The sequence below is a fragment of the Streptomyces sp. NPDC001002 genome (assembly GCF_053599215.1).
This window is the reverse complement of the sequence record NZ_JBSFLV010000054.1, coordinates 1-57671: the sequence shown is the minus strand read 5'-3', so window position 1 is coordinate 57671 and position 57671 is coordinate 1. Positions and strand designations below refer to the sequence as shown.

General features: G+C 69.0%; 37 protein-coding genes and 1 pseudogene (1 of these 38 running past the window's edge). 14 read left to right on the top strand and 24 right to left on the bottom strand.

The window, feature by feature from the left end:
• A protein-coding gene (gene hemE / locus ACWDR3_RS24395) for a uroporphyrinogen decarboxylase (protein ID WP_123997093.1) crosses the window boundary here: on the bottom strand, nucleotides 1–209 show its beginning. 859 nt of this gene lie to the left of the window's left edge; the window shows 209 of its 1068 coding nt (coding positions 1–209); its start codon is at nucleotides 207–209; the stop codon falls past the left edge of the window.
• A gap of 105 nt (nucleotides 210–314) precedes the next feature.
• Here hemE and ACWDR3_RS24390 point away from each other — a divergent pair, with 105 nt between their 5' ends.
• The 7 genes from ACWDR3_RS24390 to ACWDR3_RS24360 all read left to right on the top strand — a co-directional run bounded on the left by ACWDR3_RS24390 (nucleotide 315) and on the right by ACWDR3_RS24360 (nucleotide 9964).
• Entirely contained in the window at nucleotides 315–986 is a 672-nt protein-coding gene (locus ACWDR3_RS24390) for a DUF3000 domain-containing protein (RefSeq protein WP_450354656.1), read from the top strand.
• Nucleotides 987–1226: 240 nt separating this feature from the next.
• Nucleotides 1227–1889 (top strand): response regulator transcription factor, encoded by a 663-nt coding sequence (locus ACWDR3_RS24385; protein ID WP_019073943.1) that lies wholly within the window; start codon nucleotides 1227–1229, stop codon nucleotides 1887–1889.
• Nucleotides 1890–2018: 129 nt separating this feature from the next.
• Nucleotides 2019–3299, top strand: coding sequence for an HRDC domain-containing protein (locus tag ACWDR3_RS24380; protein ID WP_450354654.1), 1281 nt, complete (start codon nucleotides 2019–2021; stop codon nucleotides 3297–3299).
• A gap of 275 nt (nucleotides 3300–3574) precedes the next feature.
• Nucleotides 3575–4792, top strand: coding sequence for a thiolase family protein (locus ACWDR3_RS24375; protein ID WP_123997096.1), 1218 nt, complete (start codon nucleotides 3575–3577; stop codon nucleotides 4790–4792).
• Nucleotides 4789–6918, top strand: a complete 2130-nt coding sequence (locus tag ACWDR3_RS24370) for a 3-hydroxyacyl-CoA dehydrogenase NAD-binding domain-containing protein (protein WP_450354653.1) — start codon at nucleotides 4789–4791, stop codon at nucleotides 6916–6918. Before ACWDR3_RS24375 ends, ACWDR3_RS24370 begins: the two co-directional genes overlap by 4 nt.
• 173 nt (nucleotides 6919–7091) lie before the next feature.
• Nucleotides 7092–8516, top strand: a complete 1425-nt coding sequence (locus ACWDR3_RS24365) for a cellulose binding domain-containing protein (RefSeq protein ID WP_450354652.1) — start codon at nucleotides 7092–7094, stop codon at nucleotides 8514–8516.
• Nucleotides 8517–8530: 14 nt separating this feature from the next.
• On the top strand, nucleotides 8531–9964 hold the full coding sequence (locus ACWDR3_RS24360) for a polysaccharide deacetylase family protein (protein ID WP_450354651.1): 1434 nt from the start codon (nucleotides 8531–8533) through the stop codon (nucleotides 9962–9964).
• A gap of 65 nt (nucleotides 9965–10029) precedes the next feature.
• Here the strand turns inward: ACWDR3_RS24360 and ACWDR3_RS24355 are convergent, their stop codons facing one another.
• The 3 genes from ACWDR3_RS24355 to ACWDR3_RS24345 all read right to left on the bottom strand — a co-directional run bounded on the left by ACWDR3_RS24355 (nucleotide 10030) and on the right by ACWDR3_RS24345 (nucleotide 14237).
• Nucleotides 10030–11736, bottom strand: a complete 1707-nt coding sequence (locus ACWDR3_RS24355; protein WP_450354650.1) for a glycosyltransferase — start codon at nucleotides 11734–11736, stop codon at nucleotides 10030–10032.
• The gene (locus ACWDR3_RS24350) at nucleotides 11733–13004 is read right to left on the bottom strand and encodes a nucleotide sugar dehydrogenase (protein ID WP_450354649.1); all 1272 of its coding nucleotides are present in this window, start codon (nucleotides 13002–13004) and stop codon (nucleotides 11733–11735) included. Before ACWDR3_RS24350 ends, ACWDR3_RS24355 begins: the two co-directional genes overlap by 4 nt.
• 216 nt (nucleotides 13005–13220) lie before the next feature.
• Nucleotides 13221–14237, bottom strand: a complete 1017-nt coding sequence (locus ACWDR3_RS24345) for a hypothetical protein (RefSeq protein WP_450354648.1) — start codon at nucleotides 14235–14237, stop codon at nucleotides 13221–13223.
• Between the two features lie 125 nt (nucleotides 14238–14362).
• On the opposite strand from ACWDR3_RS24345, the pseudogene ACWDR3_RS24340 reads away from it, so the two are divergent.
• Nucleotides 14363–15271, top strand: a pseudogene (locus tag ACWDR3_RS24340) (NAD(P)-dependent oxidoreductase); the annotation flags it as partial.
• 117 nt (nucleotides 15272–15388) lie between these two features.
• Entirely contained in the window at nucleotides 15389–15763 is a 375-nt protein-coding gene (locus ACWDR3_RS24335) for an NTP pyrophosphohydrolase (protein ID WP_450354664.1), read from the top strand.
• Nucleotides 15764–15769: 6 nt separating this feature from the next.
• On the opposite strand, the gene ACWDR3_RS24330 is transcribed toward ACWDR3_RS24335, so the two are convergent.
• The 9 genes from ACWDR3_RS24330 to ngcE all read right to left on the bottom strand — a co-directional run bounded on the left by ACWDR3_RS24330 (nucleotide 15770) and on the right by ngcE (nucleotide 27872).
• The gene (locus ACWDR3_RS24330; protein ID WP_450354647.1) at nucleotides 15770–17272 is read right to left on the bottom strand and encodes an amino acid permease; all 1503 of its coding nucleotides are present in this window, start codon (nucleotides 17270–17272) and stop codon (nucleotides 15770–15772) included.
• A 140-nt stretch (nucleotides 17273–17412) separates the two neighbouring features.
• Complete coding sequence (dxs, locus tag ACWDR3_RS24325) at nucleotides 17413–19332, bottom strand: 1-deoxy-D-xylulose-5-phosphate synthase (protein WP_450354646.1); 1920 nt, start codon at nucleotides 19330–19332, stop codon at nucleotides 17413–17415.
• A gap of 204 nt (nucleotides 19333–19536) precedes the next feature.
• Nucleotides 19537–20829: a sugar ABC transporter permease gene (locus ACWDR3_RS24320; RefSeq protein WP_450354645.1), complete on the bottom strand. Its 1293-nt coding sequence runs from the start codon at nucleotides 20827–20829 to the stop codon at nucleotides 19537–19539.
• On the bottom strand, nucleotides 20826–21617 hold the full coding sequence (locus ACWDR3_RS24315; protein ID WP_450354644.1) for an ATP-binding cassette domain-containing protein: 792 nt from the start codon (nucleotides 21615–21617) through the stop codon (nucleotides 20826–20828). Before ACWDR3_RS24315 ends, ACWDR3_RS24320 begins: the two co-directional genes overlap by 4 nt.
• A 202-nt stretch (nucleotides 21618–21819) precedes the next feature.
• Complete coding sequence (locus tag ACWDR3_RS24310) at nucleotides 21820–22923, bottom strand: sugar ABC transporter substrate-binding protein (RefSeq protein ID WP_450354663.1); 1104 nt, start codon at nucleotides 22921–22923, stop codon at nucleotides 21820–21822.
• 133 nt (nucleotides 22924–23056) lie between these two features.
• Nucleotides 23057–24256 carry an ROK family transcriptional regulator gene (locus tag ACWDR3_RS24305; protein ID WP_123997108.1) on the bottom strand — a complete coding sequence of 400 codons (1200 nt, stop codon included), beginning with the start codon at nucleotides 24254–24256 and terminating at the stop codon, nucleotides 23057–23059.
• A gap of 184 nt (nucleotides 24257–24440) precedes the next feature.
• Nucleotides 24441–25376: a carbohydrate ABC transporter permease gene (locus ACWDR3_RS24300; RefSeq protein ID WP_450354642.1), complete on the bottom strand. Its 936-nt coding sequence runs from the start codon at nucleotides 25374–25376 to the stop codon at nucleotides 24441–24443.
• A 15-nt stretch (nucleotides 25377–25391) separates the two neighbouring features.
• Complete coding sequence (locus tag ACWDR3_RS24295; protein WP_450354641.1) at nucleotides 25392–26327, bottom strand: carbohydrate ABC transporter permease; 936 nt, start codon at nucleotides 26325–26327, stop codon at nucleotides 25392–25394.
• Nucleotides 26328–26405: 78 nt separating this feature from the next.
• Nucleotides 26406–27872, bottom strand: coding sequence for an N-acetylglucosamine/diacetylchitobiose ABC transporter substrate-binding protein (ngcE, locus tag ACWDR3_RS24290; protein ID WP_450354640.1), 1467 nt, complete (start codon nucleotides 27870–27872; stop codon nucleotides 26406–26408).
• A gap of 442 nt (nucleotides 27873–28314) precedes the next feature.
• Between ngcE and ACWDR3_RS24285 the strand changes: the two genes are divergently transcribed.
• The gene (locus tag ACWDR3_RS24285; protein ID WP_450354662.1) at nucleotides 28315–32058 is read left to right on the top strand and encodes a GH92 family glycosyl hydrolase; all 3744 of its coding nucleotides are present in this window, start codon (nucleotides 28315–28317) and stop codon (nucleotides 32056–32058) included.
• Between the two features lie 80 nt (nucleotides 32059–32138).
• Here ACWDR3_RS24285 and ACWDR3_RS24280 read toward each other — a convergent pair whose 3' ends face one another.
• A complete protein-coding gene (locus ACWDR3_RS24280; RefSeq protein ID WP_450354639.1) occupies nucleotides 32139–33041 on the bottom strand; it encodes an RNA polymerase sigma-70 factor in 903 nt (300 codons plus the stop codon).
• A gap of 188 nt (nucleotides 33042–33229) precedes the next feature.
• Between ACWDR3_RS24280 and ACWDR3_RS24275 the strand changes: the two genes are divergently transcribed.
• Nucleotides 33230–33712, top strand: a complete 483-nt coding sequence (locus tag ACWDR3_RS24275; RefSeq protein WP_401721739.1) for a carboxymuconolactone decarboxylase family protein — start codon at nucleotides 33230–33232, stop codon at nucleotides 33710–33712.
• A 75-nt stretch (nucleotides 33713–33787) separates the two neighbouring features.
• Here the strand turns inward: ACWDR3_RS24275 and ACWDR3_RS24270 are convergent, their stop codons facing one another.
• Both ACWDR3_RS24270 and ACWDR3_RS24265 read right to left on the bottom strand, forming a co-directional pair.
• Complete coding sequence (locus tag ACWDR3_RS24270; protein WP_450354638.1) at nucleotides 33788–37054, bottom strand: GH92 family glycosyl hydrolase; 3267 nt, start codon at nucleotides 37052–37054, stop codon at nucleotides 33788–33790.
• A gap of 426 nt (nucleotides 37055–37480) precedes the next feature.
• Nucleotides 37481–38611, bottom strand: coding sequence for a lytic polysaccharide monooxygenase (locus ACWDR3_RS24265; protein WP_450354637.1), 1131 nt, complete (start codon nucleotides 38609–38611; stop codon nucleotides 37481–37483).
• A 315-nt stretch (nucleotides 38612–38926) separates the two neighbouring features.
• On the opposite strand from ACWDR3_RS24265, the gene ACWDR3_RS24260 reads away from it, so the two are divergent.
• Nucleotides 38927–41194: an NEW3 domain-containing protein gene (locus ACWDR3_RS24260; RefSeq protein WP_450354636.1), complete on the top strand. Its 2268-nt coding sequence runs from the start codon at nucleotides 38927–38929 to the stop codon at nucleotides 41192–41194.
• On the opposite strand, the gene ACWDR3_RS24255 is transcribed toward ACWDR3_RS24260, so the two are convergent.
• Nucleotides 41178–42821 (bottom strand): sensor histidine kinase, encoded by a 1644-nt coding sequence (locus ACWDR3_RS24255; RefSeq protein WP_450354635.1) that lies wholly within the window; start codon nucleotides 42819–42821, stop codon nucleotides 41178–41180. The two genes, ACWDR3_RS24260 and ACWDR3_RS24255, sit on opposite strands and share 17 nt — an antisense overlap.
• Nucleotides 42818–43543: a response regulator transcription factor gene (locus ACWDR3_RS24250; RefSeq protein ID WP_450354634.1), complete on the bottom strand. Its 726-nt coding sequence runs from the start codon at nucleotides 43541–43543 to the stop codon at nucleotides 42818–42820. Before ACWDR3_RS24250 ends, ACWDR3_RS24255 begins: the two co-directional genes overlap by 4 nt.
• Nucleotides 43544–43854: 311 nt before the next feature.
• On the opposite strand from ACWDR3_RS24250, the gene ACWDR3_RS24245 reads away from it, so the two are divergent.
• A complete protein-coding gene (locus tag ACWDR3_RS24245) occupies nucleotides 43855–47592 on the top strand; it encodes a S8 family serine peptidase (protein ID WP_450354633.1) in 3738 nt (1245 codons plus the stop codon).
• A gap of 105 nt (nucleotides 47593–47697) precedes the next feature.
• Complete coding sequence (locus ACWDR3_RS24240; RefSeq protein WP_450354632.1) at nucleotides 47698–48699, top strand: response regulator transcription factor; 1002 nt, start codon at nucleotides 47698–47700, stop codon at nucleotides 48697–48699.
• 94 nt (nucleotides 48700–48793) lie between these two features.
• On the opposite strand, the gene acnA is transcribed toward ACWDR3_RS24240, so the two are convergent.
• From acnA to ACWDR3_RS24210, 6 genes are all read right to left on the bottom strand, one after another.
• Nucleotides 48794–51508, bottom strand: coding sequence for an aconitate hydratase AcnA (gene acnA / locus ACWDR3_RS24235; RefSeq protein ID WP_450354631.1), 2715 nt, complete (start codon nucleotides 51506–51508; stop codon nucleotides 48794–48796).
• A gap of 299 nt (nucleotides 51509–51807) precedes the next feature.
• Complete coding sequence (locus tag ACWDR3_RS24230; protein ID WP_450354661.1) at nucleotides 51808–52557, bottom strand: carbohydrate ABC transporter permease; 750 nt, start codon at nucleotides 52555–52557, stop codon at nucleotides 51808–51810.
• Between the two features lie 118 nt (nucleotides 52558–52675).
• Complete coding sequence (locus ACWDR3_RS24225; protein WP_450354630.1) at nucleotides 52676–53641, bottom strand: carbohydrate ABC transporter permease; 966 nt, start codon at nucleotides 53639–53641, stop codon at nucleotides 52676–52678.
• Nucleotides 53638–54900, bottom strand: a complete 1263-nt coding sequence (locus ACWDR3_RS24220; protein ID WP_450354629.1) for an ABC transporter substrate-binding protein — start codon at nucleotides 54898–54900, stop codon at nucleotides 53638–53640. Before ACWDR3_RS24220 ends, ACWDR3_RS24225 begins: the two co-directional genes overlap by 4 nt.
• A 36-nt stretch (nucleotides 54901–54936) precedes the next feature.
• Entirely contained in the window at nucleotides 54937–56532 is a 1596-nt protein-coding gene (locus tag ACWDR3_RS24215; protein WP_450354660.1) for an FAD-dependent oxidoreductase, read from the bottom strand.
• Between the two features lie 5 nt (nucleotides 56533–56537).
• The gene (locus ACWDR3_RS24210; RefSeq protein WP_450354628.1) at nucleotides 56538–57587 is read right to left on the bottom strand and encodes a LacI family DNA-binding transcriptional regulator; all 1050 of its coding nucleotides are present in this window, start codon (nucleotides 57585–57587) and stop codon (nucleotides 56538–56540) included.
• Nucleotides 57588–57671 lie beyond the last annotated feature (84 nt).

Genomic DNA, 57671 nt, shown 5'->3' with positions numbered 1-57671 from the left:
GTGATCTCGGTGACCAGGTCGGGGCGCATGCAGGAGTCCAGCATCGCGATGCCCTCGCGGACCTTGCGGTACTCCGGCAGGGAGCGCCCGGCCTGCCGCATGAACCACACGGGCGTGTGCGGCACGGGTTCGCGCCTGCACGCCTTGAGGAAGGCGGAGTCGTACGTGGCTGTCGGCGGCTGCCCCGCGGGGGTCTCGTTGGCGCTCACGGGGCAAGTCTCGCACGGCCGCGCAGGGCGTTTTGCGCGGCCCGGTGGGCCCAAGAGGGGGTGTCTAGTCCCGCACGAGCCCTCCGTTCCCCTTAACCTTCCCGCATGGCTGCGGCTCAAGGACGACTGTCGGACGGCGCTGACGGAATGGACGACACCAAGGAGGGTGACCGGGACGGTAGCGGTGGGGCTCCGCCGGCCTTCCAGGCCGCGGTCCAGGCCCTGCGGAACAGTCGGCTCCGGCCGCAGGTCGAGATCGAGCCGACGCGCGCGCCACAGCGGCTCGCTCCGTTCGCGTACGCGTTGGAGGCCGCGGTCGTCGACGGCGACCAGGATCTGGCCGACGGCCGGCTGGTGCTGCTGCACGACCCGGCCGGGCACGACGCCTGGCACGGCTCCTTCCGGCTGGTGACGCTGGTGCGCGCGGAGCTGGAGGCGGAGATGGCCGCCGATCCGCTGCTGCCGGAGGTGTGCTGGTCCTGGCTGACCGGTGCGCTCCAGGCGCGGGGGCTGTCGTACGGCGAGCCGAGCGGCACGGTCACGCGGGCGAGCTCGCACTACTTCGGCGGCCTGTCCGAGCGGCCGGCCGCCTCGCAGATCGAGATCCGGGCCTCCTGGACGCCCCGTGAGGGCCTCGGCGGGGTCCCGGACACGGCGGCGCACCTGGCCTCCTGGTGCGATCTGCTGGCGCAGGTGGCGGGCCTCCCGCCGGCCGGTCCGGGCGACGCGTCGGTGGTCACGCTGCCGCAGCGCCGGGGGCCGCAGCAGTCCCGCTGATCCGCCTAGTTCCGATGGGTTCCACTGGTGGTGGCCGATTGACCGTCTCTTTGTCGATACGGCCACTTTCAGTCAGGAGTGAACCCTCGAACGAACCGATTCATTCACCGAATGATCGATCGCACGTCCGAATTGCACCAATTGTTACTCACTAGATCGTGATCATTCTCTAAAGGACTCCCGGTTCGGTGCCGAAGACGTCTGTGACCTTCAAAGCCGTCCCGCACCCCAGGAGGCCTGGTGTCCGTTCTCCTCGAGCAGCCCGCAAGCCTGGTCGCCTACCGCCCGAACAAGCCCACCGCCATGGTGGTCGTGGCCGACCCCCGCGTCCGTTCCACCGTCACCCGCCACCTGTGGGCGCTCGGTGTGCGCGACGTCATCGAGGCCTCGTCCGTCGCGGAGGCTCGTCCCCGCATCGGCAACCCCCGCGACATCTGCGTCGCCGACGTCCACCTGCCCGACGGCTCCGGCCTCACCCTGCTGTCCGAGACCCGTGCCGCGGGCTGGCCCAACGGCCTGGCCCTGTCCGCCGCCGACGACATCGGCGCCGTCCGCAACGCCCTCGCCGGAGGGGTCAAGGGCTACGTCGTCACCGGCACCCGTACCAACGTCGGGCTCCCCACCCGACCCGGAGCCGCGCCCATCGGCTCCGCCGCCGCCCGTATGCACCGCCGCCCCCCGGGTGCCCCGAGCCACCCGGGCGGCTACCGCGAGCTCTCCGGCCGTGAGGTCGAGGTGCTGAGACTGGTCGCGGAAGGCCAGTCGAACAAGGCGATCGGTGTCTCCATGGGCCTGTCCGCACTGACCGTCAAGAGCCACCTCGCCCGGATCGCCCGCAAGCTCGGCACGGGCGACCGCGCCGGAATGGTCGCGGTGGCCCTGCGCACCGGCATCATCCACTGACCCCCGTCCCCACATATTCACGGACGTGAATCGGAGCTTTCACCGAGCTGACTGGTTTACGACCCTCAGGCGCCTGCCGACGGAACGTTCCGTCGGCAGGCGCTGTCCATACACAGATACCCTTGACATGTGACCGACGCCCAAGAGACCGCAGCAGACGTTTCACTGCGAACCACCGGAGGCGCTCCTCCGGACGACGGCGGATCTTCTGCTGCGGAGGCGCCGATCCCTCTGCTGGAGCCGCGGGACGGTATTCCGGCCGTGATCGCCGACGCGGACGCCCTCGCCCGGACGATCGCCGCCTTCGCCGCGGGCTCCGGTCCTGTGGCCGTCGATGCCGAGCGAGCGTCCGGCTACCGCTACGGACAGCGCGCGTATCTGGTCCAGCTGCGCCGTGAGGGCGCGGGGACCGCGCTGATCGATCCCGTGGCCTGTCCCGATCTCTCCGGCCTCGGCGAGGCGCTCGACGGGGTCGAGTGGGTGCTGCACGCGGCCACCCAGGATCTGCCGTGTCTGCGCGAGATAGGCATGATGCCGACGCGGCTGTTCGACACCGAGCTGGCCGGGCGGCTCGCCGGGTTCCCGCGGGTCGGCCTGGGCGCGATGGTCGAGGGCGTCCTCGGCTTCGTACTGGAGAAGGGGCACTCCGCCGTCGACTGGTCGACCCGGCCGCTGCCCGAGCCCTGGCTGCGGTACGCGGCGCTGGACGTGGAGCTGCTGGTCGATCTGCGCGACGCGCTGGAGAAGGAGCTGGACCGGCAGGGCAAGCTGGAGTGGGCCCGGCAGGAGTTCGACGCGATCGCGTCCGCGCCGCCGGCCGAGCCGCGCAAGGACCCCTGGCGGCGGACGTCCGGCATGCACAAGGTGCGGCGGCGTCGGCAGCTGGCCGTGGTGCGGGAGCTGTGGGAGACGCGGGACCGGGTCGCGCAGAAGCGGGACGTCTCGCCGGGGAAGGTGCTCGGGGACGCGGCGATCGTCGAGGCGGCGTTGGCGATACCGGTGAATGTGCACGCGCTCGCCGCGTTGAACGGGTTCGGGCATCGGATGGGGCGGCGGCAGCTGGAGCAGTGGCAGTCCGCGGTGGATCGTGCGAAGGCTTTGGCGGATGTGGAGTTGCCGGCGCCTGGGCAGCCGGTCACCGGGCCTCCGCCGCCGCGTGCTTGGGCGGACAAGGATCCTGCGGCCGCAGCCAGGTTGTCTGCGGCTCGGGCTGCTGTTTCCGCGTTGGCGGAGCAGTTGGGCATGCCTCAGGAGAACCTGATTACGCCTGACACCGTGCGGCGGGTTTGTTGGGAGCCGCCGAAGGTTGTGGACGTGGAGTCCGTGGGTGCGGCGCTTGCGGGGTATGGGGCTCGGCCTTGGCAGGTTGAGCAGGTGGCGCCGGTTTTGGTGGCTGCGCTTTCTGCCTAATCGCCGTTGCGGGTTCTCTTGTGGGGCGGCTGCGGGCAGTCGTGGGTTGCTCGCGCAGTTCCCCGCGCCCCTAACGGCAGCTCCCCTGGACGCCTGCTTCTCTGTGAACGTCTAGTTTGCGCCAAGATCCTCGGGGTCCCCCCGGTGTGACCTTCGCCGCTCGGGGCGTCAGGGGTGGGCAGCTACGTTACTCATAAGTAGCATGGGGGCTGAGCGCGCGCTCAGTGGAGGCGTGCCGCAGCAGTGCCCACCCGCACCCTGGAGGAGAGCCAATCGTGCCTCGTACCGTCAGGGACGTCGTGTTCGTCGACGGCGTCCGCACCCCGTTCGGCAAGGCGGGCCCGAAGGGCATCTACCACGAGACCCGGGCCGACGACCTCGTGGTGAAGGCGATCCGGGAGCTGCTGCGCCGCAACCCCGGACTCGACCCGAAGAAGATCGACGAGGTCGCCATCGCCGCGACCACGCAGATCGGTGACCAGGGGCTGACCCTGGGGCGGACCGCGGGGATCCTCGCCGGGCTGCCGCAGTCGGTGCCCGGCTACTCGATCGACCGCATGTGTGCCGGTGCGCTGACCTCCGTCACCACCACCGCCGGTTCGATCGCCTTCGGGGCCTACGACGCCGTCATCGCCGGCGGTGTCGAGCACATGGGGCGTCACCCGATGGGCGAGGGCGTGGACCCGAACCCGCGGCTCATCAGCGAGAAGCTGGTCGACGAGTCCGCCCTGTTCATGGGCATGACGGCGGAGAACCTGCACGACCGCTACCCGCACATCACCAAGCTGCGCGCCGACGAGTACGCCGTGCGCTCGCAGGAGAAGGCCGCCAAGGCGTACGCCAACGGCAAGATCCAGCAGGACCTGGTTCCTGTCTCCGTGCGGAACACCAACTCCGAGGTGGGCGAGACCGGTTGGGGGCTTGTCACCGCCGACGAGCCCATGCGACCCGGGACCACCCTGGAGAACCTCGCCGGGCTGAAGACGCCGTTCCGTGTGCACGGGCGGGTCACCGCCGGTAACGCGGCCGGGCTGAACGACGGTGCCACCGCCTCGATCCTCGCGTCCGAGGACTTCGCGCGGGAGAACAACCTGCCGGTGCGCATGCGCCTGGTGTCCTACGCCTTCGCGGGCGTCGAGCCCGAGGTCATGGGCTACGGACCGATCCCGGCCACCGAGAAGGCCCTCGCCAAGGCCGGTCTCGGCATCGGTGACATCGGCCTCTTCGAGATCAACGAGGCCTTCGCGATCCAGGTCCTGGCCTTCCTCGACCACTACGGCATCGCGGACGACGACGCGCGCGTCAACCAGTACGGCGGCGCCATCGCCTACGGCCACCCGCTGGCCGCCTCCGGTGTGCGGCTGATGACCCAGCTGGCCCGCCAGTTCGAGGAGCAGCCGAACGTCCGCTACGGCCTGACCACCATGTGTGTCGGCTTCGGCATGGGCGCCACCGTCATCTGGGAGAACCCGCACTTCGAGGGGGACAAGTGAGCACCACCACCGAGCTTCTGAAGGGTGCGGCCGAGCTGTTCCCCGACGAGGTAGTGACGTCCGCGCACGTCCGCCACCTCGAACTGCCGTACGGCGCCGGGCGGTTCGCGCTCATCACGCTGGACAACGGCTTCGACCACACCAAGCCGACCACCTTCGGCCCGGCCTCGCTGGCGAACCTCAACGCCGCCATCGACCAGGTCGAGAAGGAGGCCGCGGCCGGCGAGATCGTCGGTGTCGGCATCACCGGCAAGCCCTTCGTCTTCGCCGTCGGCGCGGACCTCAAGGGCGTCGAGCTGCTCAAGAACCACGCCGACGCGCTCGCCATCGGCAAGGGCGGCCACGAGGTCTTCAAGCGCATCGCGGCCCTCGCGGTACCGACCTTCACGTACTACAACGGCGCTGCCATGGGCGGCGGTGTCGAGGTCGGTCTGCACTGCGAGTACCGCACGGTGTCCAAGCACATCGCGGCCTTCTCGCTGCCCGAGGTCTTCCTCGGTCTGGTCCCGGGCTGGGGCGGCTGCACGCTGCTGCCGAACCTGATCGGCGCCGACAAGGCCGTCTCGGTGATCATCGAGAACAGCCTCAACCAGAACAAGCAGCTCAAGGGCCAGCAGGTCTTCGACCTCGGGATCGCCGACGCGCTCTTCGAGGGCGCGGACTTCCTGGAGCAGTCGCTGGTCTGGACGGCGAACGTCCTCAAGGGCGAGATCAAGGTCGAGCGTCCGGCAATCGACCGCGGTGAGGGCTGGGACCAGGCCGTCGCCAAGGGCCGCTTCGTCGCGGACTCCAAGGTGCACGGGGCCGCTCCGGCCGCCTACCGCGCCCTCGACATCATCGAGGCCGCGAAGAACGGCGACCTCCAGCAGGGCTTCGACGCCGAGGACGTGGCGCTCGCCGACCTGATCATGGGTGGCGAACTGCGCGCCGGCATCTACGCGTTCAACCTCGTCCAGAAGCGCGGCAAGCGTCCCGCGGGTGCGCCGGACAAGTCGCTCGCGCGTCCGGTCACCAAGGTGGGTGTGGTCGGCGCCGGTCTGATGGCCTCGCAGCTCGCCCTGCTCTTCCTGCGCCGCCTTGAGGTGCCGGTCGTGCTGACCGACATCGACCAGGAGCGCGTCGACAAGGGTGTGGGCTACGTCCACGCGGAGATCCAGAAGCTGCTCGGCAAGGGCCGTATCAACCAGGACAAGGCCAACCGGCTCACCGCCCTGGTCACCGGTGTGCTGGACAAGGCCGAGGGCTTCGCGGACGCCGACTTCATCATCGAGGCCGTATTCGAGGAGATCGGCGTCAAGCAGCAGGTGTTCGCCGAGGTCGAGGCGGTCGCTCCGGCGCACGCGATCCTCGCCACCAACACCTCCTCGCTGTCCGTCTCCGAGATGGCGTCGAAGCTGAAGAACCCCGAGCGGGTCGTCGGCTTCCACTTCTTCAACCCCGTGGCGATTCTTCCCCTGTTGGAGATCGTGCGCGGCGAGCAGACGGACGACGCGTCGCTGGCCACCGCCTTCGCCGTCGCCAAGAAGCTGAAGAAGACCGCGGTCCTGGTGAAGGACGCCCCGGCGTTCGTCGTCAACCGCATCCTCACCCGCTTCATGGGCGAGATCCAGAACGTCATCGACGAGGGCACCCCGGTCGCGGTCGCCGAGAAGGCCGTCGAGCCGCTCGGTCTGCCGATGTCCCCGCTGGTGCTCCTGGAGCTGGTCGGTCCGGCCATCGGTCTGCATGTCTCGGAGACCCTCAACCGGGCCTTCCCGGACCGCTTCACGGTGTCCCCGAACCTCGCGGCCGTCGTCAAGGCCGGCAAGCGCGGCTTCTACGTCTACGACAGCGGGAAGCCGGAGCTGGACCCCGAGGTCGCCGCGCTGCTGAAGCAGGGCGACTCCGTGCTGACCGAGGAGCAGGTGCGTGACCGGGTCCTGGACGCGGTGGCGCAGGAGATCGGGCTGATGCTCGACGAGGGTGTCGTCGCCGAGGCCCAGGACATCGACCTCTGCCTGATCACGGGCGCCGGCTGGCCCTTCCACCTGGGCGGCATCACGCCGTACCTGGACCGCGAGGGTGTCTCCCAGCGCGTGAACGGCAAGCCGTTCCTGGCGCCGGGCGTGGCGAGCGTGCCCGCGTAACCACGTTCCCGTGCAGGGGGCGGGCCGCATGGTATCGATCCATGCGGCCCGCCCCCTTTTGCGGCGCACCTGTGGATAGGATCTGCACACAGTCAGATCAAATGTTCACTTTCACCAGACGTTCTTGATCAGAGCCGGATCGGAACGTCCCCCTTTCTTGCGGAGGATTTTCCGTGGCGTCCACCCGCCGCCAACAACCCCGACGTCGGGTGTGGCCCAAGGTCAAGCTGTTGCTTCTTGTTCTCGTCGTGGCCGCGGGCGCCACGGCGCTGTATCCGCTCTGGCGGAAGGCGAACCCGGACCCGCCCGAGCTGGCCGTCCGGTACCGGACCGCGACACCGGCGACGGCCGCCGCGGCCGAGCCGTCGCTGGAGGTCTTCAACGAGTCGAAGAAGGCGCTGCCGCTGAGCGAGGTGGCACTGCGCTACTACTTCACCGCGGACGGCGGCTCGTACGCCTTCAACTGCGTCCAGGCGGCCGTCGGGTGCTCGAACATCGCCGGCACCGTGACGAAGCTGACCGAGCCGACGGAGACGGCCGACCACTACCTGGAGCTGAGGTTCACGGACGCGGCGGGCACGCTGCAACCGGGCGCCAACAGCAAGGGCATCGACGTCCAGCTGTACCGCGTCGACCACGAGAAGTTGAAGCAGTCCGACGACCGGTCCTTCGACGCGGAGAAGAGCACGTACAAGGAGTCGAAGACGGTGACCGCGTACAAGCGCGGTGTGCTCGCCTGGGGTGAGGAGCCGGACGGGAAGAAGCCGGACGGCGACGACAAGTCGGCGAAGGCCTCCGCTGCCGACGCGGCGCCGGTGCTGCCCGAGGACGTCCTGTTCGACAACTTCCACTACACCGGTCCCAAGGACCCCGCGCTCTTCAGGCACGGCTGGCTCGTGCGCACCAGCAAGGGCGGTCCCGGCATCGACGACACGTGGTCGGCCGACGGGGTGAGCTTCCCGTCCGCGAAGGAGGCGCTGGGCGACGGGCAGGTGCTCAATCTGCGGGCCAGCACGGACGGCACCAAGAAGGGCACGCGGCAGGCGAGTGTCGGCACGGCCGGGCGGGAGTTCCGCTCGGGCACGTACGCCGCCCGGATCCACTTCAGCGACGACCCCACGACCGGCAAGAACGGCGACCACGTCAACCAGACCTTCTACACCATCGGCGGCAAGGGCACCTCGTACAGCGAGCTCGACAACGAGTACATGCCGAACGGTGGTTGGGGGCGGTACGGGCCGAAGCTCGACAACGTCACCTGGCACACGGTCGATGACCGGGTGTACAACACGACGCTCAAGAGCCTGAACGGCTGGCACACCGTCGTGATGACGGTGGACGGCGATGTGGTGACCTACCGCGTCGACGGCACGAAGATCTACTCCACCAGCGGCAAGTACGCTCCGCGCGCGGGCATGTCGGTGAACTTCAACACCTGGTTCATCGACCTGCCGTTCAAGAGCGGCGAGCGCGCCTGGGACATGAAGGTCGACTGGCTGTACTACAACGCCAAGGACGCGCTGTCCCTCGACGACGTCGACGCGGCGGTCGAGGACTACAGCCACAGCGGCCTGAACTACTTCAACACCACGTCCTGACCTGGGGGGTACGGATGAACCATGAACAGGCCCGCACAGCACGCGGGTTCAGCCGCCGGTCCGCTCTGCGGCTGGCCGGGGCCGGGGGTCTGGTCACCGCCGGCGGCACCCTGCTGAGCGGCACGCCGGCGGCCGCCGCCGGCCTCGCGGACCTCAACACACCACCGACGTACGCGCCTTCGGGCCGTCGGCCGAGACATCGGCGGGCCACCTGGTCCCAGCAGTTCCAGTCCGGGCACGGCTGGAGCGGGGCCGGCACCGGTACCGCCTCCGCGGACGTGAACGACACGACCCAGTTCGTGCGCGGCACCCAGTCGGTGCGGGTGACCACCACGGGCGCGGGCAAGCAGAGTTACGTCCGCAAGCTCGGCGGGACGGCAACCAGCCTGACCGGCAAGGCGATTCGGCTCGTGTTCCGCGTCGACGACGTCACGAACCTCTCGAAGCTGTCCTTCTATCTGGGCACCGGCTCGCTCGCGAACTACTTCCTGTGGCAGTTCCACGCGCACTCCACGACCTCGACGAACTACGTCCAGTCCGGGGAGTGGGTCACCGTCCACCTCCAGTGGGCCGACGTCACGAGCGCCGCCGGAACGTACTCGCTCTCCTCCACCGGGGTGCCGTCCACCACGACCGGCTTCACGGACATGTCGTTCGCCGTGTACGACAACGCGGGCGGCCCGGTGACCTACCACCTGCAGACCGTCGAGCTGATCCCCGACACCGCCTCCGTCTTCCCCAAGGGTGTCGTCTCGATCACCTTCGACGACTCGCACACCTCCGTCCACGGCCTCGCCCGACCCGTGATGGACACGTACGGCTTCTCCGGGACCGTCTACAACATCGCCGACGCGATCGGCACCAGCAGCTTTCTGACGCTCGATCAGATGCGGTCCATGCAGGACTTCTCGGGCTGGGAGATGGGCGGGCACGCGTACGCGACCAGCGCGCACACCGCGAGCTACAGCCAGTTGACCGCGCAGCAGGTGGACGACGACCTGCGCACGCTGCGCGAGTGGATGGTGGGCAACGGCTTCACGAGCGAGCACTTCGCCTATCCGCACGGCGCGTTCGAGAAGACCAAGGACGGCGTGCCGGTCGACCAGATCGCGGGCCGGCACTTCACCACGGCCCGCTCGATCATCTCCGAGACCATCGAGTCCTTCGCACCCGCGATGCCGTACCGGCTCAAGGCGTTGACGGGCATCAACGACGGTTCGGGGATCGGCGGTACGGCGCTGGCGAACCTGACGGCGGCGGGCGGTCGGCTCGACCGGTGCGCCAACAGCGGCGACTGGCTGATCCTCTGTCTGCACCGGGTGGTGGACGGGGTTCCGACGGCCAGTACGGAGCTCAGCAAGACCGGGCTCAACACGCTGATGAAGGCGATCTCCGACCGGGGCATCCCGGTGGTCACGGTCGCCGAGGCGATGGAGTACTACACGTAAGGCAGTACGGCATACGAAGAAGGGGGCGGCCGGGCCGCCCCCTTCTTCATGTCACCGTCTCCGTCTCACCAGCCTTGTCCCTGGCCCTGGTTGTGCTGCCAGGCGGGATCCACGTAGTCGTACTCGCCCTGTTGGACAGGGTCGTTCTGCCACTGCTGTTGCTGCGGATAGCCGGCCTGCTGGGGCGCTCCCCACGACACGCGCTGCTGGGGCACGTGGGCGTGCTGCTCGTCGTAGCCGGGCAGCGGCTGCGGCTGGGTTGGGATGGCGGGGGCCACCCGCTGTGCGGTGCGGCGCAGGGCCACGCCCTCCAGGCGCATCAGCTGGAGTGTCTCGGTGACCTTCTTGTCCGAGTACGGGTCCTCTTCCTCGAAGATCTCCGTCACATCGGCCTCGTGGTCGCCCGCCACGGACACCTCGACGCCGCCCTGGCGGGTGCCCCAGCTGCCCTTGTGCAGGGTGAGCAGGGCGTAGAACCGCAGCGGGGTCAGCAGGGTCAGCTGGATCACGCCGTAGACGGGCGCGAGCAGGAACATGCCGAACCGCTTGATGAAGCCCATGCCGCGGCGGGGGAAGTCGAGGTAGCGGACATTGCGGAGGTAGCCCATCAGCACCATGAAGACGAGGTAGTCGCCGATGTGGGCGACGAACCGGTCCGGGTGCACGATCGGCGTGATGACCATGGAGTAGAACATCGCCGAGCCGAAGACCAGCCACAGCGCCAGTTCCATGCAGGTCAGCCAGAAGGCCGGGCGGTACTTCTTCTGGTGCCGGAAGGCCCACAGGGACTCGCGGAAGAAGGACTTGTTCCAGCGGACCTGCTGGCGCAGGAAGTGCGGCAGCTTCTCGGGGACCGCGGTGTAGCCGACGGCGGTCTCCTGGAAGACGACCTGGCCCTCGATCAGGCAGTAGTTGGTCATGCGGCGGTCGTCGCCGAAGACGGCCGGCTTGCCCAGGAACTGCTGGTTCAGGAAGTCCGGCAGGTACTTGCGCACCAGCGTGCCGCGGTACGCGGAGAGCGCGCCGCAGCAGCACAGCACCGACTTGAGGCGGGAGTAGGCGGCCCGCTCGAAGAGGAAGGAGTTGCCGTACCGCAGGTCCTGGAGCCGGGTGAAGATGTTGCTGTCGTGGTTGAGCGCGAGGACCATGCCCGTCGAGGCCATGATCTTCTCGTCGGCCAGCGGCAGCAGCAGCTCACGGACGGTGTCCCGGGAGAGCACGGTGTCCGAGTCCACGCACAGGAAGATGTCCGAGTACGGCGCCGCCTCGAAGCCGAGGGCCAGGGCCTCGCGCTTGCCCTTGTTCTCGGGCTGCACGCTGACCGTGTACTTGACGCCCTTGGCCTCGAACTCGCGGCGCATCTTCTTCGCGGTGCGGATGCCGGAGTCGTTGGCGCTGCAGTCGTCGATGATGTGGATCTCGTTCGGGAGCCGGCTCTGCGCGAGGAGGCTGCGCATGCCCTGCTCGAACATCACCGGGTCCTCGTTGTAGATCGGGATGACCGCGGTGACCCAGGCGTTGTCCAGGTACTCCAGCTCCTCCCGTCCGGCCTTGGCTGGGCGGTAGAAGAGGGCGCCGAACATCTTGAGGGTCAGCAGGCCCATCGCGCCCAGCGAGTAGATGTGCAGGGAGCCCGCGTCCAGCCGGGTGGCGATCAGCGCCGCCAGGGCGAGGAAGACGACGTACGAGACTTTCAGGTGCCGGCGCTTGCGGTGGGCGCGGCGGCTTCCGGATTCGACGGCTCCGGGGACGTACGTATCGTCGGTGGTCACAGTTTGACCACCCGGGGGTGATCGGCGGACTTGCCGCGGGTGTCGAAGAGGGCGCGGGCGCGGTCGGCCAGGGCGTCCAGGTCGATCTCGCGGTGCGGCTGGAGCAGGATCGTCAGGTCGGCCGACTCGGCGGCTTCGAGGTAGTCGTCGGCCCGCTCGACCGGGGCGCCGTCGACCCGCCAGTCCTCGACGCGCGGGTCGAAGTAGACGAGGTCGGCGCCGCGGGCGAGGAGGTTCTCGGCGACCGCGAGGGCGGGGCTCTCGCGCTGGTCGGAGATGTCGGCCTTGTAGGTGACGCCGAGCAGCAGGACGCGGGAGCCGCGGACGGCCTTGCCCTGGTCGTTGAGGAGGTCGGCGGCGCGGTTGACCACGTGGACGGGCATGCGCTGGTTGATCTCCTGCGCGAGCTCCACGAACCGGAACGGGATGCCGAGCGAACGGACCTTGTAGGAAAGGTAGTTGGGGTCGATCGGGATGCAGTGCCCGCCGACGCCGGGGCCCGGGTAGAAGGGCGCGAAGCCGAACGGCTTGGTGGAGGCGCAGCGGATCGCGTCCCAGAGGTCGACGCCTATCTCACGGCAGAACATCGACATCTCGTTGACGAGCGCGATGTTCACGTGCCGGTAGGTGTTCTCCAGGAGCTTGGCCATCTCGGCCTCGCGGGTTCCCTTCGCCTCCACGACGCGGGTCACGAACCGCTCGTAGAGGGCGCGGGCGGCCTTGGTGCAGTCCGCGGTGACGCCGCCGACGACCTTGGGGGTGTTCTCCAGGCCGAAGGAGGCGTTGCCCGGGTCGATGCGCTCGGGCGAGAACGCGAGGTGGAAGTCCTCGCCGACCTTCAGGCCGCCGGCCTCCAGCCGCGGGCGGACGACCTCGTCGGTCGTGCCGGGGTACGTCGTCGACTCCAGGACGACGAGCGTGCCCGGCGCGAGGTGGTCGGCGATGTCCCCGACGGCCGCGTGGACCGCGCCGAGGTCCGGGGAGCCGTACTCGGTCAGCGGGGTCGGCACGCAGATCACGACGGCGGCGGACTCGGCGATGACCTCGGGACGGTCCGTGGCCCGGAAGCCCTGGCCGAGCATCGCGGAGACCTCGGCGTCCGTGATGTCGTCCACGTGGGAACGGCCGGCGTTCAGTGCGTCGACGACGGTGCTGTTGCGGTCCAGACCGACGACTCTCAGTCCGGCCGCGGCGGCCGAGCGGGCCAGGGGAAGACCCACGTAACCGAGCCCGACTACGACAAGATCCACCGTGGAGGATCTGCTCACGACATCATTCCCAACCCCGTTGGCACGGCACGACAAACGCGGGCGCCATGTGGCCGCCCGCGCACATTTCGAACAAGTTCAAGTTCAGGGAAGGCTAACAAGGCCTTCACAAAGTCACTACACCCGCTCAAAGTGCGTCTTGTCACGTCAGTTTTCGTACAACCCTCGACGCACGTCGTGTGTCCCCTGTTACCGAGAGCCATGAAGCGGAAGGACTCACACCGCTCGCCATGCCTCCAGCGCGAGACCCGGCTCGTCCTTGCGGCGGGTGAGAAGCAGCTGTCCCGTCGACGGGGAGAGCGTCGCCGCGACCACCCGGTCCTCCTCGTCCACCGCGAGCGACACCTCGGCGTCCGCGGGGAGTTGGGGCCCCGACTCGGTCCACCAGGCGCCCGCGGACTCCAGTTCGGTCGGGTACGCGGCGAAGGCGACCCGCCCGCTCGTCGAGCGCTGGGCGATCAACGTGCAGTCGTGGCCGTCGAGTTCACAGCGCACGGCGGACACCCGACCGGGTCCCGCGGACGCCAGCAGCGCGGTCGGCTTGCCGCCGGGGCGCCAGGCGCAGAGGTCGCCCGACTGGTCGGTGTAGAAGAGCGTGGTGCTCTCGGGAGAGGTGGCGAGGGCGTACAGGGTGCCCGGGCGCACCGGGGTCTCCAGCGCCTCCGCGAGCACGGGTGTCGCGCCCGCCTTCTCCTGCCGCCAGTGCACGATGCCGCCGGGGACGGCCGCGTACAGCTCGACGAGACCCGACTCCCCCGTCACCGCCGCCAGGTCCTCCTCGACCTTGCTTCCCTTGAGATCGCGCCAGGGATCCCAGCCGCCCTTCACCTTCTGGGCGAGCATGTTCACCCCGCGTCCCCGGTTGCGCACGAAGACATGGGCGCGGCCCTGGGCGTCCACCGCGACGGCGGGTGTGCCGGTGACGGCACCCTTCTTGTTCGGGTGCCCGATCGGCACCCAGTCGAGGGCGGCCAGCCGAGGCCGGTAGTGGGTGGAGTGCACGAGGCCGGCCTCGCCGGGGACGGTGGGCCGCCAGGAGACCAAGTGGGCGTAGCAGTCGGGGCCGTGCCCGACCGCGGGCACCGCCATCAGTTTCTGGCTGCCGCCGACCTGCTGCGCGGCTGCCCAGGCGCCGCCGGGCAGGCGCTCCGCCCGGGACAGGAGGGCCTCGTCCGTCGGCAGGTAGACACTGAGCCGGCCGTCGCGGCCGCGTATGAACCAGTCACCGTTCACCGGTTCACTCTAAGCGGCGGTTCACACTCCGCGCGGCCCGGCCCCGGCCGATCACCCGCGTACGGCCGGTCGGGTGGGAGCGATCGACACCGAGGAGGCAGGCTGGTGCCCAGCAGACGCCGTACGAGAAGGAAGTCGACCTCATGACCGACAAGCTCACCGTGGGTGTCCTGGGCACGGGCATCATGGGGGCCGCGATGGCCCGCAACCTCGCCCGCGCCGGACACACCGTCCGCGCCTGGAACCGCACCCGCGCCAAGGCCGAGCCGCTCGCCGCCGACGGCGTCCGGGTCACCGACACGCCCGCCGAGACGGTCGAGGGCGCCGATGTGATCCTGACCATGCTCTACGACGGTCCGACCACCCTCGACGTCGTCCGCCAGGCGGCTCCCGCGCTGCGGCCCGGTGTCGCCTGGGCGCAGTCGACCACCGCGGGCCTCGACGGCGTCGCCGAGCTGGCCGCGCTCGCCCGTGAGCACGGACTGGTCTTCTACGACGCTCCCGTGCTCGGCACCCGGCAGCCCGCGGAGGCCGGTCAGCTGACCGTGCTGGCGGCCGGTCCGGTCGAGGGACGGGCGCTGGTGGAGCCCGTGTTCGAAGCGGTAGGCGCGCGCACGCAGTGGACGGGCGAGGACGGCGCGGCCGGTACGGCCACCCGGCTGAAGCTGGTGGCCAACAGCTGGGTGCTCGCGGCCACGGCGGCCACCGGTGAGGTGCTGGCCCTCGCGCAGGCCCTCGACGTCGACCCGCAGCACTTCTTCGACCTCATCGAGGGCGGCCCGCTCGACATGGGCTACCTCAGGGCGAAGGCGGCGATGGTCCTGGAGGACCGGCTGGAGCCGGCGCAGTTCGCGGTCGACACCGCCGGCAAGGACGCCCGGCTGATCGTCGAGGCCGGCCGGCAGCACGGCGTACGCCTGGACGTGGCCGGCGCGAGCGCGGACCGCATGGAGCGGGCGGCGGCGCAGGGGCACGCGGACAAGGACATGGCCGCGGCGTACTTCGCGAGCTTCGAGGAGAAGCCGGGGGAATGAGGGTGCTCCCCCGGTGAGCGGGGGGATGAGAGCGGTCCCCCGGTGAGCGGGGGAAATGAGAGCGATCCCCCCGGTGAGCGGGGGCCGTGCGAACCTGGCCGTATGGACGAGAGCCGTATGGCCGAGAACAGTCCCCTGCTGCTGATCGTCGACGCCGCCAACGTCGTCGGGTCGGTGCCCGACGGCTGGTGGCGGGACCGGCGGGGGGCCGCGGAACGGCTGCGGGACCGGCTCGCCGCGGACGGTCTCCCGGGACACAGCGGTTCCGTGGAGATCGTCCTCGTGGTCGAGGGCTCGGCCCGCGGGGTGGAGTCCGTGCCCGGCGTCGACGTCGAGTCCGCGCCGGGCAGCGGTGACGACCACATGGTCGACCTGGTCGCGCGGGCCGGGGACCGCACCGTGCTGGTCGTGACGGCGGACCGTGAACTGCGGCGCAGGGTCACCGAGTTGGGCGCGCAGGTCACGGGTCCGCGCACGGTCCGGCCTTCTTAGCACCGGCTACTTCCCGGCGCTCTCCCGGGCGGCGGCACCCGCCTTGGCGAGGCCGCTGTGGGTGCGGCCGTAGAAGAAGTACACGACGAAGCCGATGGCCATCCAGATGGCGAAGCGGAGCCAGGTCTCGGCGGGCAGGTTGAGCATCAGCCACAGCGAGGCCAGCACCGAGATGATCGGCAGGGCCGGCACCAGCGGGGTGCGGAAGGAGCGCTCCAGGTCGGGGCGGGTCCGGCGCAGGATGATGACGCTGATCGCGACGATGATGAAGGCGAAGAGCGTGCCGATGTTCACCAGTTCGGCCAGTTCGCTGAGGCTGGTGAAGCCGGCCACGATCGCGATGACGACGCCGAGCAGGATGGTGGGCCGGTACGGGGTGCGGAACTTCGGGTGGGTGTGCGAGAAGAACCGGGGCAGCAGCCCGTCGCGGCTCATCGCGAAGAACACCCGGGACTGGCCCAGGAGAAGGATCATGCAGACCGTCGTCAGGCCCACCGCCGCGCCGAAGCTGATCAGACCCGCGAACCACGGGTGCCCGGTGGACTTGAAGGCGTCCGCGAGCGGGGCGTCGATCGACAGCGAGCTGTACTTCTGCATGCCGGTGACCACGATCGACACGGCGACGTAGAGCGTGGTGCAGATGATCAGGGAGCCGATGATGCCGCGCGGCACGTCCCGCTGCGGGTTGCGGGTCTCCTCGGCGGCGGTGGCCACGACGTCGAAGCCGATGAAGGCGAAGAAGACGACGGACGCGGCGGTGAAGATGCCCATGACGCCGAAGTCGGAGGGCGCCCAGCCGAACATCAGCTGGATCAGCGGTGCTTGGAGGTTCCCGCCCGCCTCCACGGCCTGCGCCTTGGGGATGAACGGGTCGTAGTTGTCGCTCTTGATGAAGAAGGCGCCCGCGATGATGACGACGAGGACGACGGCCACCTTGATGGCGACGACGACGGTGGTGACGCGCGCGGACAGCTTCATGCCGACCACGAGGATCGCGGTGAGCAGCAGCACCAGGGCGGCGGCGAGGATGTCGAAGCCGAACCCGGAGGCGCCGTCCCGGCCGCTGAGCGCCTCGGGCAGATGCCAGCCCGCGTTGTCCAGCAGCGAGGCGATGTAGCCGGACCAGCCGACGGCCACCACCGCCGTCCCCAGGGCCAGTTCGAGGACCAGGTCCCAGCCGATGATCCAGGCGGGGAACTCACCGAGGGAGGCGTACGAGAAGGTGTACGCCGAGCCCGCGACCGGGACCGTCGAGGCGAACTCGGCGTAGCAGAGGGCGGCGAGCCCGCAGACCACTCCGGCGACGACGAAGGACAGGGAGACGGCGGGTCCCGCGGTGTTCTTGGCGGCCGTGCCGGTGAGGACGAAGATGCCGGTGCCGATGATGACCCCGACGCCGAACACCGTCAGATCCAGTGCCGACAGGGACTTTCTGAGTGAGTGTTCGGGTTCTTCGGTGTCCTTGATGGACTGCTCGATGTTCTTCGTCCTGAAGAGGGCGTTGCTCACGGGCGTACCTCCCACGCTGTGTCGTCCTCGACATGATCGAGAGGGGGCGTAGTCCGTATGCCCCGGCGCGGACGGATTCACGCGGATGGGCCACTTTCACCACCCTTGCCGGTGGGGAAAGTGGCCCATCTCGGTGTACGTCAGTCCCGTGCGGGTTCGACCTCGCTGGCCGCGGTGTCGTAGCGGCCGTCCAGCTTGGAGACCAGCCCGGTGACCTGGCGGGCGATGTCGGGTGCGGTGAGGCCGATCTCCGCCATGACCTCGGCGCGGGAGGCGTGGTCGAGGAAGCGCGGCGGGATGCCGAAGTCGCGCAGCGGGACGTCGACGCCCGCGTCGCGCAGGGCCTGCGCGATCGCCGAACCGACGCCGCCGACCCGGCTGTTGTCCTCGACGGTGACGACCACGCGGTGCCGCTCGGCGAGCGGGGCCATGGCCTCGTCCACCGGCTTGACCCAGCGCGGGTCGACGACGGTGGTGGAGATGCCCTGCTTGTCGAGGAGGCCTGCGATCTCCAGGCACATGGGGGCGAGGGCGCCCACCGAGACCAGGAGCACGTCGGGCGTGTCGGTGCCGGGCTCGCGCAGTACGTCCATGCCGCCGACGCGTCCGACGGCGGGTACGGCGGGGCCGACGGCGCCCTTGGAGAAACGCACCACGGTCGGCGCGTCCTTGACCTGGACGGCCTCGCGCAGCTGGGCGCGGACCTGGTCGGCGTCGCGCGGGGCGGCGAGCCTGAGGCCGGGGACGACCTGGAGGATCGACATGTCCCACATGCCGTTGTGGGAGGCGCCGTCGGTGCCGGTGACGCCTGCCCGGTCCAGCACGAAGGTGACACCGCACTTGTGCAGGGCCACGTCCATCAGGACCTGGTCGAAGGCGCGGTTGAGGAAGGTGGCGTAGACGGCGAAGACGGGGTGCACGCCGCCGGTGGCGAGGCCGGCCGCGGAGACGGCGCCGTGCTGCTCGGCGATGCCGACGTCGTAGATCCGGTCGGGGAAGGCGTCGGCGAACTTCTTCAGGCCGACCGGCTGGAGCATCGCGGCGGTGATCGCGACGATGTCCTCGCGCTCCTTGCCGAGCGCGACCATCTCGTCGCCGAAGACGGAGGTCCAGTCGGCGCCGGAGGCCTTGATCGGCAGGCCGGTGTCGGGGTGGATGGGGCCGATGCCGTGGAAGCGGTCGGCCTCGTCCTGGAGGGCGGGCTGGTAGCCGCGGCCCTTCTCGGTGAGGCAGTGCACGATGACCGGGCCGCCGAAGCGCTTGGCGCGGGCGAGCGCCGACTCCAGGGCCTCGATGTCGTGGCCGTCGATGGGGCCGACGTACTTCAGGCCGAGGTCCTCGAACATGCCCTGCGGGGCGATGAAGTCCTTCAGGCCCTTCTTCGCGCCGTGCAGCGTCTCGTAGAGGGGCTTGCCGACGACCGGGGTGCGCCCCAGGAGGTCCTTGCCGCGGGCCAGGAAGCGCTCGTAGCCGTCGGTGGTCCGCAGGGTCGCCAGGTGGTTCGCGAGGCCGCCGATGGTCGGTGCGTAGGACCGCTCGTTGTCGTTCACGACGATCACCAGGGGGCGGTCCTTGGCGGCGGCGATGTTGTTCAGCGCCTCCCAGGCCATGCCGCCGGTGAGGGCGCCGTCACCGATCACGGCGACCACGTGGTCGTCGCGTTTGAGGATCTCGTTGGCCTTCGCGATGCCGTCGGCCCAGCCGAGGACGGTGGAGGCGTGGCTGTTCTCGATGACGTCGTGCTCGGACTCGCCCTGCGAGGGGTAGCCGGAGATGCCGCCCTTCATCTTCAGCTTGGAGAAGTCCTGGCGGCCGGTGAGCAGCTTGTGCACGTAGGACTGGTGCCCGGTGTCCCACAGCACCCGGTCCTTGGGGGACTCGAAGACGCGGTGCAGGGCGATGGTCAGCTCGACCACCCCGAGGTTGGGGCCGAGGTGGCCGCCGGTCTTGGAGACCGCGTCGACGAGGAAGGTCCGGATCTCCTCGGCCAGCTGGTCCAGCTGCTCCAGGCTGAGCCGGTCCAGATCGCGCGGTCCCGTGATGCGGGTCAGCAGCGGCACCCGTGCCTCCTTGCAGTAAAAGCTGTCGCCGGGCTTGTCGAGTCTAATGTTCCGTCTTTGCGGACCGCGCCCGGGCTGTGCGTCGTACGTCACGCGATCGGCTGTACCCAAGAACACCTTTACCTATGACCCGACCTGTTTCCGGGCGCACGACAATGCCCGGCACCTGTGGGGTGCCGGGCATCGTGGTGCTGGTCGGGGCTGTTACGCGCGCCCGGCCGTCTTCTGCGTCTTCCGGGTGACCGCGTCGATGACGACGGTCGCCAGCAGGACGCCACCGGTGATCATGTACTGGACCGGGGAGGCGATGCCCTCCAGGGCCAGGCCGTACTGGATCGAGATGATCACGAGGACACCCAGCAGGGCGTTCCACGTGCGGCCACGGCCACCGAACAGCGACGTACCACCGATGACCGCCGCGGCGATCGCGTTCATCAGGAGGTCACCGCCGCCCGCGCCCTGGTTGGCGGAGGCGATCTTCGAGGCGATGAACAGACCGCCGATCGCGGCGAAGGTGCCGGAGATCGCGAAGACCGAGATCCGGATCATGTCGACGTTGATACCGGCACGCCGGGACGCCTCGACGCTGCCGCCGAGGGCGAAGATCTTGCGGCCGTAGGTGGTGCGGCGGAGCACGAAGTCCGTGAGCAGCAGCACACCGACGAAGATCACGACGGCCAGCGGCAGGCCCTTGTACTGGTTGTAGACGGCCGCCACGGCGAACGCCACGATCGCCAGCAGCACGGTGCGCAGGATGGTCTCGCTCACCGGCCTCGACGGCACGCCGGCGGCCTCGCGGCGCCGGTTGCCGAGGAAGGAGCTGACGAAGAACAGCACGACCACGGCGATGGCCAGGCCGTAGGAGGCGGCCACATCGGTGAAGTAGTAACCGGTCAGCTTGGCCACCAGGCCCTCGCTGTCCAGGTTGATGGTGCCGCTGTCGCCCAGGATCTGGAGCATGAAGCCGTTCCAGAAGAGCAGGCCGGCCAGGGTGACGGCGAACGCCGGCACACCGATCTTCGCGAAGAAGAAGCCGTGCAGCGCACCGGCGACCGTGCCGGTGAGGATGGCCAGCACCAGCGCGAGCCACGCGGCCATGCCGTGCGTGACGGTGAGCACCGCGTAGGCGGCGCCCGCGACACCGGAGACCGAGCCGACCGACAGGTCGATCTCGCCGAGCAGCAGGACGAACACGATGCCGACGGCGATCATGCCCGTGCCGACCATGGCGACGGAGATGTCGGACAGGTTGCCCGCGGTGAGGAAGTTGGAGTTGAGGCTCTGGAAGATGATCCAGATGATCGCCAGACCGATGACGACCGGGATCGCGCCCAGGTCACCGGCCTTCATCTTCCGCTTGAACTCCGTGAGGTAGCCCGCGAAGCCCTGTTCGCGCACCAGCAGCCGGGGGTCGACGACGGTGGCCGCGCCGGCCGCCGCCTCGGGGTTCTCCACGACGCCGTCCTCGGTGGACGGGGAGGTCTTGTCGATGCTCACTTCTTGATCTCCCCAGTGCTGCGCGCCGCACGACGGGTCACGGCGTTGTCCGTGGCACCGGTGATGGCGGAGATGATCTCTTCCTGCGAGGTCGACTTGACCTCGAAGACGCCGTTGTTGCGGCCCAGCCGCAGGACGGCGACCTTGTCCGCGACCGCCTTCACATCGGCCATGTTGTGGCTGATGAGCAGAACGGCGAGACCGCGCTCGCGCAGCCGCTCGACGAGGTCGAGGACCTGGGCGGTCTGCTCGACACCGAGGGCGGCGGTGGGCTCGTCGAGGATGACCAGCTTGGGCTCGCCGAGCATGGAGCGGGCGATGGCCACGGTCTGGCGCTGACCGCCGGAGAGCGAGGCGATCGGGATGCGGACGCTGGGGATGCGGATGGACAGCGTGTTCAGGAGCTCGCGGGAGCGGCGCTCCATCTCGACCTCGTCGAGGATCGTGAACTTGCGGATCTCACGGCCCAGGTAGAGGTTGCCGACGACGTCGATGTTGTCGCACAGCGCGAGGTCCTGGTACACCGTCGCGACGCCCAGGTGCTGGGCGTCGTGCGGCCTGTTGATCTGTACGGCCTGGCCTTCCCACTCGATGACGCCCTCATCGATGGGGTGCACGCCGGCGATCGTCTTGACCAGCGTGGACTTTCCGGCGCCGTTGTCGCCCACCAGGGCGACCACCTCACCGGCGTGGACCTCGAGCTCTACATCGGTGAGCGCCTGAACGGCACCGAAACGCTTCGAGACCCCGCGCAACGCCAGCACGGGCGTAGCGGACACGTGAACCATCTCCTTCGCCGCCTGACCCGGCGGGAGGTTGTGCAGAAAAATTTGGGGGGATTGTTCCGTCCGGCGCCCCGCTTAGCTTGCGGGGCTGTTGGTGCGGGGCGCCGGAGGAGTCCGGGTGGTGCGGTCCCCGTCTCCCCTCAAGGGAGCCGTGCAGGGGAATTCAAGTGGGAATTCCCCTGCCCGGAAAGGGACTTGCGGCTGCCTACTCGAGACCGATCTTCTTGCAGTCCGCGGCGTACGCCGAGGTGCAGATGTCGCCCACCGTGTAGATGCCGTCCTTGATGACGGTGTCCTTGATGTTGTCCTTCGTCAGCGCGACGACGCCGATGATCTTGGACGGGATGCCCTTGTCCGACGGGCTGTCGACCTTGTCGGGCGCGACCGAGGCGAGGTCCTTGCCCTGCGCGACGGCGACGGCCAGCTCCGCGACGGTGTTGGCCTCTTCGGGGTAGGGCTTGTAGACGCTCATGTACTGCGTGCCGGCGACGATGCGCTGGACACCCGCGAGCTCGGCGTCCTGGCCGGTGACCGGGACGTTGAGACCGGCGGCCTTGAGGGCGGTGATGATACCGCCGGCCATGCCGTCGTTGGCGGAGTAGACGCCGATGATGTTCTTCTTGCCCAGGGCCGAGATCGCCGCCTCCATGTTGGCGTTGGCGTTCTCCGGCTTCCAGTCCTTGGTGTCGTACTCCTTGCCGATGTTCACCTTGCCGTCGAGGACGGAGTGAGCGCCCTTCTTGAACAGGGCGGCGTTCGGGTCGGTGACCGCGCCGTTCATCATGACGATCTTGCCGGACTTGGCCTTGGAGCCGAGCGCGGTGAGGAGGGCCTCGCCCTGGGTCTTGCCGACGGTCTCGTTGTCGAACGAGGTGTAGGCGCTGATCGGGCCCTCGGCCAGGCGGTCGTAGGCGACGACCGGGATACCGGCGTCCTTGGCCTTCTGGACCGAGCTCTTGATGGCCGCGGAGTCCACCGCGTCGACGATCAGCACGTCCACCTTGTTGGTGATCATGGTGTCGACCTGCTGGTTCTGGGTGGTGGCGTCCTGCTTCGCGTTCGCGTAGACGACCGTGCCCTTGTTGTTCGTGAGCTCCTTGACCTTCTTCTCGATCAAGGGGCGGTCGAACTTCTCGTAACGCGCGGTCTGGTTCTCGGGGAGAAGGAGACCGACCTTGATGTTGTCGCCCTTGTTGCTGCTGGCGGAGTCGGAGGACTCGGCCTTGTCACCGGATTCCTTCGCACTGCCACAGGCGGCGAGGGAAACTGCCATCGCACCGGCGGCGACGGCAAAGGCGGCACGACGCATACGCGTGTTCACTTCAGAAACCTCCCTGACGAGGCCGCGTCGTTGCGGCCGAGGTGGCTGGAAGTCAACTCGGCCGCACGTGCGACGTCAAGAAGTAAATCCTTAACGGGTTGGCAACGGTGCCATCCGTTCTCTAAGTGAAGGCAGGTGCCGCCGTAGCGAGCGAGCCGTCCAAAAGGGTCGAATCACCCATCTCGCTGAGCGCGAGAGCGAGTGCTCCGAGCACCTCCGCACGGCCTCCAAGTGCCCCCGGAAGAACGGACAGTTGCCGTGCCGCGCTGGGGATCGCGTAGCGGCCGACAGACTCCCTGATCGGGCCGAGCACCAGCTCACCGGCCTCGGCGAGATCACCGCCAAGGACCACTCGGCTCGGGTTCAGCAGATTGCAGAGATTGGCGACTCCACTGCCGATGTGTCGGCCGACGTCGGCGATCACCCGACGACAGCCCGGGTCTCCGTCCCTGGCCAGGCGCACGACGCCCTCCATGGTCAGGTCGGTGCCGTGGCTCGACTGGAGCAACGGAAGGACATAGCGCGCCGCCGTGAACGTCTCCAGACATCCCCGGTTCCCGCAGCGGCAGACGGGACCGGATTCATCGAGTGTAATATGTCCGATTTCTCCCGCAGTCCCGCCGGGCCCGCGGTAGATCTTCCCGTCTATCACCAGACCGGCCCCGACACCGCTCGCGACCTTGATGTATGCAAGATCACGCACGCCCCTGCCGCTGCCCCAGACGAGCTCGCCGAGCGCGCCCAGATTGGCGTCGTTGTCCACGTGCACGGGCACGCCGAGCCGCCCCCGCAGCTCCTCGGCGGGCTTGGTGCCGGTCCAGCCCGGCAGGATCGCGGTGGAGCCCAGCGTGCCGGACTCGACGTCGATCGGTCCGGGTACGCCGAGACCGATCCCGGCGATCTTGGAGCGGTCCACGCCGGTCGCCGCGATCAGGCGGTTGACCAGCTCTTCCGCCCGGTCGAAGCCCTGCGTCGAGGAGGCGTCCACGTCCAGCGGCTCGGACTCCTCGGCCAGCACCTGGTGGGCGAGGTTCCCGACCGCGACGCGCAAATGCGTGTGCCCGAAGTCGACGCCGATCACGATGCCGGCGTCCCCGCTCAGGGAGACGCTGCGGGCTCTGCGTCCGCCGGCCGAGGTGGGTGTGACCTCGACGGTTCCGCCGTCCTTCAACTCCCGGACGATGTTGGAGACCGTCGCGGCGGACAGTCCCGTGGTCCTGGCGATCTCCGCCTGCGTGAGCGACCCGGCCAGCCGGACGGCCCGTACCACCCGTTCCAGGTTGGCTCGGTGCAGTGACGACTGCGACCCCGGAGTCTCCACGACGACCTCCTGCGCACGGGACCGCTTCGATGAGGCCCCGTCTATGTCCAACTAGTGAACTCTAAGCTGAGCCGTTCGGGTTGCCTCCCGTCAAGAGGTTGAACCGGATCGGGGTCCTCGCCCGCACATATGAGCGCGCCGCCCCCGACCCGGGAGCGGCGCGCGCACGGACGGGTGCGGAGTGCTACTTCAGCGTCGCAGAGGTCAGGCCGGCCTGCACCTGGCGCTGGAAGGACAGGTAGACCACCAGCATCGGGATCATGGCGATCGTGACGCCCGCGAAGAGGACGGGCAGGTCGGAGGCGTACCCCTGTTGCTGCTGGAGTTGGATGAGGCCCTGGGTGAGGACGTAGCGTTCCGGATCGCCGCCCTTCTGCGGCTGCATCAGGACCGTCGGCAGGATGAACTGGTTCCACTGGCCGAGGGTGTTGAAGATGCCCACGCTGATCAGGCCCGGCTTCGCCATCGGCAGCATGACCTGGAAGAACGTCCGGGTGTCGGAGGCCCCGTCCAGGATCGCGGCCTCGTGGACGGCCGTCGGCAGGGTCCGGAAGAAGGCGTGCATGAAGAAGACCGTGAACGGCATCGAGTAGGCGACGTAGACCAGGATCAGACCCTGGTACGTGTTCAGCATGTCCAGCCGTTTGACCATGAAGAACAGCGGGACCAGGGCCAGGAACACGGGGAACATCGCGCCCGCGACGAAGAAGTAGTAGAGCAGCCGGTTGCCCCAGAACTCGTAGCGGGCCAGCACGTACGCGGCCATCGAGCCGAGCAGCATCGTCAGCGGGACCGAGAACACCAGAACGATGACTGTGTTGATGAAGTAGTCGCCGATGCCCTTGTCCCAGGCCCGCGAGAAGACGTCGAAGGACCAGTGCTGCGGCCAGCCGAAGGCGGAACCGCCGATCTGGGCGTCGGTCTTGAAGGAGCTGAGCACGAGCCACAGCAGGGGCAGCACGATCAGCAGGCCCCACAGGGCGAGGAAGCCGTGCGAGAAGACGTTCAGCACGGTGCCCTCGCCGCGCCGGTCGCCGGGCGCCGCCGGCGTCCTGCCGACCGTCGGCCGGGGCGGGACCGAACCGCCCGTGGGGGTCGTCTCCTTGAGAGGTGCGCTCATCGTCGTCTCTTCCGCTCAGTACTCGATGCGGTCGCGGCGGGTGGCGCGCAGCGTGACCACGGACAGGACCAGGGTCAGGAGGAGCATCACGACGCCCATGGCGCACGCGTAGCCGCTCTTCCCGTAGTAGAGGAAGTTCCGCATCATCACGGTGGCCATGACCTCGCTGTCGTGGTCGGGGCCGCCTCCGTACGCGCCCATGTTCTGCGTCATCGAGGAGACCAGGACGAACATGTCCATCGCGACGATGCCGAGATACACCCAGGCGGTCTGCACGGAGTCCCACAGCAGGGGCAGGGTGATGCGGAAGAAGGACTGGGAGCGGCCCGCGCCGTCGATCAGGGCGGCCTCGTAGATGTCTCTCGGGATGGACTGCATGGCGGCCGAGAACAGCACCAGATAGAAGCCGACGCCGTGCCAGACGACGACCAGCATCAGCGCCCACAGCACCAGGTTGGGCTCGTTGAGCCATTCCACCGGGTTCTGCGAGTCGACCAGCCCGATTTTCGTCAGGACGCCGTTGAGCAGGCCGCCTTCGTCGCTGCGGTAGATCGCGTTGAAGAGCACCGCGAGAATCGCGAGCGAGAGGACCTGCGGGAAGAAGTAGACGATTTTGTAGAACTTGGATCCGGCGACGCCCTGAACTCCGCCGGCGCGTGAACGCCCGCCCGCGTTCAGCATGAAGGCGAAGAAGAGGGCGAGCAGAATGGTGATCACCGGGATGAACACCAGGAACAGGAGGTTGTGCCAGATCGCCTTCAGGAAGATGTCGTCCTGGAAAAGCGCCTTGTAGTTGTCGAGACCGACGAAATTGAAGGTCTGCGACTCGCCCTTCCAGTCGGTGAGCGAATAGCCGAACGTCTGGATGTACGGCCAGATGACGAAGATCAGATAGAGCGCCACGGGGGCGAAGAGAAATCCCGCGACGAACCTGTACTGCCCTTTGCGCATTGGCGTTCCTGCCCCTGATGCTCCGGTCGGCACCCGCGCCCTCCGGGAAGGGCGCGGGTGCCGGACGACATGCGTCTGCTAGTCGCGGTGGTTCTTCTTCGAGGCCGGGTCCTTGGCCTGCTTGTCGACCGCGGCCTGGCAGCGCTTGAGCCACTCCTTGGGCTGGATGCGCTTGGCCATCAGCTCGTTGGACGCGGCCTCGATGGCGGTGCCCATCTCGCTGTACCACTCGGTGTAGAGGAAGCGGAAGGTGTTGTCGCCGGCGGCCTTGGACGCCTCGACCGTGGACTGGGTGCCCGGGCGCAGCTTGACGCTCGGGTCGACGCCGTCCTTGAGGATGGTCAGCGAGTTGGCCTCCTTGGCGAACAGCGTCGACCACTCCTTGGAGAGCATCATCCGCATGAACTCCTTGGCGCCGGCCAGGTTGCTCGCCTTCTTCGGGATGATGAAGGGCTCGCCGGAGCCGGCCCTGATCGCCTCGAAGGGGAGCTTGCTGTCGGGCAGCAGCGGCATCGGCATGAACTTCATGTCGAAGTCCGCGGGCGTCTGCTTGAGCTGCTCGTTCTCCAGCCAGGAACCGCAGGTGATGAACGCGGCCTTGTACTGGTTCCAGCGGGTCTGCGACTCGGTGTGGGTCAGGCCGTTGGTGCCGGGCATCAACAGGCCCTTCTCGACGACCTCGTAGATCGCCTCGACACCCGCCTGCGCCGCCTCGGACCCCACGAAGGCCTTGGGGTCGAGGTTGTCGATCGCCTTCATGGCGTCCAGACCGCCCGTCTTGGCGATCAGGTCCATGATGGCGACGTTGATGTAGTACGGGTACTTGCCCTGGTGGGCCAGGCCCCCGATGCCGTCCTTCTTGGCCGCCTGACAGACGGTGATGAAGTCGGCCCAGGTCTTCGGCTCCTCCCAGCCCTTCTCCTTGAAGAGCTTGCCGGAGTACCACAGGCCCCACACCGTGTAGATGTAGTTGAGGGTGACGATGTTGCCTTCCTGGAGGCCCGCGTCGAGCGTGCCCGGGATGACGGTGTCGCGCACCTTCTTGCTCGGGTCGTCGATCGAGGGGGCGTCCAGGACCACGGCGAGGTCGAGGAGTTGGCCGTTCTTGTAGAGGACGTCGGGCTTGATCTGCTGGGCGCCCGAGTCGTCGACGATGTCCGGCGGGGTGCCGCCGTTGAAGCGCGGCTGGAGCTTGCCGGTGATCTCCTGGGTGCCGGTGTGGGTGGAGGTGATGCCCCACTTCTTCTGGAAGCTGGCCTCCCACGCCTTGGCGTAGTCGTCGCCGTAACCGCCCTTGAAGACGACCACGTCGAGCTTGGTGCCCTTCTTCACTCCGAACGGGTTCGTCTTGGACGTCTTGCCCTGGCTGTCGTTGTTGTCACCCGAGTCGTCGTCCCCGCCACCGCTGGCGCACGCCGACAGGAAGCTCATCGTGGGTACGGCGATCAGGCCCAGTGCCGCGGACCGCCGGATCAGATCGCGACGGCCGACACCCGCCGCGTCGTTGTGCTCGGAACCGCTGTTCTCGGCGGAAGTGGATCCCATGCTCAAGTCCTCGCCTTCTCCAGGACTCAGGCGGTGAACCGGATCCTCCCGGCACCGCGGTCAGGTCAAGCAGGGTCGTGCAGGAGTAACGAATCATGCCGTGCGGATCTTGACGAACGCATCGGGTGAATCGCCGACAGGTATAGTCCACTTCCCGCCAACGGAGCAAGATCGAATGCAAGGTTGGCCGTTGGTCTTATCCGAGTTGAGACCTCGCGGAAATATGAGCCCCCTGTGGGCGCCTTGCCGGAAAAATCCGCGACATAGGCCCCGAATGCCACACTCAACACCCTTGACATCCCTGGCCACTTGACCCACTACTGGGTTCTGCGCCTGGAAGGTGACAACGTTGTCCGATCGCGCAGGGAGGGTGCCGGAGATGGTGCGGTACAGAACGAGACACAGATGGGGAACGGCCGTCGTCCTGACGGCCGCTTTTGCTTTGGCGGTGGGCTCGCAGGGAGCGGCGACAGCGCTTTCCGCGAAGCCCAAGCCGGCCGACCGGGAGTTCTCGTCCTCCTTCGAGGCGGGCGATCCGGCACCGGACTGGCTGAACACGGTCGACACCACGCCGAGCGGCACCAAGCGGGCCTCGGGAGTGGACGGCGGTTACAGCACCGGCATCCCGGGCAACGTGTCCGACCACGTCACGGACGTCCGGGCCAGCTCGGAGAACACCGGCGGCGGCGAGGTGAAGGAGAACCTCGTCGACGGCGAGGCCGGCACCAAGTGGCTGACCTTCGAGCCCACCGGCTGGGTCGAGTTCGACCTCGACAAGCCGGCGAAGATCGTGACGTACGCGCTTACTTCCGCCAACGACTTCGACGAGCGCGACCCCAAGGACTGGACCCTGCAGGGCTCCACGGACGGCAAGGACTGGAAGACGGTCGACACCCGCTCCGGTGAGACCTTCTCCGAGCGCTTCCAGACCAAGACGTACGACCTCGCCGAGCCGGCCGAGTACGCGCACTTCCGCCTGGACATCACCAAGAACAACGGCGCCTCCGACATCCTGCAACTCGCCGACGTGCAGTTCTCCACCGGCGGCAGCGGCGGCCCGGTGCCGCAGGACATGCTGACGCTGGTCGACCGCGGCCCGGCGGGCTCGCCGACCGCGAAGGCGGGGGCCGGCTTCACCGGCAAGCGCGCGCTGCGGTACGCGGGACGCCACACCTCCGACGGCCAGGCGTACTCGTACAACAAGGTCTTCGACGTGAACGTGTCCGTGCGGCGGGACACCGAGCTGTCGTACCGGATCTTCCCCTCGATGGCGGACGGCGATCTCGACTACGACGCCACGAACGTCTCCGTCGACCTGGCCTTCACCGACGGCACCTATCTGAGCGACCTGGGCGCGACCGACCAGCACGGCTTCGGTCTGACGCCGAAGGCGCAGGGGGCCGCGAAGATCCTCTACGTCAACCAGTGGAACAACGTGGCCTCGGGGATCGGGTCGGTCGCCTCCGGCAAGACCGTCGACCGGATCCTGGTGGCGTACGACTCCGCGAAGGGCCCGGCGAAGTTCCGCGGCTGGCTGGACGACGTGAAGATCGACCAGGCGGCGAAGGAGAAGCCGAAGGCGCATCTGTCGGACTACGCCCTCACCACCCGCGGCACCAACTCCAGCGGCGGCTTCTCGCGCGGCAACAACTTCCCCGCGACGGCCGTGCCGCACGGCTTCAACTTCTGGACGCCGGTGACCAACGCGTCCTCGCTGAGCTGGCTGTACGACTACGCGCGGGCCAACAACGACGACAACCTGCCGACGATCCAGGCGTTCAGCGCGAGCCATGAGCCGAGCCCGTGGATGGGCGACCGGCAGACCTTCCAGGTGATGCCGTCGGTGGCCTCCGGAACCCCGGACACCGGCCGTGAGGCACGGGAGTTGGCGTTCCGGCACGAGAACGAGATCGCGCGGCCGTACTACTACGGCGTCACGTTCGAGAACGGTCTCAAGACCGAGATGACGCCGACCGACCACGCGGCGACGATGCGCTTCACCTTCCCCGGTGACGACGCGAACGTGCTGTTCGACAACGTGACCGACCAGGCCGGGCTCACGCTCGACCCGGCGACCGGGACCTTCACCGGCTACTCGGACGTCAAGTCGGGCCTGTCGACCGGCGCGACCCGGCTGTTCGTCTACGGCACCTTCGACAAGCCCGTCAAGGACGGCTCCTCCAGCGGGGTCAAGGGCTACCTGAAGTTCGACGCCGGCGCCGACCGCACCGTGACGCTGCGCATCGCCACCTCGCTGATCAGCATCGACCAGGCCAAGGACAACCTGCGCCAGGAGATCCCGGACGACACGTCCTTCGACTCGGTCAAGAAGAAGGCCCAGCGCACCTGGGACAAGATCTTCGACAAGGTCGAGGTCGAGGGCGCCACGGCGGACCAGCTGACCACGCTGTACTCCAGCATGTACCGGCTGTACCTGTACCCCAACTCCGGCTTCGAGAAGGTCGGTTCGAAGTACCAGTACGCCTCCCCGTTCTCGCCGATGCCGGGACCCGACACCCCGACGCACACCGGCGCGAAGATCGTGGACGGCAAGGTGTACGTCAACAACGGCTTCTGGGACACCTATCGGACCACCTGGCCGGCGTACTCCTTCCTGACGCCCTCTCAGGCGGGCGAGATGGTCGACGGGTTCGTGCAGCAGTACAAGGACGGCGGCTGGACCTCGCGCTGGTCCTCCCCCGGCTACGCGGACCTGATGACCGGCACCTCCTCGGACGTGGCCTTCGCGGACGCGTACGTCAAGGGGGTCGACTTCGACGCCAAGTCGGCCTACGACGCGGCCGTGAAGAACGCGACCGTCGTACCGCCGTCGTCGGGTGTGGGCCGCAAGGGCATGGCGACCTCGCCGTTCCTCGGCTACACCAGCACCGACACCGGCGAGGGCTTCTCCTGGGCGATGGAGGGCTATGTCAACGACTACGGCATCGCGCAGATGGGCAAGGCCCTCTACAAGAAGACCGGCGACAAGCGCTACAAGGAGGAGTCGGAGTACTTCCTCAACCGCGCCCAGGACTACGTGAACCTCTACGACTCCAAGGCCGGCTTCTTCCAGGGCAAGGATGCCAAGGGCAACTGGCGCGTCGACTCCGCCAAGTACGACCCCAAGGTGTGGGGTTACGACTACACGGAGACCGACGGCTGGGGCTACGCCTTCACCGCCCCGCAGGACAGCCGGGGCCTGGCCAACCTGTACGGCGGCCGCAGCGCGCTCGGTGACAAGCTCGACGAGTACTTCTCGACCCCGGAGACGGCCTCGCCCGAGAACGTCGGTTCCTACGGCGGTGTCATCCACGAGATGACCGAGGCGCGGGACGTGCGCCTGGGCCAGTACGGGCACTCCAACCAGGTCGCGCACCACGTCATCTACATGTACGACGCGGCCGGCGAGCCCTACAAGGCGCAGAAGAACGTCCGCGAGGTGCTCTCCCGCCTCTACACCGGCAGCGAGATCGGGCAGGGCTACCACGGCGACGAGGACAACGGCGAGCAGTCGGCCTGGTACCTCTTCTCCGCGCTCGGCTTCTACCCGCTGGTGATGGGCAGCGGCGAATACGCCATCGGCTCCCCGCTGTTCAAGAAGGTCACCGTGCACCTGGAGAACGGCGAGGACCTCGTCGTCAAGGCGCCGAAGAACAGCGACAAGAACATCTACGTGCAGGGCCTGAAGGTCAACGGCCACAACTGGAACTCGACTTCGCTCCCCCACTCGCTGCTGGAGGAGGGCGGGGTGCTCAACTTCGACATGGGCTCCAAGCCGTCCTCGTGGGGCACCGGCAAGAACGCGGGTCCCGTGTCGATCACCCAGGACGACAAGGCGCCGACGCCGCGTGCGGACGTGCTGAAGGGTGACGGGGCGCTGTTCGACAACACCTCGGCGACCGGCGCGACGGTGACGTCGGTCGACCTGCCGGTCACCGGCGACACGAAGGGGCTCCAGTACACGCTCACTTCGTCCGCCGACCACACCAAGGCGCCGACCGGCTGGACCCTTCAGGGCTCGAACGACGGGACCACCTGGAAGACGCTCGACAAGCGGTCGGGCCAGTCCTTCACCTGGGACCGGCAGACCCGGGCGTTCAGCGTGGGGTCGCCGGGCACGTACGGGAAGTACCGCCTGGTGTTCGACGCGGAGGCCACGGTCTCGGAAGTCGAACTGCTCGCGTGAGCGGGTGAGTTGCGGGCCGCACGGCGGTCTGTGAACGGATCGGGGGGACGCGTCGAAGGTGACGCGTCCCCCCCTCTCGTTCAGCGGCTCAGGGTCGTCTCCTGGCCCATGTGCGACAGCTTCTCCGGGTTGCGCACGGCGTACAGGCCGGTGACGAGGCCGTCGTCGATGCGGACCGCCAGCACGGTGTCGACCTCGCCGTCGAACCGGAAGACCAGCGCCGGGAAGCCGTTGACCTGTGCCAGGCCCAGCTGCGCGTCGGTGACCCGGCCGAGGCCGGCCGCCAGCATCCGGCCCACCTTGTCGGCGCCCGTCACGGGCTTCAGGACGGCCTGTTTGACGCCACCGCCGTCGCCGAGGAAGACGACGTCCGGGGCGAGGATGTCGAGCAGGCTCTGCAAGTCACCGGTGTCGACGGCCCGTTGGAAAGCCACGAGCGCATGACGTGTCTCGACCGCGGAGACGGCACCGCGCGGCCGGCGTGCGGCGACGTGCGTCCGGGCCCGGTGCGCGATCTGGCGGACCGCGGCCGGGGTCTTGTCGACCGCCTCGGCGATCTCGTCGTAGTCGAGGTCGAACACCTCGCGCAGCACGAACACCGCACGCTCGGTGGGCGCGAGGGTCTCCAGGACCAGCAGCATGGCCATGGAGACGCTGTCGGCCAGCTCCACGTCCTCGGCCACGTCCGGGGCGGTCAGCAGCGGCGCGGGCAGCCAGGAGCCGACGTAGGACTCCTTGCGGCGGGCGAGCGTGCGCAGCCGGCTCAGCGCCTGCCGGGTGGTGATCCGGACCAGGTACGCGCGCTGGTCGCGCACCGTGTCCAGGTCGACGCCGGACCACCGCATCCAGGTCTCCTGGAGGACGTCCTCGGCGTCGGCGGCCGAGCCGAGCATCTCGTAGGCGACCGTGAACAGCAGATTCCGGTGGGCGACGAACGCCTCGGTGGCCGTGTTCTGCGCGGTCTCGCTGTTCTCGCTCGTCACCGACTGCTCCCGCCTGCTCGTTCTCGACGATGTCACGCGCACAAGACGCCGGCCACCGCGGCGCTGTGACACCCCAGTGCGGTGGCGTACGTCACATGGCCGTCCTGTCACACGGCGCGGGGCGCCGGCATCTCTTGTGCATCCGACGCAGCGAAACGCGGCGCCGCACCCCGAGTGAGGACGAGATCATGGAAGCTCGATTCAACCTGTTCGAGAACGAGATCGCCGCCAAGTTCACCAAGCGGTTCGCCAACACGAGCCTGGTGATCGAGCAGTCGCCGTTGCCCAAGTCGACGCAGGAACTGGTGTCCTTGCGCGCCAGCCAGATCAACGGCTGCGGCTGGTGCATCGACTACCACACCAAGGAGATGGCGGCGGCCGGTGAGACCTCGGTCCGGCTGATGCTGGTGGCCGCGTGGCGCGAGTCCACCGTGTTCACCGAGGCCGAGCAGGCCGCGCTGGCCTTCGCCGAGGAGGGCACCAGGATGGCGGACGCGCAACTGGGCGTGTCCGACGAGACCTGGGACCAGGTGCGCAAGCACTACGACGACGACCAGATCGCCGCGCTGGTGTGCCTGGTCGCGCTGATCAACGCGGCCAACCGACTCGCCGTGATCGTGCACCAGAAGGGCGGTTCCTACGAGGTCGGCATGTTCAGTGCCTCGCGCTGAAGGAGCGGGGCGTACGCCGCCGTCGACCCGGTGTGCCGAGTCGACCGGCGGCGCCGCCCGCGGGGACCTCCTCGGTCAGCCGGTCGCGAGGGTGAACACGTGCAGGTCCGTGTTCTGCGGCAGTGTCACGCTCGCGATCGTCTTGCCGTCCGGTGCGGCGAAGGCCTTGGTGGCGAAGACGTACGTCGCCACCGGGTCCTTGTCCGCGCCGGCCACGTTGCGGTACGCGGCCTTGGCGACGACCACGTTGCCGTACTGGACGGTGCCGCCGCCTCCGCCGACGGTCCAGTCGGTGAAGGACAGGTCGACCGTGCCGGTGCTGCCGTCGGTGTAGGTGACCGTGGCACTGGTCCGCTGGTTTCCGTTGACCGCGCTGCCGACGAAGGACAACTTGGCAGCAGGGGTGTCGAGTTGGACGGTCTGTCCGGCCGCGTAGGCGTTGTCGGGACGGGCGGCGGGCGAGTTGGGCCAGGTGAAGGTCAGCCCGTCGACCGTGCCCTGTCCGCCCGCGGTGAGACCGGCCGCGGCGAGGGCCTGACGGGAGTAACTCCAGCCGCCCCCGTCGTAGTCGGCCTCGTCGTGCTCGCCCACGTCGTCCGAGACGCCGGTGTTGTTGTAGGCGGCGAGCAAGGTGCCGGGGGCGGCCACCGTGAGGGCGACCGGCTGCACGTAGGAGTCGTCGCCGGAGGTCACCGTCACCTTGGCCTCGAAGAAGCCCTGCTTGACGTCCTTCGCCGCGGACAGGGTGATCTTCTGCGAGCCGTCGGACACCGTGCCCTCGGCCGGGGACGCCGAAATCCCGTCCGGGGTCTCGACCTTGAAGCGCACCTCGGGTCCGGTGCCGCCGCTCACGGCCAGCGCGCGGATGTCGACCTCGGCGCTCTCGCCGGGTGCGATCGTCGCCGTGGTCGGACCGACGCCGATCTGGTACGGCTGCTCGCCGTCGCGGAAGGACGGCGGGGCCTGGGTGGTGCCCCAGTCGCGGTTCGGGGTGGAGGAGAGGGTGTAGTCGAGCCGGCCGCCGTCGCGCACGAAGGACGCCGGGAGCCAAGACCGGTCACTGGACCGGCCGTTGACCTTCAAGGACTGGATGTACGGCGCATCGGCCGCCGCACCCGTCGCGCGGATCGAGATGTCGTTGCCCTCCGGCCGGTCGATCTCGACGCGCGGGAACAGCGGTGAGGCCAGGACCAGTTCGGCACGTGAGGGCACCTGCGGGTACATGCCGAGCGCGGAGAAGACGTACCAGGACGACATCGCGCCGAGGTCGTCGTTGCCGGGGATGCCGTTGGTCTTGGTGGACCACAGCTGGGTCATCGCGGCGCGGACGGTCTCCTGCGTCTTGTAGGGCGCGCCCGCGTAGTCGTACAGGTAGGGCACGTTGATCGAGGGTTCGTTGTCCAGCTCGGACTTGGCGCCGCCGCTGCCGGTGAACGCCCAGCTGCCGTCGTCCTCGTGGAAGAAGGTGTCGAGGCGCTTGAGGGCCTCGTCCTTGCCGCCCATGGCCGCGAACAGCCCGGCCGGGTTGTGCTGGACCATCCAGGTGTACTGGGCCGCCGTGCCCTCGACGAAGCCGTTGCCGGTGGCCGGGGTGAAGCCGGTGACCCAACTGCCGTCCGCCTTGCGGTTGGCGATGTAGCCGCCGGTCGGGTCGGCCGCGATGTTGAAGTTGTTCTGCCACCACTGGGATCGCTTGGCGAAGGTGGCCGCCGTGTCCTTCTTCCCCGCCGCCGCGGCGAGTTGGGAGAGCGAGAAGTCGGCGGTGGACATCTCCAGCGTCTCGGCCGCGCCGCCCCAGGCGTTGGAGACCGAGGGCATGTAGTGCAGGTCCAAGTACTTGTCGAGGGACGGCCGTTGGCCCACCGAAAGCACTGGCTTGCCCGACGAGGACAGGTCCTGCGGGGTCGGTACGGTGGCCGCCTTGACGAGCGAGTTCAGTGCGCCGCGCAGGTCGAAGTCCGTGCCGCCGAAGGCGCGGATGCCGGCCAGGGCGGTCGGTGAGGGGTCGCCGTTCATGACGTGCGTGCCGCTCGCGCCGTGCAGCCAGCGGTCCCAGATCCCGCCGTTCTGCTGGGCGAGTTCGTACAGCGACTGCGCGATGTCCGAGCCGGTGCGCGGACTGAGCAGGGTGAGCAGCTGGACCTGGTCGCGGTAGACGTCCCAGCCGGAGAAGGTGCCGTACTGGGCCTCGTGGCCCCGGGAGACCCGGTGCACCTCGCCGTCGCTGCCGCGGTATCTGCGGTCGGCGTCGCTGATCACGTTCGGGTGGATGAGGGCGTGGTAGAGCGCGGTGTAGAAGGTCTTGCGCTCGTCGTCGGTGCCGCCGCCGACCCGGATCGCGTCGAGGCGGTCCCGCCAGGCGCGCTGGGCGGCCTTCTTCACCGCGTCGAAGGAGCGGCGCGACGGGTTCTCCTCGGCCAGGTTGGCGGTGGCGCCGGCCTGACTGACGTAGGAGATGCCGACCTTGGCGTTGACCGGCCCGTCGCCCGGCTCGAACTCGACGTAGCCGCCGGCGCCCTTGCCCGCGACCGGTCGGCCGCCGTTGGAGAAGCCGCCGGTGCCGCCGCTCGCCGAGGTGGAACCCGGCGTCAGCTTGTCGTCCTGCCAGGTACCGGTCGTCTTGAAGTCACGGTCGAACTTCGCCGTGAAGTAGAGGGTGTAGTAGGCCCGTTGGCCCTCGGGGTCCAGGTATCCGCAGAAGTCGCCGGAGGTGACCGACCCGGAGACCGTGCGCGTCTCCGGGTCGATGGTGACCGTCGAATCGGCCGAGCCCACCTCGGAGTTGGCGGTACGGATCAGCATCGAGGCGGGCTTGTCGGCCGGGTAGGTGAACTGCGCCGAGCCCGTGCGGGCCGTCGCCGTCAGATCGGCGGTGACACCGGAGGCGAGGCCGACCTTGTAGTGGCCGGGCTCGGCGGTCTCGTCGGCGTGGCTGAAGTCCGAGGCGTAGACGGCGTCCTTGGTGTCGCTCGCCGGGGAGGACGTGACCTCACCGGCGTACGGGAAGAACGGGATGTCGCCGCTGCCGCCCGCGCAGCCGGTGCCGGACATGTGGGTGAGGCTGAAACCGCGGATGCGGGTGGCGTCGTACTGGTAACCGCCCGGCGCTGCCGTACTGGTGGCGTTGCCTCTGGTGTTCTCCGGGCTCCAGGAGAGCATGCCGAAGGGCACCACGGCGCCGGGGAAGACGTTGCCGCCGTTCGTGGTGCCGATGAGCGGATCGACGTACGCGGTCGGGTCGTCGACGAGCTGGGGCGGCGCGGCTGTTGCCGCGAGGGCGGGGGTGGCGCCGCCGACCGCGAGAGCGGCGGCGAGCAGCAGGGACGTAGGACGGAAACGCATGACGCGGCCCCTCCTCCTTCGGACGGGTCGCGCACCACAGGTCGCACAAGCCGCAGGGACAGTAACGTGCGCCACCCGTACCACGGAAGAGCGCGTGGGAAGGTGACGGCCCACGCGGGAGCCACCCGTACGGACCACTTACGGCCACTTCCGCAACTGTCTTGACATCGTTGTCGGTTGGAGGAGTACAGTCATGTACAGACCACTCGACAACGTTGTCGCACTTGCAGCGTCGCCACAAGCCGCGCCACTTGCTCAGCCGTCTCCCGCTTGTCAGCCCTCTCCTCCAGTGCCCGGTCAGGTCGGGCACAGGGGGCTCTCACCCCGCCCGGTACCGCTCCCCCATTGGCACCGGTCGGCTCGCGGACCCCGGTGGTACACCGACCACCACCGGGGTCCGCCCAGAGCTGTTCCGACTCGCGCGCCTCAGCCGACCCGGCAGGGCAGAGCCGTCGCCGTGTCACCTCCGGTGCCGGAGACGACGTAGCCGAAGGTCGTGCTCTGTCCCGGACTCAACGAGCCGTTCCAGTCGGCGTTGTGGACCATCACGTCCTGGCCCGTGTAGGTGGGATTGCCGTTCCAGAGGCTCTCGACCTTCTGGCCGCCGGGCAGTGTCCAGTCGACCATCCAGCCCAGCATCGGGACGTTCCCGGTGTTGGTGACGGTCACCTCGGACTGGTAGCCGCCGTTCCAACTCCCGGTCGTACGGCGGGTGGCCGCGCATTCGCCGGGCACCGGGTCGGTCGGGTTGCCCGGATCGTGGATGCCGGTGACCTCGCCGTTGCCGCCGTCGAAGACGACGTCGGAGCAGGAGTAGAAGGTCTCCGCGCTGTCCGAGCGCTGCCACACCATGTAGACGATGTGCCGCCCCGACTTGTTCGCCGGAAGCTGCCCGGACCAGGAGTAGTTGGCCTCGACCGTGCCCGGGGTGCCGTTGAGCGGCGGGTGGTCGACGGTGAGGAAGGGCGTCGCCTCCATGTCGTTCCAGGTGAGCGTCTTGGTCGGGTCGAAGCCGTCCTTGGTGATGTAGACGTAGAACCAACCCGGGTGCGCGGCCCAGGCGTTGTAGGAGAAGTCGACGGTCGCGCCGGAGGTCAGATGCGTCAACGGCCAGTCGTTGCGCGGGAGATTGAAGCCGGTGAAGTTGGTGTTGCCGCCGCTGCACAGCTCACCGTCGGGCACGAAGCCGCGGGTGCGGCCGGCGCCGTCGGAGCGCAGCACCGAGAACCAGTTGTAGAACGGCGTTGTACCGCTGACCTGTTGGGCCGCCTTGCACGCCGGGTTGACCGGCTTGATCTCCCCGGTGTCCGTCAGGCCGTCCTGCCAGCACAGGAACGTACGGCTGGCGGGCTTCATGGGAGTTCCGTGCGCCTGCGCCGGACCGCCGGCCGCCATGACCAGGGCGAGGGCCGGGAGCGTGGCGAGGACGGAGACGAGGACGAGGAGGAGAGCTCGGGTGCGGGTGGAGAGGTTACGGACGGAGAGAGCGCGGAGGGAGAAGGCGCGGGCGGAGAGGGCTAATCGACGTGGCGCCGCGTCCGTTCTTGTCAGGATCATGCCAGTCGGTTTCCTTCGGGTACGGCCATGCGGATGCGTCCATACGGAGGGGTGGGGTGGATGGCGCCCCCTGGACGGCGGGTTCCGGTCCGCCGACATGGGAGCGCTCCCACCCCACCTATGGGGAAGCTAGCGCGAAGTGGGGCGACTGTAAACGCCGAGCGGTCCCGCCACAGTCGCCGCACAGACTTGACTCATTCTTGGCCAAGCGCGCTATGCGGTGAATGGCGTTCGGTCATGTTCACTTGTCGCGTCCGGGGGGTTGGTTCTTGACGCTTTCTGAGGCAAGTGAGCGTTGCAATGGAGGAACAGCTCATGAGAAGACAGATCCGCGGCCTGCTGGCCGCCTGCGCGGGAGCGCTGCTGCTCACCACGGGCATCACCGCGACCGGGGGTCAGCCCGCGCAGGCTTCTGACAACGGTGTCGGGCTCAAACCCCTGCTGGGATGGAGCAGTTGGAGCTTCGTCCGCCGCGATCCGACGGCGCAGACGATCGAGGCGCAGGCGAAGGCACTCAAGACCAGCGGCCTCGCGAAGAATGGTTTCGTCTACGCGAACATCGACGACTTCTGGTACCAGTGCCCGGGCAGCCAGGGGCCGGACGTCGACCAGTACGGCCGCTGGGTCACCGACCCCGTCAGGTTCCCGCCGCGCGGCGGTGAGAACGGCATCCAGGTCGTGGCCGACCATGTCCACTCCCTGGGGCTGAAGTTCGGCCTGTACGTCACTCCCGGCATCTCCCAGCAGGCGGTCGCCAAGAACACGGAGATCAAGGGAACGCCGTACCACGCGCGGGACATCGCGACCACGGCGACGGAGAGCAACTACAACTGCGGTGGCATGGTGGGCATCGACTACACCAAGCCCGGCGCGCAGACCTTCGTCGACTCGTGGGCCGGTCAGTTCGCCGGCTGGGGCATCGACTACCTCAAGATCGACGGTGTCGGCACGCCCGACCAACAGGACGTCCAGGCCTGGTCGGACGCCCTGCGGAAGACGGGGCGGCCGATCCACCTGGAGCTGTCCAACAACCTGGACATCAACAACGTGGCCACCTGGAAGAAGCTCTCCAACGGCTGGCGCACCGGCGGCGACATCGAGTGCTACTGCGGTCCGAACGGCAGCAGTTACCCCCTGACCACCTGGGCCTCCATCGCCTCGCGCTTCGACCAGGTCGCCGCGTGGGCCGGGCACGGCGGTCCCGGCGGATACAACGACTACGACTCCCTGGAGATCGGGAACGGCGCGAACAACGGCCTCACCCCCGACGAGCGCAAGACCCAGATGAGCCTGTGGTCGCTGGCCTCCTCCCCGCTCATCCTCGGCACCGACCTGACCGACCTCGACCCCGCCGACCTCAAGCTGCTGAAGAACACCGACGTCCTCGCGGTCGACCAGGACGGCATCGACGCCAAGCGCATCTCCTCGGACGCGAACTCGCAGGTGTTCGCGAAGACCGAGCCCAACGGCGATGCGATCGTCGGGCTGTTCAACACCGGGTCGGCGCCCCGGGAAGTCGCCACGACCGCGTCCGCGCTGGGTCTGGCCAAGGCGCGCGACTACTCCCTGCGGGATCTGTGGAGCAAGCGGCTGACCGAGTCCGCGGGTCGGATCGCCGCCAATGTGCCGCCGCACGGCGTGGTCCTGTACCGGGTCCACGGCAGCCACCGCACGGTGAGCGGCGCGGCTCCGGACGTCTCGTTCGGGCTCGACTGGGCGCCGGCGGCCAGCGACAGCACCACGCGTACGGTGACCGCGGTGCTGTCCGACAACGGGTCGCGGTCGATCACCGACGCCGCCCTGACCCTCACCGGGCCGTCCGGCGCGAAGATCACCACGCGTGACGTGACCCGGGCCCGGACGATCCGCGGCGGCCACGCGTTGAAGGCCACCTACTCGGTGTCCATCCCGCCCTCGTCGAAGCTCTTCGCCTCCAGCGACTTCCAGGGAAGCGCGAGTTACCGCTTCCGGTCGGACGGGACGACCCGGCTCACCGCCGGTGACACGATCACCGTCAACCACCAAGTGACGGCCCCCTACAAGACGTTCGCCTCCACCACGGCCAGTTTCAGCCAGTCCGGCACCCAACTCGGCATCCGAGCGCAGGGCGCGGACCTCTACAACGGCACCAACGAGTACGGCACGATCTATCTGCCCGGAGCCGAGCACGACGGTTCCGTGACCACGGTGAAGCTCGACTCGCAGTCGAACACGGACGTCTGGGCCAAGGCCGGGATCATGGTCCGCAACGACATCACCCAGTCCAACACCTCACCCGGCTATGTGGCCCTGGTCGCGACCCCGGGCAACGGCTATCTGCTCGACTGGGACAGCGACGGCGACGGAAAGCTCGACTCGCAGGACTCCACCGGCACCGCCACCTACCCGTCGTGGCTGAAGCTCGTCCGCACCGGCACCTCGTACAGCGGCTACTACTCGACCGACAACGCCACGTGGAACCTGGTGGGCACCATCGACGTCCCGACGGCCGCGGCCACGCAGGACGTCGGCCTCACCCAGACCTCGCACGCCTCCGGCACCACCGGCGAGGCCGACTTCGACGCCTTCACGACCACTCCCTAGCGGTCCGGGCCGGCAGTCCCGTACGGACTCCGCCGGCCCGGCCTTCGACGACGGCGTCCGCCCGGCGTACGGTGCTCTCCCGCACCGGCGCCGGGCGGACGTGCATCTCCGGCTCTGCGGGCGGGAGTCGGTCCGCCGGGAGGTCGATCGTGAACTCCGTGCGACCCGGCACGCTGGTCACGTCGATCCGGCCGCCGTGCGCCCCCACGATGGCCGCCGCGATGGCGAGTCCGAGCCCCGCGCCGCCCGCGGACCCGGATGCCCGGGCCCGTGACGAGTCGGCCCTGGTGAAGCGTTCGAAGGCCCGCGGCAGCAACTCGCCCGGAATCCCAGGCCCGTTGTCCCGTACGCGGATCACGCACCGCTCCCCCACGGCCTCCACCTCGGCCACCACCGCCGTGCCGACGGGCGTGTGCACACGGGCGTTGGCCAGCAGGTTGGCCACCACCTGGTGGAGCCGTGCCTCGTCGCCGACGACCAGGGCCGGGGTCTCCAGGGGCAGCGACAACTGCCAGTCGTGGCCGTCGCCCGCCGCGCGCGCGTCCCACACCGCTTCGGCGACGACGGCCGCGAGGTCGACCTCGGCCGCGTGCAGGGGCCGCCCCTCGTCGAGCCGGGCGAGCAGCAGCAGATCCTCGACCAGTCCGGTCATCCGTGCCGACTCCGCCGAGACCCGGCGCCAGGCCAGCACCGGCTCGATCCGGTCGGTGCCGCGGTTCATCAGCTCGGCATAACCCGCGATGGAGGCGAGCGGGGTACGCAGTTCATGGCTGGCGTCGGCCAGGAAGCGCCGCATGCGTTCCTCGCTGCGCCGCATCTCCTCCTCGCCGCGCTGCCGTTCGGCGAGCGAGGACTCGACGTGCTCGATCATCCGGTTGAGCGCGGCACCGACCTGTCCTGCCTCGCTGCCGGGGTCGGTGTCCCGGGCGGGGACACGGGTGAGGCCGGTGACCTCGCCGCGGTCCAGCGGGGCACGGGAGACCTCGACGGCGGTGGCGGCGACCCGGCCCAGGGGCCGCAGTTGACGTCGTATGACCACCGCGCAGACGACCCCCGCGGCGCCCAGCCCGACGACGGCGACGACCGACTCGACCACCATCAGTTTGGTGATCATGTCCTGTACGTCGTCCATCGGGAGTCCGGCCAGGACGCGGACGCCGTCGCTGTCCAGGACGGTGAGCCGGTAGGCGCCGAGTCCTGGCACGGTACGGGTGTGCTCGGCGCCGTCGGCCGTGAGGCCCGCGAGGGCGGCGCGCTGGTCGTCGTCGAGCGCCTGTGGGGCGGCGTCCTGGCTGACGACCGCCGCGGTGAGGACGGCGCCGTCGTCGTCGAGCCGGGCGGCGAGCATCCCGGCGGGGTGGCCGCTCTCGTGGAGGAAGCCGAGGTCGCGGTCGAGCTCGGGGTGGAGGGAGGCGCCGCCCAGGCTGCGGTCGGCGGCGTCGCTGACGCGCTGGTCCAAGTTGCCGAGGAGATAGGCGCGTTGGGCGTAGACGGTGGTGAGCGCCATCGTGGCGCACACGGCGACGAGGATCGCGCCGATGAACAGGAGCAGACGGGTCCGCAGCGAGCGTCCGCCGAGGAGAAGCAGACGGGTCCGCAGGGAGCGCCCGCGCGGTCGTACGGTCATCTCCCGTCCTCCACCGGCCTGATGGTGTATCCGGTGCCGCGCACGGTGTGGATCATCGGCGCGCGGCCCTTGTCGATCTTCCGGCGCAGGCTGGAGATGTAGACCTCGACGAGGTTGCCGCCGCCGTCGAAGGAACTGCTCCACACGTGGTCGAGGATCTGGGCCTTGCTCAGCACCTGACGCGGATGGTTCAGCAACAGGCTGAGCAGGTCGAACTCCTTGGCGGTGAGCGGGAGTTGCTGTCCCGCGCGGTGCACCTCGCGGGTCTCCTCGGTCAGCACGAGGTCGCCGAGGACGCGTACGGAGTCGTCGGCCGCGCCGCGCTCGGTGCCGGCCCGGCGCAGCAGTCCGCGCAGCCGCAGCACGACCTCCTCCAGGGAGAAGGGCTTGGTGACGTAGTCGTCGGCGCCGCTGTCGAGTCCGTCGAGGCGGTGCTCGACGGCGTCGCGGGCGGTGAGCATGAGCACCGGCAGCTTCGGGTTCTCGTACCGCAGGCGGCGCAGTACCTGGATGCCGTCGAGGTCGGGCAGCATCCCGTCCAGCACGACGGCGTGCGGGGCGCAGCCGCGGGCGATCCTGAGCGCGCTCTGTCCGTCACCGGCCGGATAGGGCCGCCAGCCCGCCTCGGTGACGGCCACGGACAGCACTTCGGTGAGCGCGGGTTCGTCGTCGACGATGAGAACGCGAACCCGTCCGCCGCGGGTACCGGAGATGCCAGCCATGTCCTGATCCTGTCCCGGTTGGCTGAGGGAATGCTGTGTTCCGACTGAGCCGCAGCCGTGCGAACGGACGGGCCGACAGGTAGGCGGACCTGCGGAGTCCGGTTGTGGACCGGCGCGCGGACCGGGGCGGTCGGCCGATCGTGACCGCTCGCCCTTGGCCGGTTTCGCGTCAACTCCTGTGGCCGAAGGGGGCATTGGCACGCTCCGGCCACTCGATTCCCTTGATCGGCTCCCGGCCGGACGCCCACTGTGATCCCTGGCTTCCGCTTACCGGGCGGAGGCGTTCCGCGTTCAGGGGAGGACGTCCACCCATGCGAAGACTCCACGCCCTGTGGGCCGTGGCAGGAGCGGCCGGACTGCTCGCGGGGGCGATCACGCCCGCGACAGCCGCCCTGGGATCCGAGGTCACCACACCCGCCCACGGCTCCCGGGCCACCGTATCCACCACATCCACCACAGCCGCCACGCCCGCCGCGTCCCTCACGGGCCCGAGCACCACTCCACCGCAGACCGTCACCCTCATCACCGGCGACACCGTCACTCTGACCGCCGGACCGGACGGCAAGAACGCCGTCGACGTACGGCGCGGCAAGGGCCGCGAGGCCGCCACCTTCCTGTCCAGCGAGAAGAACGGCGAGATCAGCGTCCTGCCGGCGGACGCCGTCCCGCTCATCAAGGCGGGCCGCCTCGACCCCGCCCTGTTCAATGTCACCCAGCTGGTCAAGCAGGGGTACACGGACGCGAAGACCGGCTCCACCCCGGTCATCGCGACGTACGCCAAGGGCACCGAGACCCCCGAGGGCACGCGCCGGACGCTGGCGCTGCCCGGGATCGACGGCGCCGCGCTCAGCGCGAAGAAGTCCACTGCCTTCTGGTCGGACATCGCCCCGGCACTCGGCACCGCGCCCACCGCGAGGGCCGCGAAGCAGCTCGGTGACGGCATCGACAAGCTCTGGCTGGACGCCAAGGTGCAGGCCTCCCTCGACGTGAGCGTGCCGCAGATCGGCGCGCCCGAGGTGTGGAAGGCGGGCTACGACGGCACAGGCGTCGAGGTCGCGGTCCTGGACACGGGCGCGGACACCGGGCATCCGGACCTGGCCGGGAAGATCGCGGGCTCGGAGAGCTTCGTACCGGACGAGACGGTCCAGGACGGCTTCGGCCACGGCACCCATGTGGCGTCCACGATCGTCGGCTCGGGCGCGGCCTCGGGCGGCCGGTACAAGGGCGTGGCGCCGGGCGCGCGGCTGCTGGTCGGCAAGGTGCTGGACGACACGGGCAGCGGTCAGGCCTCCTGGATCATCGCGGGCATGGAGTGGGCGGCGCGCTCCGGCGCGAAGATCGTCTCGATGTCGTTGGGCGGTACGGCCTCCGGCCCCTCGGACGTGCTCAGCGAGACCGTCGACGAACTGTCCGCGTCCACCGGCGCGTTGTTCGTGATCGCGGCCGGCAACGCGGGGCCGGGCGAGCAGACCGTGGGCACCCCGGGCATCGCCGACTCGGCGCTGACGGTGGGCGCGGTCGACAAGTCGGACCAGCTGGCCTCGTTCTCCAGCCGGGGTCCGCGCCTCGGCGACTCGGCGGTCAAGCCGGAGATCACCGCGCCGGGCGTGAGCATCACGGCGGCTCGCGCGGCCGGCACCACCATGCCCGGTGGTACGCCGGTCGACGACTACTACACGACGGCGAGCGGCACTTCGATGGCCACCCCGCATGTCGCGGGCGCGGCGGCGCTGGTCGTGCAGGCCCATCCGGACTGGACCGGCGAGCAGATCAAGGAGGCGCTGGCCAGCACGGCGAAGACGAATACCGTCAACTCCGTGTTCGAGCAGGGCGACGGCCGGGTCGACGCCGTACGGGCGGTCGAGCAGGGCGTCTTCGCGACCTCGGCGCTGAGCTTCGGCAGATTCGAGGACGGCGACAACGGTGTCGTCGGCAAGGACATCACGTACACCAACACCACTGACAGTCCGGTGGAGTTGAAGCTGTCGTCGTCGCTGCCCGACCTCGCTCTGGGCTCCGGTTCGGTGACCGTGCCGGCGCGGGGCACCGCCACCGTCTCCGTCGGCGTGGACCCGTCGCGGGAGACCGAGGGCCGGTACACGGGCCATGTCACGGCGACCGCCGACGGCGGTGTCCAGGTCACCACGGCCGTCGGCTTCGAGAAGGCGCCGAAGACCTACGACCTGAAGGTCTCGCTCGTGGACCGCGAGGGCAACCCGTCGACCGGGGCCTCGCTCTTCACGCTCCAGGAGCTGAACGGCGCCTACCCCGACGACTACGGCTTCCTCGACACCGGCTGGACCTGGCAGGTGCCGGCCGGCACCTACTCCATCGCGACCTGGATCCCGGACCGGGACGCGGGCGGTCTGGCGGTGGGCACCTCGGTCGTCGGCAACCCGGAGATCAAGGTCGACGGCGACACCGCGGTGGTCCTCGACGCCCGCAAGGCGGTGGAGATCAGACCGAAGACCAAGGAGGACTCCGACTTCCAGGGCTTCAGCACCAGTTGGCACCGGGAGGGTCCGGGCAGCGCCTGGGGGCTCACCTACAGCCAGGGCTTCTGGACCGACCACGTCTATGTGGCGCCGACCCCGCCGGTCACCGTGGGCACCCTGAACTTCTACGCCAAGTTCCGGCTGTACGCGAAGGATTTGACGGCGAGCGTCACCAGCCCGGAGAAGACCTCGCTGTCGTCGCTCTACTACTCGCAGACGTACAACGACTTCCCGTTGAAGATCAGCGGTGACCACACCGTGCGGGCGGTGGACGCGGGCGGCGGCACCGCGGCCGACTTCGCGGGGCTCGACGTCAAGGGCAAGGTGGCGGTGGTCGGCGTCGGCGCCACCGAGCGGGCGCAGACTGCCTTGGACAACGCGACCAAGGCCGGGGCGGGTTACCTCATCGTCTACCGCAAGACACCGGGCTTCTGGATCGAGGCCGTGGACCGGGCGACCACCGTCCCGCTGATGATCGCCACCGGCGAGCAGGGCGCCGCGCTGGCCGACCTGCTGAAGACCGGCAAGAAGGTCACGCTGAAGCTGAGCGGCACACCGGTCAGTCCCTACGTCTACAACCTGCTCGCCGCGCAGAGCGACGCCATCACCGCGAACCAGACCTACCGCCTCGACAGGTCCAACACGGTGAAGCGAAAGGCCCGTTACTACGGCGGCACGGCCGGTGAGATGGGCGCGGACACCCTGTACACCTTCCGCCCCTGGCAGCTCTTCGGCGTCGAGAGCAGTGTGTACACCCAACTGGGCACGGAACGCGACGAGTACTACTACGTCGACCCGGACACCCGCACCTGGCATGTCGTCTACCCCAACTGGAAGGCCAGCAAGGGCGAGTGGAGCCCGCTGCGGACCTTCACCAAGGCGGGCACCGAGCCCACCGAGAACTGGCTGCGCCAGGTCGTCCGGCCGGGCAGCAGCGAGGAGTACGGCCTCTCGGCCCGCACCGGCGACAGACTCACCTTCTCTGTAACGGAGTTGAACGACTCCACGCCTGGCCACTACGGAAACATCGACACCGTCGACACCACAGCGCAGGGCAAGCTCTACGCGGACGGGCAGTTCGTCGGCAACTCGACGCGCGGCGGATACGGCGTCTTCGACGTGCCGGCGGCGAAGGCCTCGTACCGCTTCGATCTGGACGTGCAGCGCAAGGCGGCCTGGGCGAAGTACTCCACGAGCACGCACACCGAGTGGACCTTCGCCTCGGCGCACACCGACACCGCGACGGCGCTGCCACTGCTCACCGTCGGCATCGCCCCGAAGGGTCTCGATCTCCTCAACCGGGCCGACGCCAGACGGGAGTTGGCGGTCGGACTGTCGGTCGCGAACCCGTCGGGGAGCGTCCGGGCGAGCAGTCTGAAGGCTTGGGTCTCCTACGACGACGGCGCGTCCTGGAAAGCGGTGAGTGTCAAGAAGGGCGAGGCACGGTTCAGGCCCGCGAAGGGCGCCGCGTCGGTGTCGCTGCGTGTGCGGGCCGTCGACCGCGTCGGCAACGGGATCGACCAGACCGTACTGCGGGCCTTCGGCCTGAAGTGATCCCGAAGTTGAGCCCGGAGTTTAAGCCCGGAGTGATCCCGAAGTGAGCGGACGGGCCGAGCCACGGTAAGGATTCTTAACAAAGAACCCCTACCGTGGCGAGCCATGGTGAACACGGCACAGGATCCTGCACGACGGACCCCTGCCGCGAGCCCTTGGGCCGCGGTGGGGGTCTCCGCCTCCGACGAGCTGGTGTACCGGTCGATTCTCCATCAGCCCGACGCGGGCGCGGGCGGCTGGGCGCTGATGGCCAGGGCGACCCCGGCCGAACTGCGCGAGGCCTGCGACCGGCTGCTCGCGCTGGGACTGCTCCAACCGCCGGACTCCATGGGCGGGTTACGGGCGGTCGATCCGCGGGTGGCGATCCGCGCGCTGATCCGGCGGCGCGAGACGGAGTCCGAACTGGTCGCCGCCACCGCCGAGGAGATGGCCACCGCGTACGAGGCGGGGCTGCTGCGCGAGGAGCCGTCCCGGCTGATCGAGGTCGCCTCGGGCGAGGGAGCCATCGCGGCCCGCTTGGAGGAGATGTACGCCCGCGCGGAGCACGAGGTGTGTCTTTTCGACACCCCGCCCTATCTCGCCCCGCCCGCACCGCAGGTGGACCTCCAGGCCGATCTGCTCAAGCGCGGGATCGTCTCGCGCGGCATCTACGCGGCGACCGCCCTGGAGGATCCGAACGCCCTGTCCCGCGCCTGGAACATGGTCGAACTCGGCGAGCAGGCGCGGGTGTTGCCGTCCGTGCCGCTCAAACTGCTGGTGGTCGACGGGCGTCGGGCCCTGCTCCCGCTGACCTCGTCGGCGGCGGGCGGCTACTGCGCCGTCGTCGTATGGCATTCGGCGGTGACCGAGGCCCTGCAGAAGCTCTTCGAGCTGGCCTGGCAGCAGGCGACCCCGCTCGGCCGGCCCGCGGGGAACGGTGAACTCTCCGAGGACGAGCAGGCGTTGACGCGGCTGCTGGCGGCCGGGTTGAAGGACGAGGCGGTCGCCCGCCATCTGGGGATCAGTCTGCGCACGCTGCGGCGGCGGGTGAGCGACCTCCAGGAACGGCTCGGGGCGGCGAGCCGCTTCCAGCTCGGGCTGCGGGCGGCGCAGCGGGGGTGGCTGTAGCGGAACGGCGGAGGGCCGTCTGGCTGTAGCCGAACGGCAAAGGGCCGCACCCCCGTCGCCAGGGGTGCGGCCCTCAACTGCCGTACCGGGTCCGCTAGTTGCGGATCAGGTTGCGCAGCACGTACTGCAGGATGCCGCCGTTGCGGTAGTAGTCGGCCTCGCCGGGGGTGTCGATGCGGACGACCGCGTCGAACTCCACGCCGGTGTCGGTGGTGACCTTGACCGTGCTCGGGGTGGTGCCGTCGTTCAGCTCGGTGATGCCGGCGATGGAGAAGGCCTCCTCGCCGGTCAGGCCGAGGGTCTCGGCGGACTGGCCCGCCGGGTACTGGAGCGGGATGACGCCCATGCCGATGAGGTTCGAGCGGTGGATGCGCTCGTAGGACTCGGCGATGACGGCCTTGACGCCGAGGAGCGCGGTGCCCTTGGCGGCCCAGTCGCGGGACGAGCCGGAGCCGTACTCCTTGCCGGCCAGGATGACCAGCGGGATGCCCTGCTCGATGTAGTTGCGCGAGGCGTCGTAGATGAACGACACCGGCGCGTCGGCCTGCGTGAAGTCACGCGTGAAGCCGCCCTCGGTGCCCGGCGCGACCTGGTTGCGCAGGCGGATGTTGGCGAAGGTGCCGCGGATCATGACCTCGTGGTTGCCTCGGCGCGAGCCGTAGGAGTTGAAGTCACGCCGCTCGATGCCGTGTTCGGTGAGGTACTTGCCGGCCGGGGTGTCGGCCTTGATCGCACCGGCCGGGGAGATGTGGTCGGTGGTGACCGAGTCGCCGAGCTTGGCCAGCACGCGCGCGCCGTCGATGTCCGAGACCGGGGTGGTCTCCATCGTCATGCCCTCGAAGTAGGGGGGCTTGCGGACGTAGGTCGACTCGGCGTCCCACTCGAAGGTGTTGCCGGTCGGGATCGGCAGCGCCTGCCACTGGGCGTCACCGGCGAAGACGTCGGCGTAGGACTTGTTGAACATGTCCTCGCCGATGGCGTTCGCCACGACGTCGTTGACCTCGGCCTCGGAGGGCCAGATGTCCTCCAGGAAGACCGGCTTGCCGTCCTGGTCGGTGCCCAGGGCGTCGCGCGTGATGTCCACCTTCATGGAGCCCGCGAGGGCGTAGGCGACGACCAGCGGCGGGGACGCCAGGTAGTTCATCTTGACGTCGGGGTTGATCCGGCCCTCGAAGTTGCGGTTGCCGGAGAGCACCGAAGTCACGGCCAGGTCATGGTCGTTGACGGCCTTGGAGACCTCCTCCGGCAGCGGGCCGGAGTTGCCGATGCAGGTGGTGCAGCCGTAGCCGACGAGGTTGAAGCCGACCTTGTCGAGGTAGGGGGTGAGCCCCGCCTTGTCGAAGTAGTCGGTGACGACCTTGGAGCCCGGGGCGAGGGTGGTCTTGACCCACGGCTTGCGGGTCAGGCCCTTCTCCACGGCCTTCTTCGCGACGAGCGCGGCGGCGACCATGACGTACGGGTTCGAGGTGTTGGTGCAGGAGGTGATGGCCGCGACGGTGACCGCGCCGTGGTCGAGCTCGTAGGTCGAGCCGTCGGGGGCGGTCACGGTGACCGGGTTGCTCGGTACGCCGTTGCTGGCGGCCGGGGAGTCGGAGGCCGGGAAGGACTCCTTGCCCGCCTCGTCGTCGTCGGCGACGTAGTTGCGCACGTCGCTCGTGAACTGCTCGGAGGCGTTCGCGAGGACGATGCGGTCCTGCGGGCGCTTCGGGCCGGCGATCGAGGGGACGACCGTGGCGAGGTCGAGCTCCAGCTTCTCGGAGAAGTCGGGCTCGGCGGCCGGGTCGAGCCAGAGGCCCTGCTCCTTGGCGTACGCCTCGACGAGCGCGAGCTGCTGGGCGTCGCGGCCCGTCAGCTTCAGGTACTTGATGGTCTCGGCGTCGATCGGGAAGATCGCGGCGGTGGAGCCGAACTCCGGCGACATGTTGCCGATGGTGGCGCGGTTGGCGAGCGAGGTGGCGGCGACGCCTTCACCGTAGAACTCGACGAACTTGCCGACGACACCGTGTTTGCGGAGCATCTCGGTGATCGTGAGCACGAGGTCGGTGGCGGTGGTGCCCGGGGTCAGCTCGCCGGTCAGCTTGAAGCCGACGACGCGCGGGATGAGCATCGAGACCGGCTGGCCGAGCATCGCGGCCTCGGCCTCGATGCCGCCGACGCCCCAGCCCAGCACACCGAGGCCGTTGACCATGGTGGTGTGGGAGTCGGTGCCGACCAGGGTGTCGGGGTACGCCTGGCCGTTGCGGACCATGACGGTCCGGGCGAGGTGCTCGATGTTGACCTGGTGGACGATGCCGGTGCCCGGCGGGACGACCTTGAACTCGTCGAACGCGGTCTGGCCCCAGCGCAGGAACTGGTAGCGCTCGCGGTTGCGGCCGTACTCCAGCTCGACGTTCTGCGCGAAGGCCTCGTGGGTGCCGAACTTGTCGGCGATGACGGAGTGGTCGATGACCAGCTCGGCGGGGGCCAGCGGGTTGATCTTCGCCGCGTCACCGCCCAGCTCCTTGACGGCCTCACGCATGGTGGCGAGGTCCACGACACAGGGCACGCCGGTGAAGTCCTGCATGATCACGCGGGCCGGCGTGAACTGGATCTCCTGGCTGGGCTGCGCCTGCGAGTCCCAGCCACCGAGGGCACGGATGTGGTCGGCGGTGATGTTCGCGCCGTCCTCGGTGCGGAGCAGGTTCTCCAGCAGCACCTTCAGGCTGTACGGAAGGCGAGCCGAGCCTTCCACCTTGTCCAGCCGGAAGATCTCGTACGACTCGTCGCCCACCTGCAGCGTGCTGCGGGCGTCGAAGCTGTTCGCCGACACGACAGTCTCCTTCATTGATGTGCGCGTACTCACTCACCACGATCCTGCCGCCACGGCTACTTGGCCGATCCGCTAAGGTAAGGCTAAGTTAGGCAAGCCTTACTGCCGGGTCGGCGGTGGTGTGCGGCTGCGGTGCTCCTGGTGCAGATATCTCGATGTCGAGATAACTCTAGTACATGGGGGCGGGCTGGTCATGCCCGGGCCGTGTCCGACCTCTGCCAGTACTCTGCCGAGCCATGAACGCGGACTCCGTCAGTGGTCCGGCTGGGCGGTCTCGGAGCCGGAGAGCCCCTGACGGTTCACTTGAGGCCGGAGTGGGACAGGCCCTCGATGAAGTGGCGCTGGGCCAGGACGAAGACGATCAGCATCGGCAGGACCGTCATCGTGGCGGCCGCGAGCTGGGTGTTCCACATCGGGCCGCCGTAGGAGTCGGCGAAGCGGGTCAGGGCCTGGGGCAGGGTGAACAGGTCCGGTGACGTGAGGTACACCGTGGGCTCCAGGTAGAGGTTCCAGGAGGCCAGGAACGTCAGGATCGCCACCGCCGACAGGGCCGGCCTGGCCAGCGGCAGACAGATCCGCCACCAGATCGCGGGACGGCCGAGGCCGTCGAGGCGGCCGGCCTCCTCCAGTTCGACGGGCAGGGCGATGAAGAACTGCCGCATGATGAACGTCGCCAGCACACACGGTCCGGCCAGCGCGGTCACCAGGATCAGCGGCCAGTGCGTGTTGATCAGGCCGGCCGACTTGAACAGCTGGAAGAGCGGCACGATGGTCACCTCGCTCGGTACCAGCATCCCGGTCAGCACCACCATGAACAGCGCGTTCGCGCCGGGGAACCGGATCCGGGCGAAGGCGTAACCGGCCAGGCTGGACACCGCCAGGGTGATCAGGGTGACCAGGACGGCGATGTAGACGCTGTTGAAGTACTGCCGGGCGAAGGGCTGGAAGGTGAACGCCTCGCGGTACGCGGACAGGGTCGGTGAGTCGGTCCACAGCGACGGGGGGCTCCGGAAGATCTCCGCCAGCGGTTTGACCGACGCGGCGACCATCCAGACCGTCGGTACGACGAACGGGATCGCCAGCACGCTCAGCGCGATCAGCAGAAGTACCGAACGGGCCCTGGCAGTTGGGACTTTGCCGGTCCGGACGCGGTCGGTCCGCACGTTGTCAGTCCTCATAGAACACCCACTTACGGCGCAGCTGCCATTGCAGCAAGGTGAGCAGCATGACGAAGGACAGCAGCATCAGGGCCAGCGTCGAGCCGTAGCCGATGTCGTTGAACTCGAAGGCCTGCTGGAAGACGTAGTAGACGAGGACCGTGGTGGACAGGCCGGGGCCGCCGCCGGTCAGGACGGCGATCTGGGCGAAGGACTGCAACGCCCCGACCACCGTGACGATGACGGTCAGCAGCACCGTCGGGGAGATCATCGGCAGCGTGACCCGGGTGAAGACCGTGCGGCTGCTCGCGCCGTCGATGCGAGCGGCCTCGTACAGCTCCCGCGGTACGCCCTGGAGGGCGGCCAGGAACAGCACCATGTTGACGCCGACGCTGCGCACCACCTGGGTGAGGATCACCGACACCATCGCGGTGTCGCCCTCCTGGAGCCAGTTCGGGCCGTCGATCCCGACCGCGCTCAGGAGGCCGTTGATGCCGCCGTTGTCCTGGAGCAGGAAGCCCCAGACCAGGGTCCAGGCGACGACGGAGACCACCACCGGGGAGAAGAACAGCGTCCGGAACACCGTGACCCCGCGGAACTTCCGGTTGAGCAGTACGGCGATCAGCAGCCCGAGCGTGATGTTGACGACCACCACCCCGCCGGAGAAGAGCAGGGTCGCCAGCAGCACCTTGGGCAGTTGCGGGTCGTCGGCCAGGGCCGCGTAGTTGTCGCCGCCGACGAAGGTCTGCTTGCCGGAGAGGACGTTCCAGTCGTTCAGGCTGTACCAGATCGCCATGCCGACCGGCAGCAGGACGAACACCGCCACTCCGATCAGCTGCGGCAGGACGAAGAGGTAGCCGGTCAGTACGTCCCGTCGGCGGGTGGTCCAGAAAGCCGGACCCGCCGGACGCGACGGGCGCGCGGTCCCGACCGCGGACTTCACGACCGCCCGCTCGGCGGCCCGGGTCCCGCTCACTTCGCCAGAATCGGATCGATCGCGGCGCAGACCGACTTCAGGACGGCCGGGACGTCGGCGTCGGCGCGCCACATCGCGTCGAGCGCCGTCTTGCCCTTCTGGGCGATCTCCGCCGGGCTGGTGTGGTTGGGCAGCGTGACGGCGCCCGGCAGTTGGTCGACCACCGCGGCCTGGAGCTGGGCGGGCTTGAGGACCTTGTTGTTCGCGGCGAGCTTGGCCCCGGTCAGCAGCGACTTCCGCGGCGGCGGGAAGTACTCGGCCAGCTTGGCGGCGTTCTCCGGGTCGGTCAGGTACGCGAGGAAGTCCGCCGCCTGCTTCGGGTGCTTGCTGGAGGCCAGCACGCCCATCCCGGCCTGGCCGAGGACGGAGTACTTGCCCTTGGGGCCCGCGGGCAGCGGGTAGAGGCCGAACTTGAACGAGCCGGTCAGCAGCGAGGCGCGGGAGACCTGCGCGACGGTGAAGGCGGCGTCGCCCGCGAAGAAGTCGGCGGTGGTGCCGGGGCCCGGCATCGCCTTGGTCTTGAAGGCCGCGTCGTGCAGGAAGGTGAACGCCTGCTGCATCTCGGGGCTGTCGAAGGTGCAGGTCTTGCCGTCCGCGCTCCAGGCCGACGCGCCCCAGCCGGTCCACACGGTGGCCAGCGTGTTCCACGCCTTGTAGTCGAAGTCGCGGACGACGAAGCCGGCCTTGCCGGTCTTCGCGTGCACGGCCGCGCCGGCCGCCGCGACCTGGTCCCAGGTGAGGGTGGCCGGATCGATCTTCTGCCCGGCCTCGGCCAGCAGGTCGGTGTTGACGTAGAGGGCGAACGGCGAGTTGGAGAACGGGTAGGCGTACAGCGTGCCGTCGTGGCTGTACTCCGCCGTCGCGCTGGCGAGCAGGTCGTCGTACTTCCAGCCGGGGGTCGCCTTGAGCGTGTCGGTCAGGCCGAGGAGGGCGTCGGAGGCTATGAGGTCCCGCGAGAGGTCGCCCATCCACGCGAGGTCCGGGGCGTTGCCGCCGGCGATCTGGGTGGTGAGCGTCGTGTTGTAGTCGGCGAACGGGAGGCTCTCGAAGGTGATCTTCGCGATGTCGGGGTGGTCGGCCCGGTAGGCGGCGGCGATGTCGTCGAACAGCTTCAACTGGGCCTTGTCCGCGGTCCAGACCGTCATCCGCAGCTCGACTGCCTTGTCCGAGGTGCCGGTCGACGACCCGCCGCAGGCCGCGGTCAGCGCGAGGACCGTCGTCACGGCGACGGCGCTCAGCGCCTTTCTGGTTCCGATCATGGGTGGGTTCCTTTCACGTGCGGATGCCGGTCCGGCTCAATAGCCGACGACCTCGGGCCAGTGGAGTTCGACGCCGGCCTCGACCAGGCGGCGCTGGAACTGCTCGACGAGTGCGGGTTCGGCGGCGACCTGCCGCGGGCTCAGTCCGCGGTCGAGGCAGAACGCGGTGAGTTCGCCCGCGGACTCGCCGACGTTCCACTCGACCGGGTGGAGCCGGTAGGCGCCGTTGGTGATGTGGGTGGTGCCGATGTTCTTGGCGGCGGGGACCAGGTTCTGGGTCCGGACCGGGATCAGCGCGCCCAGCGGGATCTCGAACGGCGCGGACTCGACGTCGATGTAGTTGTCACCGCCGGTCGAGGGGTGCAGATCGATCCGGTACATCCCGACCCCGACGGACGCCTCGAAGCGGGCCGGCCCGTCGGACCCGCGAGCCTTCACCGAGATGTCCTGCTCGCGGACGGTCGTCAGCGCCTTGATCCGGCGGGATTCACGGATGTACGGGGCCTGCGCGAAGCCGTCGTCCGTTCCTACGAGGTCTCCGCGCAGCCTGAGACCCGGCCACCCCGTGCCGCCGTCTGGCCGGGGTGCCTCGGTCTGCAGCCAGTGGACATAGGCCCGGGACTGGGCCTTGGCCGCGGCCAGGTGCCGCTCGCGGTCGTCGGTGTCGATGATCGAGCCGCCGACATAGTCCAGTTGGGGCCAGTTGGCCAGCACGATGTCGCTGTCGTACAGGCCCTCGGCGAAGGTCTGCCGGGCCGCGATCCGCCGGAACTGCCACAGGTCACGGTCCCCGGCGTCGAAGCGCGGATCGCCGGAGACGTCCTGCTCCGGATTGACGATCATGGTGCGCCGCTCCGGCGCCAGGGTGCGCGGGTCGGGCGCGGTGAACGACAGCATCGGCGCGCCCCAGTAGGGCAGTTCGAAGGAGCGCCATTCGTCGTAGTCGTCGGGCCGGGCGATCGTGTGGTCCCCGGGAACGTGGTCGAAGACGAAACACCAGGCGATCGACTGCACGTTGGCGGGGTCGGCGACCTCGGGGGCGCTCGGCTCGCCGGTGTCGGACCGGGCCTCGGCGCCGACCACGTACTCGGTGCCGGTCAGCGGCAGCAGGTCACCGGTCTCGGTGCCGTCCAGCACGAACTCCGCGCTGATCACGCTGTGTTGACCGGTCCGCGGATCGGCGACGGTGACCGTGCGGACCACGCCGTTCACAGTCTCGGCCGCGACCGGGACCGCGGGCTGCAGGACGGTCAGGCGGCCGCTCGACCGGTACGGCGCGAGGAGGGCCTCGATCACCGCGAGCGCCACCCGCGGTTCGTGGCACAGCCGGCTCACCCGGCCGCGCCCCGGGTTGAGTTGGCGGTCCCCGCGAGCAGTGTCCGAGAGCGGGTAGTGGTCGCGGTAGTAGCGGCGGATGTTGTCGCGCAGGGTCCGGTAGCGGGCGGTCACGCCGAACTGCTCGACCCAGATGTGCTCGTCCGGCGGTACCGCCTGGGACGTCAACTGGCCGCCCAGCCAAGGGAATTCCTCGGTCAGCACCACCCTGTGCCCGCGCTGGAGCAGTGCGAGAGCGGCCGCCACCGAGCCGAGACCGCCGCCTATGACCGCCACCTCGGTGGTGACCTCGCGCACGACGCTCACGACAGATCCGCCGACCGGACGGCGATGGTGTCGCCCACTTCGACCTCGGCCACCAGGAGCCGCTGGATGTCCAGTTCGGCCCACTCCTGCGGGTCGGTGGTGATCAACTGCTGGAGCAGTTCGAGCGCTTCGGCCGCGACCTGTTTGCGCGGCACGCGAAAGCCCGTCAGCGCCCGTCCGTCGGTGCGATGACCGCGGACCTCACCGAACGCGGCGACCGAGATCTCGCCGGGCACGTCCACCCCGGCACCGACGAGCGCGAGGATGACGTCCTCGGTCAGGAAGGCGTCCTCGGCGATGATCAGCGTGGCCTCCGTGGCCCTGGCCAGCCGGGCGATCTCGGCGACCCGCTCCTCGCCCACCAGCATGAACGCCATCCGGCCCGCCGCCGAGGCGGCCTCGACCGCGCCGCGCCGGTCCCGGGCGGTGGCGGTGTCCCGGCCGCGGTGCACGTACAGGGCCTGACTGTGTCCCCCGGCTGCGGCCTGGTCGATCAGGGCGTTCGCCGGGGTGACGTAGTCGACGCCGACGTACGGCACGGCCGCGGTCGTCTCGTCCCTGCGGCCGACCGCGACGAACGGGAACTGCTCGGCGACCAGCCGTTCCAGCTCGGCGCCGACCATCTGCTGACCGAGCAGGACACAGCCGTCGGTGAGCCGCAGCCGGGTCTTGCGGTGGAAGAGACTGCGGGTGCCGTTCTCGACCGGTGAGGACGTGAAGAGCAGCAGGTCCCAGCCGATCGCCTCGGCCGCGCCCTCGATCCCGTTCAGCAGCGGGCCGTAGAAGTCGAGGCTCTCCGGTGACAGGGCCTCCTCGTAGGTGAAGACGCCGATGATCTGGTTGTCCAGGCCGGCCAGCCGGCGGGCCGCCGGATCGGCGACGTAGGTCGCCTCCTCAAGGGCCCGCTTGACCCGCGCCCGGGTCTCCTCCGGGATGCGCACGTTGGTGCCGTCACGGTCGTTCAGCACCAGCGAGACGGTGGTCTGGCTGACTCCCGCGATCTCGGCGACCTCGCGCTGGGTGATCCGGCGCGGCTTCGTTGGCATCGGTCCTCCGGTGATAATGCGTAACTTCAGCGGTCGTCGGTGACGTTAAACCGACCGAAACAAATGCGCAATACCCCTTGACCG

Excerpts from the sequence above, each read along its gene's own strand:
- ACWDR3_RS24260 (WP_450354636.1), top strand. The coding sequence starts at position 38,927 with ATGAGAAGACAGATCCGCGGCCTGCTGGCCGCCTGCGCGGGAGCGCTG.
- ACWDR3_RS24310 (WP_450354663.1), bottom strand. The coding sequence starts at position 22,923 with ATGCGTCGTGCCGCCTTTGCCGTCGCCGCCGGTGCGATGGCAGTTTCC.
- ACWDR3_RS24315 (WP_450354644.1), bottom strand. The coding sequence starts at position 21,617 with ATGGTTCACGTGTCCGCTACGCCCGTGCTGGCGTTGCGCGGGGTCTCG.
- ACWDR3_RS24295 (WP_450354641.1), bottom strand. The coding sequence starts at position 26,327 with ATGCGCAAAGGGCAGTACAGGTTCGTCGCGGGATTTCTCTTCGCCCCC.
- ngcE (WP_450354640.1), bottom strand. The coding sequence starts at position 27,872 with ATGGGATCCACTTCCGCCGAGAACAGCGGTTCCGAGCACAACGACGCG.
- ACWDR3_RS24335 (WP_450354664.1), top strand. The coding sequence starts at position 15,389 with ATGGCCGAGAACAGTCCCCTGCTGCTGATCGTCGACGCCGCCAACGTC.
- ACWDR3_RS24275 (WP_401721739.1), top strand. The coding sequence starts at position 33,230 with ATGGAAGCTCGATTCAACCTGTTCGAGAACGAGATCGCCGCCAAGTTC.
- ACWDR3_RS24250 (WP_450354634.1), bottom strand. The coding sequence starts at position 43,543 with ATGGCTGGCATCTCCGGTACCCGCGGCGGACGGGTTCGCGTTCTCATC.
- ACWDR3_RS24300 (WP_450354642.1), bottom strand. The coding sequence starts at position 25,376 with ATGAGCGCACCTCTCAAGGAGACGACCCCCACGGGCGGTTCGGTCCCG.
- ACWDR3_RS24270 (WP_450354638.1), bottom strand. The coding sequence starts at position 37,054 with ATGCGTTTCCGTCCTACGTCCCTGCTGCTCGCCGCCGCTCTCGCGGTC.
- ACWDR3_RS24360 (WP_450354651.1), top strand. The coding sequence starts at position 8,531 with ATGAACCATGAACAGGCCCGCACAGCACGCGGGTTCAGCCGCCGGTCC.
- ACWDR3_RS24390 (WP_450354656.1), top strand. The coding sequence starts at position 315 with ATGGCTGCGGCTCAAGGACGACTGTCGGACGGCGCTGACGGAATGGAC.
- ACWDR3_RS24230 (WP_450354661.1), bottom strand. The coding sequence starts at position 52,557 with ATGGTCGCCGCGTCGGTCAAACCGCTGGCGGAGATCTTCCGGAGCCCC.
- ACWDR3_RS24245 (WP_450354633.1), top strand. The coding sequence starts at position 43,855 with ATGCGAAGACTCCACGCCCTGTGGGCCGTGGCAGGAGCGGCCGGACTG.
- ACWDR3_RS24210 (WP_450354628.1), bottom strand. The coding sequence starts at position 57,587 with ATGCCAACGAAGCCGCGCCGGATCACCCAGCGCGAGGTCGCCGAGATC.
- ACWDR3_RS24220 (WP_450354629.1), bottom strand. The coding sequence starts at position 54,900 with ATGATCGGAACCAGAAAGGCGCTGAGCGCCGTCGCCGTGACGACGGTC.
- ACWDR3_RS24240 (WP_450354632.1), top strand. The coding sequence starts at position 47,698 with ATGGTGAACACGGCACAGGATCCTGCACGACGGACCCCTGCCGCGAGC.
- ACWDR3_RS24265 (WP_450354637.1), bottom strand. The coding sequence starts at position 38,611 with ATGATCCTGACAAGAACGGACGCGGCGCCACGTCGATTAGCCCTCTCC.
- ACWDR3_RS24255 (WP_450354635.1), bottom strand. The coding sequence starts at position 42,821 with ATGACCGTACGACCGCGCGGGCGCTCCCTGCGGACCCGTCTGCTTCTC.